Genomic DNA, 55,941 nt, shown 5'->3' with positions numbered 1-55,941 from the left:
CGGTCGGCAGATCCGCGAAGCATTCGTTCCCGAAGCGGGCAATGTCCTGCTCGCGGCCGACTATTCGCAGATCGAGTTGCGGCTAGCGGCGCACATGGCCGATGTCGAAACCCTGAAAGAGGCATTCGCTGCGGGCGAGGATATTCACTCCCGCACCGCGACCGAGATGTTCGGGGAAGTGACCCGGGATACGCGCGCGCGTGCCAAGACAATCAACTTCGCTATCCTCTACGGTATTTCGCGCTGGGGACTTGCGGGGCGTCTGGAAGTCGAGCCGGACGAAGCGCAAGCGATGATCGACACCTATTTCCAGCGCTTCCCGGGCATCCAGCGATACATCATGGAAACGCTCGAGACGGTGCGCGAACGCGGCTATTCGGAAACGCTGTTCGGGCGCAAGACGTGGTTCCCGCGGATCAATTCCAAGAACCAGGCCGAACGCCAGGGTTCGGAACGCGCTGCGATCAACGCTCCTATCCAGGGCACCAGTGCCGACATCATCAAGCGGGCGATGGCGCGCATGATGCCCGCGCTCGAGGATGCAGGCCTCGGCCGGGTCCGCATGTTGCTGCAGGTGCACGACGAACTGGTCTTCGAACTTCCCGAAGAGGACGTGGAGGCTGCCAGCCCGATCATCGAGAAAGTCATGGCCGAAGCAGCCCGTCCCGCCGTGGAACTGTCGGTGCCGCTGGGCGTGGAGATCGGAACCGGGGCATCGTGGGACGCCGCGCACTGATCCCGCTTGTCGCGCCGATATGCTTGCGCTAGCGATCCTAAGTGCCTGACCGCAAAATCCTTGGTGTGCCAAAAGCCCGGCAAAGTTCGCACTGGTTCAACCTTGCGCTGCTGTCGCTTATCGCGATTGCGCTGCTCACCGCATTCTGGGTGATCTTCCGCACGATCGAAGCCGAACGGGCCGAACGGCAGCAGGTTCGCACGACCAGCGAGATCCTGCTGGAATTGCGCAATATCCAGCGCGCTGCGCTGCGTGCCGAAACCGGGCAGCGGGGCTACCTGATCACGCTCGACCGGCGCTATCTCGACCCCTACCGCCAGGGCGTTTCCGACCTAGAACCGGCGATCGACCGGCTTCGCGACAGGGTCGATCCCATTGCGACCGAAAGGCAAACTCAGCTGCTCGCCGATATCGAGCGCCAGGCCGATTTGAAGCTGGACGAGCTTGCGACCACCGTGTCGCTGCTCGAGCAGGGCGAATTGCTCGAGGCACGGCGCGTGATCCTGTCGGACACCGGCCAGGAAGCCATGGTCGACCTCAAGGCCGCGCTCGACGAAATGGAACGGATCGAGCGGGATATTCTGACGCGTCAGTCGGATGACACAGCCGAAGCGGAAGCTCGCCTCTTGCCGCTGCTCGGCCTGCTGCTGTTCCTGGTCCTTATTTTCATCATCTTCGGCGTCCGGCTTGTCGCGCGGACGGCCACCGCCGAATCCGAAGCCGCACAGGCCGCTGTCATTGCGGAAGCGCACGATCGCGCCGACCTGTTGGCGAAGGAACTCAATCACCGGGTCAAGAACCTGTTCGCGGTGATCCTCGCCATCGTCCAGATGAGCGGTCGCGACAGCCCCGAGGCGAAACCGGTCATCGAGAGCATTTCGACCCGTATCCGCGCTCTGCTGACCGCGCACGAGGTAACCCAGGGCGCGCTCGACAAGCCGGTCGCGTCGCTTTCGGCACTGGTCGAGACAACCCTCTCGCCCTACCAGTCGGCAACCCACCCCGCCGTTATCGAAGGCGGTGAAGTCATGCTGCCGGCCAAGAGCGTGACACCGCTCGGCCTTGCCCTGCACGAGCTGACGACCAACGCCGTGAAGTACGGCGCATGGGCGAACGGCGGGACCGTCGCAGTCAGGTGGACGACGCGGGACGGCAAGTTGACGATCAAATGGGAGGAAACGGGCGGGGCTGCCTGCGGCGAGCCCGAGCGCGAGGGCTTCGGCTCACTCCTTATGAAGAGCGCCGCAAGGCAACTGGGCGGCTCCATCGATCGCAAGTTCGGCCCTGACGGATGCTCGGTCACCATCGTCATCCCGGTCGACACGCTCGATAGCGCGGGTTGAAACTCGCGCCTCCGAACCATAGGTCCTGCCCCATGTTCGAACGCTACAATCCCGCAAACTGGTCGATCGACTGGACCGAAGTCACCGTAACTGCAGGCGAAGTCCTGCTCGCCATAGCTGTCGCAATCATCTCGTCCTACATCGCGTACAGGGTGATTTTCGGCATCGTGCACCGCATCACCCATGCTTCCGAGACCGAAGTGGACGAACTGATCGTCGAGCGGCTGCGCCGCCCGGTCAAATGGTCGTTCATCGCGATCGGGTTGACGCTGGTGGCGCAGGTTAACAGCGACCTGCAGAGTGTCTGGGAACCGCTTGCGCAGTTCCTGCGCCCCGCCCTCCTCGGCTGGATCGCCTATACGCTGGTGAAAGCTTTCACAGTTGCGCTCGAACTGAGGCTCGAATCGTCAGAGGATCCGGTCGCGGTTCGCAGCCGCCGCACCCGCATCGCTGTCCTCTCGCGCACGGCGACCGTCGCAATCGTGATCCTGACCGTGGGACTGATGCTGTTCAGCATCCCGTCGGTGCAGGCGATCGGTACCACGATGCTCGCATCCGCCGGTCTGGCTGCTCTTGCAGTCGGTGCTGCGGCGCAACCGGCGCTCAAGTCGCTAATCGCCGGGCTCCAGGTCGCGCTCACCGAACCACTCCGCATCGGCGATCTTGTGAAGGTCGATGGCGAAGCCGGCCGGGTCGAAGAAGTGCGGATGAGCTTCATCACGGTCCGGACCTGGGACGAACGAGTGCTCATCGTCCCGACCAGTCGCTTCCTCGATGGCAGCTTCGAAAACTGGTCGCGCAAGAGCGAGAAACTGACCGGGCCAGTGTTTCTGCATCTCGATCCGGCGGCCGAGATCGAACCGATCCGCGCAGAGTTTATCCGTTTCGTCGAGGCGCAGGAGCTCTATGACGGGCGCAATCTCGCTCTCGTCATGACGGAGGCCTACCCCGAAAGCATCGAACTGCGCCTGTCGATGAGTGCGGAAACGATCGGGGACCTGTTCCAGCTGCGCTGCGCCGTGCGCGAACACATGCTGGCCTGGCTCAAGCAGAACCAGCCCGAGGCCCTGATCCGGCACCGGCTCGAAGTCGAAGCGGCCAACGCCCGCGCGTCTGGCGGCTGATCCGCCCCGGCAGGGCGGGACTATTCGATCCCGCTCTGCTCCGGCCCGCCGTGCTTGCGATCGCGGATCGGCTCGACCATCCCTTCGTGGATGAAGCCGATCGGATTGATTTCCGCCGCACGCTTCTTCAGCTCGCCGCGCATCTTCTTGTATTCGGCCTCCATGGTCGAAGTGACCGTGGCGCGCGAATCCTCCAGTGCTGCGGCAAAATCGGCTCCGGTAACCTCTTTCACTTCTCCGCCCGCGCGCTTCAATGCGTTGAGGCCGGCGCGGCGAACCACGTCTTCAAGATCGGCACCGGTGAACCGGTCGGTCTTGCCGGCGATGTCGCCCAAGTCGACGTCGCCAGCCAGCGGCATGTCCTTGGTATGGATTTCGAGGATGTGCTTGCGCCCTTCCTTGTCGGGCGTGCCGACATAGACCAGTTCGTCGAATCGTCCCGGACGCAATAGCGCCGGATCTACCAGTGTCGGGCGGTTGGTCGCCCCGATCACCACCACGGACTGCAGCTCCTCCAGCCCGTCCATTTCCGCAAGGATGGTGTTGACCACTCGGCCCGTGACCTGTGGCTCGCCCTGTCCGCTACCGCGAGCAGGGACGAGGCTGTCGATTTCGTCGATGAAGACGACGCATGGCGCGACCGAACGCGCACGCTGGAACATGCGGGCGATCTGCTGTTCGCTTTCGCCGTACCACTTGCTGAGCAGGTCCGAGCTCTTCATCGAGATGAAGTTGGCCTCTGCCTCCTTGGCAACAGCCTTGGCGAGCAGGGTCTTGCCCGTGCCTGGAGGGCCATAGAGCAGGAAGCCCTTGGCCGGGCGGATACCCAGGCGACCGAATGCATCGGGGTTCTTGAGCGGAAGCTCGATCCCTTCCTTCAGCTTGTCGATGGCGTCTCCGACGCCGCCGATATCGCTCCAGCCGACGTTCGGCACCTGCACCATGACTTCGCGCATGGCCGATGGCTGCACGCGGCGGAGGGCCGAGAGGAAGTCCTCGCGCCCAACATAAAGGTCGTCGAGCACGTCCTGCGGGATGGTCCGTTCGTCGAGGTCCAGCCGCGGCATGATCCGGCGCACGGTGTCGATCGCGGCTTCGCGGGCGAGCGCTGCAATATCCGCACCGACGAAGCCGTGCGTGACCCGCGCAAGTTCATTGAGGTCGACCTTGTCGCCAAGCGGCATGCCGCGCGTGTGGATCGCCAGGATTTCGCGGCGTCCCTTCTCGTCGGGAACGCCGATCACGATTTCGCGGTCGAAACGGCCCGGACGGCGCAGCGCCTCGTCGATGGCATCGGGGCGGTTCGTCGCCGCGATGACCACCACATTGGCCCGCGCTTCCAGCCCGTCCATCAGCGTCAGGAGCTGCGCGACGAGACGCTTTTCTGCTTCACCCGGAACGCGGTCGCGCTTGGGTGCGATCGAATCTATCTCGTCGATGAAGATGATTGCGGGCGCAGCCTTGGTCGCCTGGTCGAAAACCTCGCGCAGGGCCTTTTCGCTTTCACCATAGCCGGAGCCCATGATTTCAGGGCCGTTGATGATGAAGAATTCGGCGTCGCTTTCGTTCGCGACCGCCTGCGCGAGGCGGGTCTTGCCGGTTCCTGGCGGGCCATGCAGCAACACGCCGTGGGGCGGATCGACACCGAGGCGGGTGAAGAGTTCGGGATAGCGGAGCGGCAGTTCGACCATCTCGCGCATCTGCTGGATGGTTTCTTCCATCCCGCCGACATCGTCGTAATTGACGACGGCGCGGGCATCGCGGGGCTCCTCGAATTCGGCACGAAGCTCGACCTCGGTATTTTCGTCGATGTGGACGATGCCCTTGGGCGTGGTCGAAATGACCGACAGCCTGATCTGGGTCAGGGCATAGGCGGGCGTTGCCAGCATGCGCTGCACATCTGCGGGCATGTTTCGCACCGGCTGCTGTCCGGTCGTTGCGACGAGGTCGCCAGCCACCAGCGGCTTGCCCGCGAAGTTGCGCTTCAGCGCCTGGGCCGGTCCCTGCAAACGCATCTCGCGCTGTGCCGGGGCAAAGACAACGCGGGTCGCCGGGCGGGATTCTGCACGGCCGATACGGACGTGCTCGCCCGAACCGACCTCGGCATTGCCGCGCTGCAGGCCGTCGAGGCGAACGACATCCAGCGCCTCGTCCTCGCTATAGGAAGCCATGGCGATGGCCGCGGTAGAACGCTTGCCGGTGATTTCGACGACGTCGCCCTCGGTTATGCCCAGCGCCTGGAATGCGGAACGCGGCATGCGGGCGATACCCTGCCCCGATTCCTCCTGGCGGGCGGCTGCCACCTGAAGCCGGACCGTATTTTCGTCAGCCTTGTCCTTCGTCGCGGCATCGGCATCGGCCATGAAGCTATTCTCCCGTCGGTCTGCAATTCGCTCTGAACGCCCTAGTTGGGGTGCGTCCTACGTATTGCAAATGAACGAGCCGCCGATGTGTGCCGGGATCTGGGCAATTACTCGCCATCCGCTGCCAGCCCTTGGCCGCAAAATGCAGCAGGCAAGAAAAAAGCCCGGTCCGAAGACCGGGCTTGGAAGTTTTGGGAGAGGATGCCTGAAAGGCACGCCCTATGTGCAGTGCAGCAAGAAATTGTGCAAGTGCGAAAAGGTCATTCCAGATTGCAAAAAACGCAATTAAAGGCCGTAAGCCGTTGAAACGTGGCATGACCGCAGTTTTCGACCGTCGACATGGCGCGAATTTGGCAATTCCGTAACGTCATACAATCGGGTGACAGGGGCACACCATGCCGCTAATGCGAAGGCCATGAACAAGCTCTATCCGGACGCTGCCGCCGCCCTCGAAGGGGTTCTCGAAAACGACATGCTGATCGCAAGCGGGGGCTTCGGCCTTTGCGGGATCCCCGAGCGATTGCTCGACGCGATCCGAGACAGCGGCGTCACCGGACTGACCTTCGCCAGCAATAATGCCGGCATCGACAACGAAGGTATCGGCAAGCTGCTACGGACCAAGCAGGTCAGGAAGATGATCAGCAGCTATGTGGGCGAGAACAAGGAGTTCGAACGCCAGTTCCTTTCGGGCGAGCTTGAGGTAGAGTTCTGTCCGCAGGGCACTCTTGCCGAACGCATGCGGGCTGGCGGCGCTGGCATTCCGGGCTTCTATACCAAGACCGGCGTCGGTACCCAGGTTGCAGAGGGCAAGGAAGTCAAGAAATTCGGCGGCGAGGACTACATCCTCGAACACGGGATTTTCGCCGATCTCGCCATCGTGAAGGCTTGGAAGGCCGATGAAACCGGCAACCTGATGTTCCGCAAGACGGCGCGCAACTTCAACCAGCCTGCCGCAACCTGCGGCCGGGTCTGTGTGGCAGAGGTCGAGGAAATCGTACCTGTCGGCGAACTCGATCCCGATTGCATCCACCTGCCCGGCGTGTTCGTGAACCGCATCATCGTGGGCGCGCCCTACGACAAGAAGATCGAGTTCCGCACCGTACGCGAACGCGAGAGCGCGTGACGCAAGGCGCCGCCCTGCGACTTTCGGCCGCGCTCGGCGCCGCTCTGTTGCTGCAGGGCTGCGTCGCTGCCGCCATTCCGGTCGTCGCTGGCGGAGCGCTCGCCGGACGAAGCACGATTGCAAAACCAAAGGCACAGGAAGTCGCGCCAGCGCCGACTCCCGCACTCCCCGCTGTTGCAGAACAGCTCGAGCAGCCGGAAGTCCGGATCGCAGAAACCGCGGCACCGGCCATCGCGCAACCGGCAGGCGTCGAGCCGGGCCTGATGGCTCCGATACGGGCACGCGGCGGGTTCGAAGATTTTCTGGAATACGCCTTCACCCACTCCGCGACCCCTGCACCAGGGGAATTGCAGCAATCGGCGATATTGCGCGATCCGGCAGCACTCGATGGCGAACGCATCCCCTGCGGCATGGAAGATGCCGCGGTGATCATCGATCTCGACCCTGCCGATGGCGTTTTCACCCCCGCGAGGGCGACAAGCGGGCTGGCGGGCATGGCAGACATGCTAGCCAACCTGCGCGCGAACGGAGTGAAAATCGCTTGGGTTTCGGGCTTGTCGGCGCTGGAGGCCGGCGCAGTCAGGAGCGCGCTGGAACGCAGCATGCTCGACCCCAAGGGGGACGATACGTTGCTGCTGATGCGCTATGGCGACGATCGCAAGCAGACCCGGCGCAATGAATTCGCGGCCGAGCATTGCGTCCTTGCGATTGCAGGCGATGCACCGACCGATTTCGACGAACTCTACGAATTTATCATCGATCCGGCCAATGCCACGGCGCTCGAGGCGCTTTACGGCGATGGCTGGTTCATCACGCCCCCAGTGCTGAGCGAAGAATAGGATCCGAAATGTCTGAGGTAAAACACGGCTGGAACCGTGACGAAATGGCCGCCCGCGCCGCGAAGGAACTGGAGGATGGCTATTACGTCAACCTGGGCATCGGCATCCCCACGCTGGTCGCGAACCACATTCCGGAAGGGATGCACGTCACCTTGCAGAGCGAGAACGGCATGCTGGGCATCGGGCCCTTCCCCTATGACGACGAAGTCGACCCCGACCTGATCAACGCGGGCAAGCAGACCATCAGCGAACTGCCGCACAGTGCCTATTTCGACAGTGCGACCAGCTTTGCCATGATCCGCGGCGGTCATATCGACCTGACCGTGCTGGGTGCGATGGAAGTGGCGCAGAACGGCGACATCGCCAACTGGATGATCCCGGGCAAGATGATCAAGGGAATGGGCGGCGCGATGGACCTCGTCGCCGGCGTGAAGAAGATCATCGTGGTGATGGACCATGCCAGCAAGGCCGGCGATCCCAAGTTCATCCCCGAATGCACCTTGCCGCTGACCGGGACCAATGTGGTCGACATGATCATCACCAACCTCGGCGTTTTCCAGCGCAAGGATCATGACAGCCCGTTCCGCCTGATCGAGATGGCACCGGGTGTGACCGAGGAAGAGATCGCGTCGATGACGACAGCGCATTACGAGGTCGCGCTCGGCTGATTTCGCTTCCTCCCCTGCCCCATGTGTGCGACGCAGGGGGAATGGGTCTGCAATCTGCCTTTCGTGCGCGCTTCCTCGACGTTCTTGCGTCGATCTACATCTATAACGAGCATCGTGGTTACACCTCGCTCGACCGGGTGCTGGAGGCTGTGCGTGCGCGCTGCGCCGACAATCCGGCGTTCATCGCAGAGGTCGAAAAGCACCGTGCCGACGAGGAAAAGCATTATCGCATGTTCAAGCGGTGGTTCGAACTTCAGGGCCGCATGCCGCTGAAGGTCGATCGCACCTGCGGCCATATCGACCACTTCATCGAAAGCGTTTTCGGCTGCACCATCGACGAACTCGACACCGATGCCATCATTGCCGACGGGGACGAATTCGAGAAATTGTGCCGCGTCATCATGATCACCGAACAGCGCGGGATGGAACAGGTCGAAGTCCTGCTCAAGAACCCGCACATCCGTTCGGACAAGGCGATGAAACGCATCTTCGAGGTGGTCGAGCGGGACGAACCGGACCACTATCGCCCCTACGAACGCTGGCTGCAGGCCAACGGACGCAGACCCAAGCCGCGCTGGCGCGAATTGTGGACCGATTACTGGATACACAAGTCGCTGATGCTGGCAAAGCTGCCTGCGGTCTTCATCAATCGCCGCAATGCACGCCTCACCAGCTGGCCGGACGAGGATCCGCAGGCCTACGCCATTTGAAGGCTTGACCGTCAGCCCGCCGCCGCGCACTCCGGCCCGCATGTGGCTGACATCCCCCCGCAACGAAAATGCCCCGCTCGCCGGGCTCAAGGTCGTCGAACTCGCCCGCGTGCTGGCGGGACCGTGGGCGGGACAGATACTCTCCGACCTTGGCGCGGATGTGATCAAGGTCGAGAGCCCCAATGGCGATGGCACGCGGAAATGGGGCCCGCCCTGGGTCGAGCGCGAAGGTCCGGACGGAAAGCTGCGGCGCGAAGCTGCCTATTATCATTCCGCCAATCGCGGCAAACGCAGCACGATCGCCGACTTCAAGGATGCTGACGACCTTGCCCGGGTGAAGGCGTTGATTGCCGGTGCCGATGTCCTGATCGAAAACTTCAAGACAGGCACGCTGGCAAAGTTCGGCCTCGATTACGATAGCCTGCGCGGAGACAATCCGGCGCTCGTCTATTGCTCTGTCACAGGCTTCGGACAGACCGGTCCCCGCGCCCACGAGGCCGGATACGACTTCGTCATCCAGGCGATGAGCGGGTTCATGTCGATCACGGGCGAGCCCGACGGACAGCCCATGAAGATGGGCATATCGATCTCTGACCTGACCTGCGGCCTGTATTCGGTAATCGGCATCCAGGCCGCACTGGCGATGCGAGAGCGGACGGGCCGCGGCCAGCATGTCGACATGTCATTGCTCGATTGTTCGACCGCGCTGCTCGGCAGCCAGTCGATGCATTACTTCGTCACCGGGCAGAACCCGCCGCGTATGGGGAACGAGCACGCACAGGTGAGCGCATATGGAGTGTTTCCGACCAGCGATGGCCAAGTCGTGCTTGCCCCGGCGAACGATGGCCTGTTCCGACGACTGCTAACCCTGCTGAAGCGCGACGACCTGCTTGACGAAGTACGTTTTGCCACCAACGAGGCGCGGCTGGCGAACCGCGACGAACTCGATGCAATGATAGCCGCAGAGACCGCGATCTGGTCGACGGCCGACCTGCTAGCGGCCTGCAATGCAGGCGGCATTCCTGCCGGTCCGATCAACGGGATCGACGCAGCATTTGCCGATCCGCAGATGCTCGCGCGCGGCATGCAAATCGAACTGGGCGGGATTAGCGGCACCCGCAGCCCATTCACTTTTTCGGAAGCGGAACTGGCGCTCGACCGCCCGTCTCCACTGCTTGGCGAAGACGATCGCGGCTGAGACCTGCCTGCCTTAGGGCAGCGCAGCCTTCAGGTCTTCGACCAGGTCGGTGCGTTCCCACGGGAAGAAGTCCCCTTCAGCCTTGCGACCGAAGTGGCCATAGGCTGCACTCGTCCGGTAGATCGGCTTGTTGAGGCCCAGATGCGTGCGAATGCCGCGTGGGGTTAGTCCGCCGAGCTTCTCGATCGAACCAATCGCCTTTTCGAGATCGGCATCGTCGACCGTCCCGGTACCGTGTGTATCGACATAGAGCGAAAGGGGTTCGCTGACGCCGATGGCATAGGCGATCTGGATCGTGCAGCGCCGGGCAAGGCCTGCGGCAACGATGTTCTTGGCCAGGTATCGCGTGATGTAGGCCGCCGAACGATCGACCTTGGTCGGGTCCTTGCCGCTGAACGCGCCGCCACCATGCGGAGCCGCGCCGCCATAGGTATCGACGATGATCTTGCGGCCCGTCAGGCCAGCGTCACCGTCAGGCCCGCCGATTTCGAAAGCACCGGTCGGGTTGATGTGCCAGCGGGTATTCTCCGTGATCCAGCCATCGGGAAGGATGTCGGCAACCACGCCCTTCACGTAATTCTTAAGTTCGGCTTCCTTGTCGCCTTCGTGGTAACCCTTGGCATGCTGGGTCGAGACGACGAGGGCCGTGCATTCGACCGGGCGGCCATGTTCGTAGCGCAGCGTGACCTGGCTCTTCGCATCGGGCTCCAGGAACGGTGCCGCACCGCTCTTGCGGTCTGCCGCGAGGCGCTGGAGAATCTTGTGCGAGTAATCGAGCGTTGCCGGCATCAGGTCGGGCGTCTCGTCACAGGCAAAACCGAACATGATGCCCTGGTCGCCTGCGCCTTCATCCTTGTTGCCCGCCGCATCGACGCCTTGCGCGATCTCGACCGACTGGCCGTGCAAGTGGTTCTCGAAGGTCAGGGTCTGCCAGTGGAACCCCTCCTGCTCGTAGCCGATCTCGCGGACGGTGCGGCGGACGGCCTGCTCTATTTCTTCCTTGGCGCCCGGTGCCCAGCCGCCGTTTTCGGCCCATTCCTCGCGATTGCGATCATACATCGGCGCGCAGCGGATTTCGCCTGACAGGATCACGCGCTGCGTCGTCGTCATGGTTTCGCAGGCGACACGCGCTTCGGGATCCTTCGCCAGCATCAGGTCGACGATGGCATCGCTGATCTGGTCCGACACTTTGTCGGGATGCCCCTCGGAAACGCTTTCGGAGGTGAAGAGATAATTGTCGCGCATGGAGCCTCGTCGGACGGATATAAGGAGTTCTTTATGTCTTGTCGCAGGACTAGACGTCGCGGCGACGGGTGGCAACAGACGATCCGACGAAGCAGGCCACAAGAATGACGATTGCCCAGGCAAGCGGAAGTGCATTGCCGAGGCGAGAGAACAGGGTCGGCGATTTCGGCGGCGGTATTCGCCCCTCGATCCGGTCGGCAAGACCGCGCCCGATCGACGACCTGACGACACCGTCGGCGTCGATGACCGCGCTGATCCCGGTCGTCGTCGATCGCAGCACCGGCAGGCCTTCCTCTATCGCACGCATCCGCGACTGGCCGACGAACTGGGGTGATCCCCAGCTTCCGAACCAGCCATCGTTGGATGGGTTGAAGATGAAATCGGGCCGTTTTGCCGGATCGACCACCTGGCCGGAGAATACGATCTCGTAACAGACCTGGATGCCCGCGCTCCCGAATTCGCCCACGTCGAGCGTGCGAGGACCAGGGCCGGGAAGATATTCGATCGAACCTGCTACCAATCGGGTAAGGCCGAGCGGTTCGAGCAGCCACTTCATCGGCAGGTACTCACCGTAAGGCACGAGGTGCGCCTTCGAATAGGTCTCGAGGATCTGTCCTTCGCCATCGAGCAGGCTGACCGCGTTGCGGGCACTGACGGCGCGGCGGACGCCTGCCTTCTCGCCGATGTCGAGATGAACCAGGCCCGTCAAAAGCAGCGAATTCTCACCGACGAGTGAGCCGATGCGCGAGCGGGCGAATGCGGGATCGCCAGCAGCGGTCATGCGCGAATAGTATATCTGCGGATAGCCGTCCTCGAGATAGTCGGGCACCGCGCTTTCCGGCCAGAGCACCAGCCGATTCTCGTCGCGGCTTGGCAGCGTAAGGCGTGCGATACGGGCGAACTGCTCTTCGAATTTGGAGGGATCGTTGAGCTCGTCCTGGGGCAGCAACGGCTGGACAAGGGTGAAACGGACGTCGCCTTCTGCACCCTTCCCGACAGGCCACAGCATCACGGCAGACGTCGCAGCGACAGCGATCGCGAGTGCCGGCCATTTCTTCCGAACCGCAAGCGCGGCGATGCCGGCTGCCAGCGCGATGGTCATTCCCGATAGCGCGTAGGTTCCGACCCACGGCAGGATCCGCGCAATGCCGGGGGTGTCCCAATTGCCGAGCAGCATGAGGCCGAGCGGAGGCCAAGGATAGCCGGTGAAGACCCAGCTTCGCAGCCATTCGGTCACGATCCAGAATGCGCCGAAAACCGCCCCGAAGGCGAGGATCGACCCGAAGGCAGGTTTCTTTTCTAGTACCGCACGCGCGGCCCATGCGGCGATTGCGGGGTAGATTGCGAGATAAACGCACAGCAGCGGTACGGCGACTGCCCCCAAAGCCACCGGCATGTCGGCCTGGTATGTGAAGGCGGTCGCAATCCAGTTGTTGGCCAGCGACAGGTGCGACCAGCCGAACAACCAGCCGAGCACCGCTGCATCACGGGGACGCGCAGCATCCTTCAGCAGGATCGTGAGCAGCGCCAGCGACAGCAGCCCGACAGGCCACAGGCCGAGCGGCGGGAAGGCCGTTGCGCCGAGTAATCCCAGCACAAGGGCAGACAGGCGAGGCCAGCGCGCGATCACCTGCCAGATGGCTGCCAATCGCTCGATCATGATGCCGGCTCCGGTCAGCCTACGGCCTTGAGATCCTCGCCATCATCGGACTGGGTGTCCTTCTTCACCGTGCGGCGACGGCGCGGCTTTTCACCCTCGTCACCGTCGGATGCGAAGGATGGCGGCAGCACCGCTGCGTCGATTTCACCGGCTGCATCGTCGTCGTCATCGCGGCGCTTGGCACGGCGAGGGCGCTTTTCCCCGCCATCGTCCTTGCGCGAACGGCGCGGCTTGCGGCTTTCTTCGCCATCGTCGTCGGACTGGTCGGCGGATTCGCCTTCCATGCCCTCGTCGCCTTCGTACGGACCGTCGCTGCGATCATCGCGGCGATTGTCGCGCTGGTTGCGCGGACGACGCTTGTTGCGGCGATCGTCATTGTCGTCGCCATCGTCGTCATCATTGGCCTGGTCGCGATCATCCTGACGCTTGCCACGCGCCTCGTCCTGGCGCGCCTTGTTGTCGGCGATCACGCGGAAATAGTGGTCGGCAAACTGGAGGTAGTATTCGGCCTGGACGCGGTCGCCATTGTGCTGGGCGTCCTGCGCAAGCTTCTTGTACTTGTCGAGCAGCTGTGGGGCATTGCCCCGTGCACGGCTGTCGATCCGGTTTGCGTTGTTGCCGCCGCCCTGGTTCCGGTTGTTGTTGCCGCGACCGCGACGACGATTGTTTCGATTGTTATTCAAGGAGAAGCTTTCCTCATCCGTGACCGCTTGCGCAAAATTGCCGGCGGCCCATAGACCCCTTGTCACGAGCGATACCCCATTGGCATCGCACCCTGTTCCGCGAGATTCGGCAGGCGTTAGCGCGCTACCAATTTATCTGTGTTGCGGAGCTTGGCCTGGTGGATGCCGCCGAGGGCAGACCAGAGGCCTGAGACAGAGTTAGCGACGCGAATCGGTTTTGCCAACCCTTTATGTCAACAGCAGAGCGCGATCCCTGCCGCCGAGGTCCTGCCGAACGGCCACGGTAAATCCCGAGTCGCGGGCAATCGCACCGACCGCGGATGCCTGTTTGTGGCCGATTTCCAGCACCGCGACGCCCCCCGGAACAAGGAGCTTGCCAAGCTGCGGGATGATCGCCCGATAGTCGTCAAGCCCTTCCTCGCCTGCAAACAGCGCGGACGATGGTTCATGATCGCGGACATCGGGATCGAGCACGGCACCGGTTTCGACATAGGGTGGATTGCTGATCACCAGATCGAACCGGCCGAGGTCTTCCGCCAAGCCCGCTTCGCCCCAGTCACCTCTCAGGATATGCGCCCGGTCTTCAAGATCGAGACGCGCTGCATTGAGCGCAGCAACGGGTAACGCGGCGAGAGAGGTATCGATCCCCACACCGGTCATCGCCGGACGCTCCGCGAGGATAGTGAGCAAGAGCGCACCAGACCCGGTGCCCAGATCGAGAATGCGTCCCTCGTTCCCGAGCAGGTCCAGCGCAGCATCGACCACGGTTTCGCTGTCGCCGCGGGGGATCAGGACACCCGGCCTGACGACAAAACTGCGGCCATAGAATTCTGCTTCACCCAGGATGTAGGCCACCGGTTCGCGGTGCTCGCGTCGCTCGACCAATGCGCCAAATTCAGCCGGTGCCGGTCCCGTCATAGCCCGCAGCAGCATCGCCGAACGATCGGTGCCCAGCGCATGCGCCATCAGCAGTTCGGCATCGAGCCGGGCGGTGTCGCTGGTTGCAGAAAGGCGAGCCGCAGCCTCGCGGATCGCCTCGCCTACATTCATTCGGCCCTCGTCATTCGGCCATCGCCGCAAGACGCTTCGCCTCGTCCTCTGCGATCAGTGCATCGACCAGCTCGCCAAGGCCCGGCCCGGCGATGATCTGGGGCAGTTTCTGCAGGGTGAGGCCGATCCGGTGATCGGTCACGCGGCCTTGCGGATAATTATAGGTCCGGATGCGTTCGGAGCGGTCGCCGCTGCCGACCATCGCCTTGCGCGCTTCCGCCTCGGCGCCCTGCGTGGCCTCGCGCTGCGCATCGTAAAGGCGCGTGCGGAGGACCTGCATCGCCTTTTCCTTGTTCTTGTGCTGGCTGCGTCCGTCCTGGCAGGTGACGACCGTTCCAGTTGGAAGGTGCGTGATGCGGATCGCGCTGTCCGTGGTGTTGACGTGCTGGCCGCCCGCTCCGCTGGCGCGATAGGTGTCGATCTTGAGGTCTTTTTCCTCGATCTGCACATCCACCTCGTCGGGTTCGGGCAATACCGCCACGGTCGCTGCCGAAGTATGGATCCGGCCCCCACTCTCGGTTTCCGGCACGCGCTGGACGCGGTGGACGCCGCTTTCGAACTTCAATTTGGCGAACACGCCGGTACCGGTGACGTTGGCGACGATTTCCTTGAACCCGCCGACTTCGGACGCGCTCATGCTAACCGGCTCGACTTTCCAGCCCTGTTCGGCGGCATAGCGTTCGTACATGCGAAAGAGGTCGCCCGCGAACAACGCGGCTTCGTCACCGCCCGTCCCGGCGCGAATTTCGAGCATGGCCGGTTTGCTGTCGGCGCTGTCTCGCGGCAGCATGGCGACGGCAAGCTTGCGCTCCGCCTCGGGCAAGCGTTCGCGAATATCCGCAAGCTCTTCCTCTGCCATGGCCTTCATTTCCGGATCGGCGAGCATTTCCTCGAGGCCGGCGATTTCCTCGCGCATCGATCGCACTTCGGCGGCGACCTTGGCGACCGGTTCCAGTTCAGCATAGTCGCGGCTCGCCTGGACGAAGGCGTCGCCTTCGAGCGTTCCGCTCGCCATGCGCGCTTCGAGCTCGGCGAAACGATGGGCGATCTGGTCAAGACGTTCGGCAGGTACTTTCATGATCAGCCCAGAAGATTTTCGAGCTGTGCCTTCGCGTCGTCGCTGGCCTTGATCCTGACATGCTCTGTGCCGTCGCGCACATCGAAAGCGACGAGGGTGTCAGCGCCTGCCTTCACCGCCTTGTCCCAGCGTTTACGCGGGCTGCCGGTCGCGACGAGTTCCGCCGAATGACCGGCCGCCCTCAACTTGCCGAGCGCTGCAATGGCATTGCCGATCAGCTCGTCATTCTCGACCACGACGATGACGTCTGCTTTCGGCTCCCCCTTGTCGCCGACCAGCATGGCCAATCGCTCGATCCCGGCAGCCCAGCCGACTGCAGGCGTGGGTGCGCCGCCGAGGCTTTCCATCAGGCCGTCATAGCGACCACCGCCAAGGATGGTGCTCTGGCTGCCGAGCTTGCCCGCTGCCTCTGACCCAGCATCGGGAATGAATTCGAAAGCGGTGTGGCGATAGTAGTCGAGCCCGCGCACGAGGCTTTCCGCGCGGGTCCACTTCACGCCGGCCGCGTCGAGGCCGCTGGTGACCGCTTCGAAGAAAGCCTTTGCCTCGTCGGTAAGGAAATCGTCGATCTTGGGCGCATCGGCAACGAAGGCGCGATCGCGCGGGTCCTTGCTGTCGAGAATCCGCAGCGGGTTCTTTTCGAGCCGCTCCTGCGAATCTTCCGACAATTCGCCGCGCACCTTACCGAAATAGTCGATCAGCCCCGCCCGCCAGCCATCGCGGCTGTCGGCATCGCCAAGCGTGTTGAGGTGAAGCGTCACGCCTTCGATCCCCAGTTCGCGGATCACCTGGTCGGCCATCGCGAGCAGTTCGACGTCTGCTTGTGGTTCCGCAGCGCCGATGATCTCGGCGTCGATCTGGTGGAACTGGCGATATCGGCCCTTCTGCGGGCGCTCGTAACGGAACAGCGGACCGTGGGTTGCCACCTTTAGCGGCGCATGCTGCTGCCATCCGTTGGTGAGGAAGGCGCGCGCAATCCCGGCGGTGAATTCGGGGCGCAGCGTCAGCGACTCCCCGCCGCGATCCTCGAACGAATACATTTCCTTCGACACCACGTCCGTCGTTTCGCCAATCGCGCGGCTGAAAACCTCGGTCTTCTCGAACACGGGCATTTCCACCCGGCGAAAGCGGTAGAGCTTGCGCACGCGCTCGAATGTTTCGACGACGAAGGCGAAAGCCTCGGCGTCGGCGCCGAAGATGTCCTGGGTGCCGCGTATGGCTTGCGGTGTATTCTTGCTCATGCCGGCGCGCTTAGCGCCTTCCGGTCGAGTGTAAAAGTCGCTCGTCGATTGGAAACTTGAGATTGTCGGCATCAAAGGGCATTGGGCGCGGCAATGAAAAAGTCAGTCGCGGTCGCCGCTCTCGCCCTTTCCCTCACTTTCAGCACCTCGCTGTATGCGCAGCAGGCCGGTTCGGACGTCTTGCGTTCTAAGCCCGTTGCCCCGGCGCTGGACGATGCGACCCCGCTGCCGAAGGACACGCCATGGCCCGGCGGCACGATTTCGCTCGATATCGATGCGACCGATACCGGGCGCGGCGTTTACACCGTGACCGAAACCATCCCCGTACCCGCTGGCATGCGCACGCTGACGCTGTTGTTCCCCGAATGGCTGCCCGGCAATCACGCGCCGCGCGGCCCGATCAATCTGGTCAGCAATTTCCGCTTCTACGCCGGCGACACCGAGCTGAAGTGGCATCGCAATCCGCTCGACGTGTACCAGATCGACGTAGAAGTGCCTGAAGGCGCAACCGAGGTCGTCGCCCGCTTCGTTCACACATCGCCTGTCACCGGCCGTGAAGGCCGCATTACAATGACGCAGGAAATGCTGAACCTGCAGTGGGAGAAGATGAGCTTCTATCCGGCGGGCCACTATGTGCGCCAGATCGCGGTGAAACCGACCGTCACCTTCCCCGAAGGCTGGGAAGTCTTCACCGCTCTCGATGGCAAGGCGCAGGCCGGCAACCGCGTGACTTGGGACGTCGTCGATTACGAGACGCTGGTCGACAGCCCGATCTTCGCCGGCAAATATGCCAAGCAGTGGAGCCTCGATCCGGCCGTGACACTCGACGCCGTCGCCGACAAGCCGAAGTATCTCGAGCTGGCGCCGGAAAACCTCAAGACCTTCGAAAAGCTCGTCGACGAAGCCGACGCACTGTTCGGTGCTCGCCATTTCGACCACTATAATTTCCTGCTCGCGATGACCGATCGCATGGGCGGGATCGGGCTCGAACACCACCGCAGCTCCGAAAACCAGTACGAAACGAAGGCCCTCGTCGATTGGGACAAGATGGCCTGGGACCGCAATGTCGTGAGCCACGAGCTGGTCCATAGCTGGAACGGCAAATACCGCCGCCCGGCAGACCTGTGGGGCCCGGATTATCGCACGCCGAAGCAGGACTCGCTGCTGTGGATGTATGAAGGGCAGACCCAGTTTTGGGGCTGGATCCTTGCTGCGCGCTCGGGCCTGCAGGACAAGGATACGATCCTCGGGACGATCGCGCTTGCGGCTGCCAACTATGCAGAGGGCCAGCCGGGCCGCGCCTGGCGCGCAGTCGAGGACACGACCCACGATCCGATCATCAACTCGCGCCGCCCGCTGCCATATTCCTCGCTCTCGCGCAGTGAAGACTATTACGTCGAAGGCGCGCTGACCTGGCTCGAAGCCGACCAGATCATCCGCAACGGCACCGGCGGGAAGAAGGGTCTCGACGATTTCGCCAAGGCATTCTTCGGCCAGAACGACGGCGACTGGGGCATTGCGACCTATGATTTCGAGGAAATCGTCGCGACGCTGAACGGTGTCTATGCCCACGACTGGGCGACCTTCCTCGACACGCGCCTGCGCAAGCCCGGCCAGCCTGCCCCGATGCGCGGGCTGGAAATGGCCGGCTACAAGCTGGTGTGGAAGGAAGAGCCCAACACCTATGACGCAGGCCGCATGAGCGGGGGCGAATATCTCAACCTGTTCTATTCACTCGGTGTGAATCTGTCGTCTGACGGCAAGGTGACATCGACCCTGTGGGACGGCCCCGCCTTCTCGCTCGGCATCGTGAACGGCGCGCAGATCGTCGCGGTCGATGGCGAAGCGTATTCGTCCGAAACGATCAAGGAAGCGATCACCGCTGCCAAGGATCGCAAGGAGCCGATCGAACTGCTGGTGAAACGCGGCGACCGCTACGACACCATCGCGATCGATTACCATGGCGGGCTGCGCTATCCCTGGATCGAAGCGACCGGCACGAACACCGGCCTCGACAAGCTGTTGGCGCCGCGCACCAAATAACGCTTTCGTCTAATCAAGGCTCATTGATGTTGCGATGCACAAGATCGCAGCCTAAGGCCTCGCGCGTAATTCCGGCCCGCCCTTGCGGCACTGGCCGACCCACGTGACCAGAAGAGTGCATCATGGATATCAGCAAGATCCCCGTCGGCAGCAACCCGCCCGACGACCTCAACGTCATTATCGAAGTCCCGACTGGCGGCGAGCCGGTCAAATATGAATTCGACAAGGAATCGGGCGCTCTGTTCGTCGACCGCATCCTGCACACGCCGATGCGCTATCCGGCGAACTATGGCTTCGTTCCGCACACGCTCAGCCCCGATGGCGACCCGCTCGATGCACTGGTCATCGCGCGCACGCCGTTCATCGCCGGCTGCGTCGTACGCGCCCGACCGATCGGCGTTCTCAACCTCGAAGACGAGCATGGCGGCGACGAAAAGCTGATCTGCGTCCCCGTCGACACGACTTTCCCGTATTATTCGGATGTCGGCGAGACCAAGGACCTGCCCTCGATCATCTTCCAGCAGATCGAACACTTCTTCACCCACTACAAGGATCTCGAAGCCGAAAAGTGGGTGCGCGTGGGCAATTGGGGCGACCGTGAAGAAGCGCGGCAGATCGTCCTCGAAGCGATCGAGCGTTACAAAGGCTGATCCGAACCGGTCATCGGGCGCGGCCTGCCGCGCCCGTTTCCGCTCACTCTACCGGACGGCCTGAATCGAGCAGGTCGTTGGCACGGTCGCCATCACCGCGGCGTTCCTTCTCGACCATTTCGGCAATTTCGCTCTCCGGTTTGACGTCGTGCTCCACCGCTTCTGCCGGTTGGGCGCGAGCGGACGGATGTGAAGGATGTGCCTCTTCGGCAAGGCTGGCGCTGCGCCCGATGGGCAATGCGCCGGTGCGCGGATCGAAGCGCAGGCGATAGATCGGTTCGGGCAAGGCAAATCCGCCCGTCTCCAGCGCTTCCTTCACAGCCGCGATCGCCAGGCTTCGCGACTTGTACCAGTCGGCCTTTTCCTGATCGATCCAGCCGAGGAAGCGGACTGCGATATTGCTGTCGCCCACATCCTCGATCCGCGCAGCAGGTTCCGGATCGCCGAGGACGAATGGCAGGGCCGCAAGTGTCTCGATCCCCAACTGCATCGCTGCACGCGGATCGTCGTCCGCGTCGACCCCGAGGATGAAATCGAAACGCCGCTGCGGATTTCGGGTGTAGTTGAGGATGACCGCCTTGAAGACCTGGCCGTTGGGAATGCGCAGGTGGTTCCCGTCGAGTGTCATGAGGATGGTCGCCCGGCTCGTCAGGCGGATCACCCGACCTTCATAGCTGTCGATCACCACCCAATCGTTGGCGCGGAAAGGCTGGCGCATGCTCAGCATTAGCGAGGCGACATAGTTTTCGATCGTGTCGCGCATTGCAAAGCCGAGCGCGATGCCGATGACGCCTGCACCGCCGAGGACCGCACCCAGGAGCGCGCCCGCCCCGAGCATGTCGAGCGCGATGAGCACGCCGCCAACCACGAAGACGAAGCGGATCGCGCTCCTCAGCAATTCGCCGAGGAATACGTTAGGGGCGACGCGGTTCCAGAAGCCCGAGAACCCCGCAATGACATAACCTGCCACGCCGATCAGCAGTGCGGTGATGAACGCCACTGCGAGCAAAGGGAGTATCTGCATGAAGTTGTCGGCGATGCCGCTCATGCGACCGAGCACCGACAGGTTTTCCTCTACCGAAAGATCGCGCTGCAGCTTGTTTTCGACCGTCACGACACCCGAAACGCGCCCCGCGATCTTGGCCGCGCGGTCGATCGCATCCGGATCGACAACGCTGCCGCGCAGCGTCACGACGCCTTCGGCCACGCTGACTTCGACGTTACGATAGGATGGAAGTTCGGCGAAGATCCCCTGGATACGCTCGCTGATCCGGTCATCGCTACCGGCATCCTGAGTGGTGGCGATGGTCTGTTCGACCGGCGCCACGGTTTCTTCGGCCGCCGGTTCTTCGGTGATTGTTGGGATCAGCGCATGTGCAGGTGCTGCCACCAGCACCAGCAGGACCATCAGACAATCGAGCAGTCTTTTCACAGCGCCCCTACCACAAAACACAAGAGGCGAGACTCGTCGTCCCGCCCCATGAAAGCGTCCGATAACCGGACGAGGTTCCCGCAGCTTGCTCAGGAAGCTGCGGCGATGAACTTGAAAATCCCTGTCAGCAGGAATGGCAGCCCGATAGCGAGACCCCAGAGAAGGGTCATGTCGCGGCGGAAATCGCCAGCCAGGGCCGGATCGGTGCTTTCCTCGTCGGAGAGCGCAACCCAGCGTTTCTCGAACCAGCGGCACGCCGGAATGATGCCAGCCACCAGCACGATCAGCGCAAGATAAGGCAGGATCGATACCGAACCATCGGTCGCGCTTTTCATCGCGTGGACGGTGCCGAAAATCTGCAGGGCCGTATAGACCAGCAGCGAATAAGCGACATGGTCGCTTGCGGATTTGCGCCAATCGCGCACCTTTTGAGTGTGCGCATGCTTGTGCGGCAGGACGTCGTTCACTCGACTATCTCCCCCGTTAGAGTCCCTCTTCCGACTCGAAGTTATTTCAAACTGTCGGCAAACTTGCAAGCGGCGTAACCTTAATGCGCATTTTCGCAGCGCATCTCCTCCGCTACGCGCCATGCACAAATCCTGCCAAATGGCGAAGATGGGGGTTTATTGGCTGTTTCAGGCTGCTAAAGCTGCAGCCATGAGCGACGCCGATACCATGACTGCGAGCGCAGCCGACGCCACCGCCCCCATGCCCAATGGCGGGCTGGAAGTCATTTCCATAGCCAAGAGCTATGACAAGCGCGCAGTGCTGACCGACATTTCCCTGACCGTGGGCAAGGGAGAGGTACTCGGCCTGCTCGGTCCCAATGGTGCCGGCAAGACGACCTGCTTCTATTCCATCATGGGTCTCGTGCGTCCGGATGCCGGACGCATCCTGATGGACGGTGAAGACGTCACCAACCTGCCGATGTACCGCCGGGCGATCCTCGGCCTCGGCTACCTGCCCCAGGAAACGTCGATCTTCCGCGGGATGACGGTCGAGCAGAATATCAACTGCGTGCTCGAAATGGTCGAGCCCGACGCCGAAACCCGCGCGCAGGAGCTGGAGCGCCTGCTGGAAGAATTCCATATCGAACGTCTGCGCTCCTCGCCTGCGATGGCGCTTTCGGGCGGTGAACGGCGCCGCTGCGAAATCGCCCGCGCGCTGGCGGCCAAGCCTTCGATCATGCTGCTCGACGAACCATTTGCAGGGATCGACCCGCTGTCGATCAGCGATATTCGCGATCTCGTGAAAGACCTGAAGAAACGCGGCATCGGCGTGCTGATCACAGATCACAACGTCCGCGAAACGCTCGATATCGTCGACCGTGCATGCATCATCTATGGCGGACAGGTGCTGTTTGCCGGGACCCCGCAGGATCTCGTGGCCGATGAAAATGTCCGTCGCCTGTATCTGGGCGAAGGCTTTACGCTGTGAGTTCAGGCGGGAATTGAACCATGGCGCTGGGTCCGAGGTTAGACCTAAGGCAATCCCAGTCACTGGTGATGACGCCGCAGTTGCAGCAAGCGATCAAGCTGCTGGCGGCAAGCAATCTCGAAATAGAAGCCTTCATCGGCGAGGCACTGGAAGCGAACCCCTTGCTCGAAGCGGGCGAGATGCGCGTGGAAGACCGCGAGCCTTCTGCCGAAAATACCGACATCCATGATGCGACCCCGGGCGAAGGTGAACAGGCGCTCGACATCGATACGTCTGCGCTCGACCGGGACCGCGACACGGGCGATGGCGACTGGGGCGCGGCAGGAGCCACCGGCTCCCAGATCGACGGGTTACCCGCGCTGGAAGAACGCAGCACCGCTGATCTCACCTTGGCCGATCACCTCGAAGAACAGGTTGGCCCGGCAGCGACTTCCGACAGGCAGGCATTCATAGCGCGGGCAATCATCGGGCAATTGGACGACGCAGGCTACCTCGTCGGCGAGCTCAGGGCGCTGGCCGCAGACCTGTCCGTTTCGATGGCGGAAGCCGAAGGCGCACTGGCGGTTGTCCAGTCGCTCGATCCGACAGGGGTCGGTGCGCGCAATCTTTCCGAATGCCTTGCGCTGCAGGCGCGCGAAGCCGACCGCTACGATCCGTGCATGGCGCGGCTGATCGACAATCTCGAACTGGTCGCGCGCGGCGATTTTGCCCGGCTCAAACGCATGTGCGATGTCGATGACGAAGACTTCGCCGACATGCTGGCCGAACTGCGCAGCTATGATCCCAAGCCCGGCCTCGCCTTTGGCAGCTCTGCCGCCGCTGCGGTCGTGCCGGACATTCTCGTCACCCAGGCCAAGGGCGAAGGTTGGGATATTGCCCTGAACGAGGCGACGCTGCCCCGGCTGATCGTCAACCGCGATTACTACGTCGAACTGCGCAACGGGTCGCCCGGCAAGGAAGCGCAAAGCTGGCTGCGCGAAAAGCTCGCCGATGCAAACTGGCTGATCAAGGCACTCGACCAACGGCAGAAGACGATCCTCAAGACCGCCGCCGAGATCGTGAAGAAACAGCGCGGCTTCTTCCTTCGCGGGGTATCGGAACTGAAACCGCTTACCTTGCGTGAAGTGGCCGAGGCGATCGACATGCACGAAAGCACTGTCAGCCGCGTCACCAGCAACAAGTACCTCCATTGCGATCGCGGCTGCTTCGAATTGAAGTACTTCTTTACCAGCGGGGTCAGTTCCTCGGATGGCGAAGGCGCCAGCGCCGAAGCGGTCAAGGCACGGATCAAGGCACTGATCGATGCTGAAGGCGACAAGGTGCTGTCGGACCAGAAACTCGTCGATATGCTCAAGGGCGAAGGCTTCGACCTTGCCCGCCGCACGGTGGCCAAATATCGCGAGGCAATCGGAATCGGATCATCGGCCCAGCGCCGGCGCCAGAAGAAGCTGCGGGGGCTTTAGCTAAAGGCGAGTCCGGACGTGAGCCTGGCGTTCTAACCACCTTCGCCCGGTTTCTCTTTCTAGCGTTTCCAGTTCAGCGCTGCCCAGATTGCCTTGGCGCTTGCGCGGGCAGGATAGGCCATCCGGTCGACCTGGAAAGGGCGCCAGACATTGGCCGGCATACCGTTCTCCGACTTGAATTCGAAATAGACCGCGCCCCCGCTGCGAATGGCTTGGAGACCGCGCCCGATCCGCGCGCCATTCCCTTCCGCCTCGGCCCCGCCGAAGAATCCGCCAGCTGACGTCACGTTGAACTCGCTCCATTCTATCGTGTCATAGATCGCGCTGTCGCCTTGCTTTCCGGCGCTCGCTCCGATCACAGCTGTACTTTCCGTCACCCCGAGCCGGATGCCCGCGATAGTGTTCGTGAATTTCCCCCGGACCGAACCGTCGGAATAGATATACATTCCGCCCTGCGGCCACGCTGTTCCGGGAGAGCGCAGTGGAATACACGCGAGCGCGCCGTCCGGATGCGTCGCAGGATCGAAAGCGACAACCGGAGCGGCATCGTTCGCGCCAAAATCCGGATCGCCCATGAATTCGTAGGTAATACTGGTCTTGGCGGAGAGACCGCACAAAGACAGGTAAGACTGCTGCGTTTCCTGGCTCAACTGCTGGGACTGTGCCGGCGAATGGGACGCGGCCGCAACCAGCGCGGCAAAACCCAAAGTCGAACCGCGAAAATACATGTAAGTCTCCTTGAGCACTGCCAGTCAATCGAGCGTCCGGCCTCATGGATCGTCGGGCACAAGAGACGCGAGGCGCGCCCTATCGGCGAAAGCCCGCGCGGCGAATAGTAAATTTCCGACACCGCTGGATCTGCCGCCGCCAAACCCCTCGCAGCCTGTGGATAAGTGTGACTCAAAAGACTCACATTGGCGCGCGACTCCTTGGAATCCCTCGGTTTACGAGAAATTAACCTTTTCCGTTCAGACCTTGTGTGGTTAATTCCTGGCAACCGCTCTTAGCGAGAGGTTACCACAAGCTTTGGGGCAAAGGGGGAACCACCCATGCGCGTGCTTTTGATTGAGGACGAACCGACAACTGCCAAGGCCATCGAGCTTATGCTCACGACCGAAGGCTTTAATGTCTATTCGACCGACCTCGGCGAAGAGGGTCTGGATCTGGGTAAGCTGTATGATTACGACATCATCCTGCTCGACCTGAACCTGCCCGACATGCATGGCTACGACGTGCTTAAGAAACTGCGCGTGGCCAAGGTGCAGACGCCAGTGCTGATCCTTTCGGGTATCGCGGAAATGGACAGCAAGATCCGTTCGTTTGGCTTCGGTGCCGACGATTACGTGACCAAGCCGTTCCACCGTGAAGAGCTGGTCGCTCGCATCCACGCCGTGGTGCGCCGTTCGAAGGGCCATAGCCAGTCGATCATTCGCACCGGCAAGCTGGCAGTGAACCTCGATGCGAAAACCGTCGAAGTCGACAGCGCCCGCGTCCACCTGACCGGCAAGGAATACGCGATGCTCGAGCTGCTTTCGCTGCGCAAGGGCACCACGCTGACCAAGGAAATGTTCCTCAACCACCTGTATGGCGGGATGGACGAGCCGGAACTCAAGATCATCGACGTCTTCATCTGCAAGCTGCGCAAGAAGCTCAGCCACGCATGCGGCGGCGAAAACTACATCGAAACCGTCTGGGGCCGCGGCTACGTGCTTCGCGATCCGGACGAGCAGGCAGAAGCTGCCTGACAGCAGTTTGAATCTCTTGGACGGGATTGAACGCCCGGGGCTTCACGCCTCGGGCGTTTTTCTTTATCGGGCGCCCCCATGTCAGCATTCAAGGAAGGCGATCCGACCACGCTCAACCGGCTCTATGGCCGCAGCCAGGGCAAACCCCTGCGCGCGCGCCAGCAGGGGCTGGTCGACAATCTGTTGCCGCAGATCGCGGTTCCGGCAGAAGGTCCGGTCACAGCCGAGCGCCTGTTCGGCGATGACCGCCCGCTTCATTTCGAGATCGGTTTCGGCGGCGGCGAGCATCTCGCCTACCGCGCGGACCTGCTGCCCAATCACGGTTTCATCGGGGCAGAACCTTTCGTCAACGGCGTGGCGCAGGCGCTGACCCACATCGAGGATGGCACACTCGCCAACGTCCGCCTGCACATGGGCGATGCGCTGGAAGTCCTGTCACGCGTACCCGATGGCTCGCTGACCATGCTCTACCTGCTGCATCCGGATCCCTGGCCGAAGAACAAGCATGCCAAGCGGCGCATGATGAACGACGGCCCGGTGCAGATGTTTGCCGATAAGCTGAAGCCCGGCGGCGAATTCCGCTTCGGCACCGATCACCCGGTTTACCTCCGCCATGCATTGATGGTCATGCAGCGTCACACCGACGCATTCGAATGGCAGGTTAAAGACCGTGAAAGCTGGGAGGTCCGCCCGTCCGGCTGGCCCGAAACCCGCTATGCCTACAAGGCGCGCACCGTTTATGGACACGAAATCTGGCACTTCCGCTATCGCCGCAAATAGGCGGGAACAGATGGGCCGGTCGCCCGCTGGTCCTGTGAACACGAGAGAGGATCTTCGATGAGCGACAAGAGCATTTTCATTTTCGGTGCATCGCGCGGCCTGGGCCTCGGCCTTGCAAAGGAATTCCTGGCGCGCGGATGGAACGTCGTTGCGAGCGAACGTTCCACAAGCGACGATCTCCATGCGCTCGAATGCGAAGCGCTGCGCATTGTTACCGCAGATGTCACCGATCCGGCGAGCTACGCTGACCTCGGCTTCGGCAATGGCGAGCTAGACGCGCTGTTCGTCAACGCCGGCATTTCCGGCGCCCGCCACCAATCGAGCGAACAGGCGACCGCCGATGAAGTGGCAGAGGTCATGATGACCAACGCCTTCGGTCCGGTGCGCGCCGCGAAGACATTGCTGCCCGCCGTCAAGGATGGCGGCACGCTCGGCTTCATGACTTCGCTGATGGGTTCGATCGCCGACAGCTCAGGTGGTTACGAATTGTACCGCAGCAGCAAGGCTGCGCTCAACATGCTGGCAAAGGGCGTTGCGGAACAGGATGCCGGCCCGCGCAATATCGCGACGCTCGCGCTCCATCCCGGCTGGGTCAAAACCGACATGGGCGGACCGCAGGCCCCGCTCACGATCGAGGAAAGCGTCAGCGGCCTTGCCGATGTCATCGAAAACGCCAGCGGCGGCTTCCGCTACGCCGACTACAAGGGCGAGGACATTCCCTTCTAACCGAGGCAGTCTCGCAGCGTCGCGATCAGCGCGGCGCTGTCTGCTGCCTCGTTGTAGAGGTGCGGGGTAACCCGCAGGGAAGTGCCGCGCAGCGATACGTAAACCCGTTCTTCCGCCAGCCTTTCGGTCAGCCCGTCCGGGACGCCTTCGGGAAATCCAAGAGACAGGAAATGGGGTGCGCGTACGTCGCGTCCCACCGAGGTAAGCCCGATGGCGGCAGCTTCGTCCGCAATCGCGTCGGTTTTTGCTGCCAGCGTTTCGGCGATGGCTTCCACGCCGAATTCGAGCAGGAAATCGAACGCGGCCACAGCGCCCATCATCAATGGCGGATTGGACTTCTCGCCCATGTCGAACCTGCGGGCGCCCGGCTGGAAATCGTCGCGATAATCCACCAGGCGAGAGAAATCTTCCGATCCGGCCCGGTTGATCCAGTTGTGCTCGATCGACTGGCCTTGGTGGTGCATCGGATCGATATAGAGCATACCGACGCCATAGGGCCCCATTAGCCATTTGTAGCAGGCCGCGACGGCGAAATCCGGCTGCACCTCGGCAAAATCGACTGGCAGTGCGCCCAATGACTGGGTCAGGTCCAGCACCAGCGCAGCGCCCGTTTCGCGGCATTTCCTGCCGACCGCAACCAGGTCGACCAGCCGCCCGTCCGCCCAGTGACAATGCGGCACCGCGACGATTGCAGTATCCGGCCCGATCGCATCGAGTACTGCCTCGGTCCAGCAAGTGTTGGCATCGCGCATGACGGCGACAACTTCTGCGCCCCTTTCGGCAGCGAGCTCTCTCCAGACATAGACGTTCGAGGGGAACTGGTCCGCCAGCGTAACGATGTTCTGTCCGCGCTTCACCGACAGGTTCCGGGCAGCGACCGCAAGCGCATAACTGACAGACGGAACGATCGCGATACTGTCCGCCTCGACCCGGACAAGCTGCGCGGCGCGAGAACGAAAATTCTCGCTAACGCTGAAGAAATCGGCCGGGAAGGTCGTCCACGGGGTCTGCTTGCGGCGCGCACCGCCCGTAATCGCGTCGGTCACATCATGCGACAGCGGCGACATATAGGCGCAGTTGAGATAGTGGATTTCGTCCGGGATGGAGAAGCGATGTCGCTGGCTGGGGATCGGTTCCATAAGTCCTGTGTAACGATCGTACGCGGGGCCGCAATTGCCTCGATGCGGCCATTCCACGGAACGCACTGCCCCGGCATCCATTGAAGGGATGTACCCAGAAGCGGAGCGCAATCCTTGATCACCACTGTCAATCCGGCCACCGGCGAATCCATCGAAACCTATGAAGTACTCGACGCCAACGGCATCGACCGGAAGCTCGAACTGGCCATCCGCACTTACCGCGACTGGCGCGGCTCGCGCCTCGATCAACGCACACAGCTGCTCGGCGCGCTGGCCGATGTTTACGAAAACAGGCTGGAAGAACTTGCACGCCAGGCCACCATGGAAATGGGCAAGCCGATTTCGCAGGCGCGATCCGAGGTCGAAAAATGTGCCAGCCTCTTCCGCTATTTCGCGAAAGCCGGACCGGAGATGCTCGAACCACGCCGGTGGGAGCTGTCGGATGGCGGACATGCCGAAGGGCGCTGGCTGCCGCAGGGCCCGGTGCTGGCCGTCATGCCGTGGAACTTCCCGTTCTGGCAGGTCGCGCGCTTCCTCGCACCCACGATCATGGCCGGCAATGTCGGTGTGCTGAAGCACGCGAGTATCGTGCAGGGGACCGCAAAACTCATCGAGGAGATGATGCTGGAAGCGGGCGCACCAGAAGGCTTGTTCCAGAACCTGTGCGTTTCGTCCGACCCCATCAATGACGTCATCGCGGACACGCGTATCGTCGCCGCGACCCTGACCGGCAGCGAAGGTGCAGGCTCAGCGGTCGCCGCCCAGGCTGGCAAGCATCTCAAGAAAACAGTCATGGAACTGGGCGGCAGCGATCCTTTCATCGTCATGCCGTCCGCCGATATCGAGCAGGCGGTGGAAGACGCGGTTTTCGCGCGCATCCAGAATAACGGCCAGAGTTGCATCTGCGGCAAACGGACCATTGTACATGCCGACATCTACGACAATTTCGCCGGGCGCTTCATCGATGCGCTGAAAGCCGTCGAACCGGGCGACCCGATGGACGACGACACCAGGCTCGGGCCGCTTTCGAGCGTCGATCAACGCGATACGGTGATCGAGCAGGTCGCTGCTGCGAAGAAGGATGGCGCCACGCTGCTCTTTGGCGGCGAGAAGCTGGACCGTCCGGGTGCGTGGATGACGACCGGGCTGCTGACCGATGTCGAAATCGGCAGCGAAACGGGCACAGACGAAATCTTCGGCCCCGTCGGCCAGCTCTACAAGGCGAAGGACATCGACCACGCAATCGCGATCGCCAATGCGATCCCCTTCGGCCTCGGCTCGGCAGTATGGACAAATGACGCTGACGAGCGCGAGCGCTTCGCCAGCGAAATCGAGGCCGGGATGACGACCTTCAACGCCGTCAACGGGTCGAAGGTCGAGGCGCCTTTCGGCGGGATCAAGCGATCAGGCTATGGCCGCGAGCTGGCCGAGTTCGGCCTGCACGAATTCATGAACCTCAAGACGATCGTCTATCCGGTCGGCTGATCAGCCGACGACGCCTGCCGCCGCAAGAACCGACAGCGTAAGGACGTCGGGCGCGATGGCAGTCATCGGCGCGATCTGCACCGGCTTTTCCATCCCGATCAGCATCGGGCCGACCGTCGCATTGCCGGCGAGTTCGCGCAGCAGCTTTGCCGACAGATTGGCCGATTGCAGGCCCGGCATGATCAGGACGTTGGCGGGTGCCGAAAGGCGGCTGAAGGGATAGAGCTCCATCACCTTGGGGTTGAGCGCCGCGTCGGGGGCCATTTCGCCTTCGTATTCGAAGTTCACGGTCTCGTCGGAATCGAGGATGGCCACAGCATCGCGGATGTTGCCCAGCCATTGGCCCGACGGATTGCCGAAGGTCGAATAGCTGAGGAAGGCGACGCGCGGTTCGTGGCCCATGCGCCGCGCCACGGCGGCCGTTTCCTTGGCAATGTGCGCCAGCATGCTCGCGGTCGGACGTTCGTTGATCGTGGTATCGGCAAGGAAGGTGGTGTGGTTCTTGCCGATCATCATATGCACGCCGAAAGGCACTGCATCGGGCTTTGGATCGAGCACCAGGTTCACCTCGCGCGCGGTCTGCGCGAAGGTCCGCGTCAGGCCCGAGATCATTGCATCGCCATGGCCGAGCGCGACCAGCAGGGCGGCAAAAACGTTGCGTTCCTGGTTCACCATGCGCCGCACGTCACGCTCTGTGTAACCTTTGCGCTGCAGGCGCTTGTAGAGATAATCGACCATGGCCGGCACCTTGTCCGACACGGCGGAGTTTTCGATTTCGAAGCTGCCGGGGTCGGAAACGCCGAGCATGTGCAGGCGATCGACCACGTTCTTGGTCCGGCCGACCAGGATCGGCGTGCCATATCCGAAATCGCGATACTGGATCGCGGCGCGCAGCACGACGTCCTCTTCCGCTTCGGCAAAGACCATCCGCTTGGGGTTGGCCTTGCACTCCTCGTACACGCGGGTCAGCGCCGAGGTAGTCGGGTTGAGGCGCGCCTTCAGCGACTGGCGATACTTGTCGAGATCGTCGATCGGGGCGAGCGCCACGCCCGAATCCATCGCCGCCTTCGCAACTGCGCTCGACACGACTTCGATCAGGCGCGGATCGAACGGCGCGGGAATGATGTAGTCGGTGCCGAACTTGTGGTTGATGCCATAGGCAGCAGCGACTTCTTCGGGCACGCGTTCACGCGCAAGGTCCGCAATCGCGTGGGCTGCGGCGATCTTCATCTCTTCGTTGATCGCGGTCGCCTGCACGTCGAGAGCGCCGCGGAAGATGAAGGGAAAGCCCAGCACGTTGTTGACCTGGTTGGGGAAGTCGCTGCGTCCGGTCGCGATGATCGCATCGGGACGCACGGCCTTCGCTTCGTCAGGCATGATTTCGGGCGTCGGATTGGCCATGGCGAAAATGATCGGCTGCTTGGCCATCTTTTCCACCCATTCCGGCTTCAGCGCACCGGCTGCCGAAAGGCCGAGGAAGATGTCCGCTCCAACCAGCGCTTCTTCGAGGCTGCGCGCCTCGGTCTGCACCGCATGGGCGCTCTTCCACTGGTCGACATTGTCGCGCCCCGGATAGATCGGACCCGAACGGTCGCAAACGATCACGTTTTCGTGACGCACGCCGACGGACTTGATGAGCGCGGTACAGGCCAGCGCCGAAGCGCCTGCGCCGTTGACGACCATCTTCACGTCCTTGAGATCGCGCCCCGTCAGCTTGCAGGCATTGATCAGGCCAGCGGTGGCGATGATCGCGGTGCCGTGCTGGTCGTCGTGCATGACCGGGATGTTCATGCGTTCGCGCAGGGCCTGCTCGATGATGAAGCATTCGGGCGCGGCAATGTCTTCGAGATTGATGCCGCCAAAGCTCGGCCCCATCAGGGCGACCGCTTCGATGAACTTTTCCGGATCTTCGGTGTCGAGTTCGAGGTCGATGGAATCGACGTCGGCGAAGCGCTTGAACAGCACTGCCTTGCCTTCCATCACCGGCTTCGACGCCAGCGCGCCGAGGTTGCCGAGGCCAAGGATGGCGGTGCCGTTGGAGATCACGGCAACGAGGTTCGAACGCGCCGTGTACTTGGCTGCAAGCTTGGGATCGGCTGCGATTGCCTCGACCGGGGCGGCGACGCCCGGCGAATAGGCGAGGCTCAGGTCGCGCTGGCTCGCCATGGGCTTGGAAGCGATGATCTCGATCTTACCCGGGCGGATCGTCTCGTGATAAAACAACGCCTCGCGGGTGGTGAAAGTAAGGGGGGGCTTCTCTTTCGCCAAGTCTCGAACCTTCCTCTGGGTAACGTCGCGGGCCCTACAGCCTGTTTATTGCAAGCGATAGGGGAAAGCACGCTTCCCCGCATATCGAATCGCTTCGCGGCAGGTTAGGCGGTGTTTATGGCCACCGCGACCGCATCAAAGTCCAAACCGACCCCGATGATGGAACAGTATCTTGCCCTGAAGCAAGAGGCTGGCGGCTGCCTGCTGTTCTATCGCATGGGCGATTTCTTCGAACTGTTCTTCGAAGACGCGCGCGAAGCCGCCAATATCCTCGACATCGCGCTGACCTCGCGGGGTGAGCACGGCGGCGAGTCCATCCCCATGTGCGGCGTGCCGGTGCATTCGGCCGAAGGATACCTCGCCCGCCTTATCAAGGCTGGATGCCGCGTCGCGATTGCCGAGCAGGTCGAAACGCCCGAAGAAGCGAAGGAACGCGCCAGACGCGAGGGACGTCCCGTGTCGAAGGCGCTGGTGAAGCGCGACATCGTCCGCTTCGTGACCGCAGGCACGCTGACCGAAGAAACGCTGCTCGAACCGCGCCGCGCCAACCTGCTGGTGGCGCTGGCCGAAGTGCGCGGCACAATCGGCATCGCCAGCTGCGACATTTCAACCGGCGAGATGGTGCTCGAGGAATGCGCAGCCGACATGCTCGGCGCGGTCACCGCGCGCCTGGGCGCGAGCGAGGTCGTGGCCTGCGAAGGCTGGGAACATGGCCCGGATGATATCATCGAGCGCGACCGCCGCACCTTTTCCAGCGACGATGGCGAGGCGCGCCTGAAGTCGATCCATGGTGTCGCGACGCTAGACGGTTTCGGCAGTTTCTCCCGCGCCATGCTAGCCGCGGCCGGTGGCCTGATCGACTATCTCGACCACGTCGGGCGCGGCACGTTACCGCTGCTGCTTCCGCCGCAGAAACGCGAGAGCGGACAGTCCATGCTGATGGACGAGGCGACCCGCAGCAGCCTCGAAATCCTCGCCGCGCAGAATGGCGCCAGGCAGGGCAGCCTGATTGCAGCCATCGACCGCTGCGTGACGGGGGCGGGCGCTCGCCTGCTTGCCGACGACCTGGGCTCTCCCCTGCTCGACCGCGACGCGATCGAAGCCCGGCTGTCGCTGGTCGGATGGCTGCACAAGGACCCGCTAAACCGCGCCGCCCTGCGCGAGAAGCTGCGTGCGATACCCGACCTCGGCCGCGCGCTCGGCAGGCTTGTCGCTGGACGCGGCAGCCCACGCGATCTTGGCCAGATCCGCGACGGCCTGGCCGATGCACGCAGTGTTCGGGACATGCTCGGCGCGCTTCCCGACCAGCCGCGGCTATTGCAGGACATGATCCCCGCGCTCGGCGGGCATTCGGCGCTGATCGACCTGCTCGGTAGGGCGCTGGTCCCCTCGCCCCCGACGGAGCGTTCGAGCGGCGGCTTCATTGCCGAAAGCTATGACATCGCGCTCGACGAATTGCGCGCCATTTCGGGCAATGCCCGCAAGGCGATCGCAGCGATGGAGGCACGCTACCGCGACGAGACGGGCATTTCCGCGCTCAAGATCAAGCACAACGGCGTGCTCGGCTATTTCATCGAAGTGCCTGCAAAACACGCTGATGCGCTGATGGCACCGGACAGCGGGTTCACCCATCGACAGACGATGGCGGGCGCAGTGCGGTTCAATTCGATCGCGCTCCACGAAGAAGCGACCCGTATCGCCGAGGCCGGTGGCCGGGCGCTCGCTGCCGAAGAATCGCATTTCGAGGATCTGGTCGGTGCTGTCTGCGGTGTAGCGCGAGAGATCGCCGCGACCGCAGCCGCCCTCGCCCGTATCGACGTTTCTGCCGGACAGGCGGAGCGCGCCGCAGAAGGGGGCTGGTGCAGGCCCGAGATAGAAGAGGATGCGCGGCTCGACATACGTGGCGGTCGCCATCCAGTAGTAGAGGCCGCGCTGGCACGCACCGACGAACGCTTCGTCGCCAATGACTGCACTCTCGCCCCCGACAACCGGCTGTGGTTGATCGGCGGCCCGAACATGGGCGGTAAATCGACCTTCCTGAGGCAGAATGCCCTGATCGTCCTGCTGGCGCAGGCGGGTGGTTTCGTCCCTGCCGAAAGCGCCTCCATCGGACTGGTCGACAGGCTGTTCAGCCGGGTCGGAGCGTCCGACAACCTTGCCCGGGGCCGATCGACCTTCATGGTCGAAATGGTCGAGACCGCTGCGATCCTGAGCCAGGCGAGCGAACGCAGCTTCGTGATCCTCGACGAGGTCGGGCGCGGTACGTCGACCTATGACGGGCTGGCGCTTGCATGGGCAGTGGTCGAGGCAGTGCACAGCCACATCGGCTGCCGATGCCTCTTCGCGACGCATTATCACGAACTGGCGCGCCTTGCCGAAACCTGCGACAGCCTGAGCCTGCACCATGTCCGTGCGCGCGAGTGGAAGGGCGACCTCGTCCTGCTGCACGAGCTGGCAGAAGGTCCGGCGGACCGGTCATATGGCCTTGCTGTCGCACGCCTAGCCGGCGTGCCGACGGGCGTCGTGAAACGCGCGAAGCAGGTGCTCGACAAGCTGGAGAAGGGCCGCGCCGAAACCGGCGGTCTTGCCGCCGGACTGGGCGAGCTTCCCCTGTTTGCAGCGATGGCAGAGGTGGAGGAAGAAGCAGCCGATCCGGTGGCGGAAAAGCTGGCCGAACTCGACGCAGATTCGCTCTCTCCGCGAGAGGCGCTCGATTTCGTTTATGAACTCAAGCGGTTGGCTCAATCTACGAAAAGTTAACTCGCTTACGGCTAATTGAGCGCATCTATGCGCACCGATCTCTTCACCAATCCCAAGAAGGCCCTGTTCTTTGCCGGGGCGATCATCTTCGGCGTCATCATGACGGTCGATTCCCACAGCGGAGATACCGCTTTCGAATCGACGCCCGAAGACAGCGAATACATGTCCGGCGAAGGGCAGAACTCCTTCTTCGGCCAGCGCGAACTGGTGCAGGACGAGGCGGAGCAAGGCGATTCAGGCGTCGATTGGGGTTCGCCCGTCGAAGACTCTGGCGACGATAGCGAGGGATACGAGCCCGAAGGAGAGGACGTTTCCGTTCCCGATGCCTCGACCGAGATCGAGACCGGTTCCGGCAAGCCCAGCCCCTATGCGCCCCCGGGCGGAATGGGTCCGGACGGCCCGACAGGCTTCTGACCGCCACGCTTGCCACGCCGGATCAATGCGTTAGCTTGGCCTGATGGACCAGGCCGATAAAGACAGCAGTTCAGCCGAAAAAACCGATACCAGTACCAGGCTGGCCGAGAACCGGACCGATTGGGCCGAAGATCGCACGATCATGGCGCTGGAGCGCACCTTTGCAGGATGGATGCGCACCGCCTTCGCGGCCATCGCGATCGGGATAGGCTTTCGCGCGCTGTTCGGCGAATTCGACCCGCCATGGCTGGCAAAGGCAATCGCGACAGGTTTCCTGATGCTGGCAATCCTGTTTGCGCTGGGTGCAGAAAGGCGAGCCTGCCGCGCTTTCGACAGGCTCACCTCTCATGCAGTCGATGCGCCCAAGCTGCCCAATATCAAGCTGATTGCCTATTCGATATCGGTCGGCGCTGTCTTGCTGATCGTGGCATTCTGGGTGCTCAGTAACGGCACCCTCGCCCCGGAATAGGTCCCGGATTAGGTTCCGTCGCCGCGCAGGCCGTCGAGCTTGGACGGGCTGCCATACTTGTCGACATTGTCGTCGTGGTTGGGTTCGCCGGCATAGGCCGACATGTCGACCGTATTGCCATTCGTCATCTGCTTCATGTGGTCATAGACGTCCTGCGCATCGGGCGCATTGAACGCACTATCGACATGGCTGGTATCGCTGCCGAACACGAGCGAGGAGCGATCCTGCGCCTGCTCGGATACTTCCTGTGCCTGGCTGCGGTGGTCGTCCTGTTCGTCATTATGCGTTTCCGGAGCGAGTCCGGACTGGCGCATTTCCTGGCTTTCGACGGGGGTATTGGTGTCGGTCATGCAAAATCTCCTTTGCCTGACCAACGGACGGGGCCGCGCCCCGGTTCCGCCCTAGCGCGTGGGAACCGGTGCTTCGCCCGAATAGTCGTAGAACCCGCGACCGGTCTTGCGACCCAGCCAGCCGGCCTCGACATATTTCACCAGCAGCGGCGCCGGACGGTACTTGCTGTCGCCGGTCGTTTCGTAGAGCACCTTGATGATCTCGAAACAGGTGTCGAGACCGACGAAGTCGGCGAGTTCGAGCGGGCCCATCGGGTGGTTGAGGCCGAGGCGGCAACCCTTGTCGATATCGACGATGTTCGCGGTGCTCTGCCCCAGCACGAAGATCGCTTCGTTGATCATCGGCAGCAGGATGCGGTTCACGACGAAGCCGGGTTCGTCCTGGCTAAGCACCACCTGCTTGCCCAGGCTTTCGGCGAAGGCGGTTATGCGGTCGGTCGTTTCCTGCGCGGTGGCAAGGCCGGGAATGACTTCGATCAGGCCCATGACCGGCACGGGATTGAAGAAGTGCAGCCCGATGAAGCGCTGCGGATCGGGCGCGTAATTCGCCATGCGGGTGATCGGGATAGAGCTGGTGTTCGACGCCATGATCGCATCGTCGCGCAGCATCTTGCCTGCCGCTTCGAAAATCGCCTTCTTGATCTCTTCGCGCTCGGTCGCTGCCTCGATGATGAGGTCGGCGTCGGCCATCGTCGAGTAATCGCCCACCGGAGTAATGCGGTCGAGCGTAGCCTGTGCATCGGCAGCTTCGATCTTACCGCGGCCGACCAGCTTGGTCAGCGCCTTGTCGATGCCGGCCTTGCCAGCTTCCGCCCGTGCAAGGTCGACGTCGGAGATGATCACCTTTGTCCCGTGCTGGGCGATCGTCTGGGCAATGCCCGTCCCCATCTGGCCTGCACCGATAACCGCGACTGTCCGCATCTCAATTCCTTCGCACTTGCAGCAAAAAACGCCGCTTAGCGAAGGCAGGCCATGCTGGCTAGCGCCGTTTTCAGCGATTCTGGCCCGGGACCCACTTCACGTCAGCACGCCCGCCGTCATTGCAGTCGCGGGCCAGCACGAAGAGGTAATCGGACAGGCGGTTGATATAGGCGAGCGCCGCCGGATTAACCGGTTCCACCTCTGCCAGCGCGCCAGCCGCCCTTTCGGCCCGGCGAACAGCGGCGCGGGCAATATGCAGCCGAGCCGATACTTCGGAACCGCCCGGCAAAATGAAACTATCGAGCGGCTGGAGGTTCTCGTTGATCGCGTCGATTGCGCGCTCGAGATATTCGACCTGGCGCGGCACGATCCGCAGCACCATTTCTGACGGTTCGAAATCCTCGCCCGGCGTCGCGAGGTCGGCACCCAGATCGAACAGGTCGTTCTGGATTCGCGTGACGTCGGCGCGATGTTCGCCGAGATCGCAAGTCGCAGCGAGGCCGAGGGCACTGTTCGCCTCGTCCACCGCGCCGATCGCTTCCATGCGCGGGGCATGCTTGGGCAGGCGCGAACCATCGACGAGCCCCGTCGAACCGTCGTCACCGGTCCGGGTGTAGATCTTGTTGAGCTTTACCATTTCGCCTGTCCCCCCAAGGCGCGCCGCGCCTTACTGGGCAATGGCGAGGATGATCGCGATCACCACCACGGCCAGCGCCTGGTACTTGATACGCGCGAACATCGCCCGGTTCTGCATCAACTGCATTTCGGTCACGGTCTCGCCCTCTCCCGATTCAAGGTCGATCCTGGTCGTCCTGAGAAAGGCGACGATGCCGCGAACCAGCGACACCACCACCATGATTACGAGAATGGCGAGCACGATGAAGAGGAAGGTGTTCATGCCCCCTATCTAGGGATTTGCCAGCGTATTTCCAGATGGAAGCGATCCTGCGCGCAAACGGTCGGCGAGCGCCCTTCCATCCACGCCGTTTTCGCGCATGTCGCGCAGCGACGGGCTCTCGCGCCGCTTGGCCAGCTTGCGCCCCTCTTCGTCCAGCAGCAGGCCGTGATGGTGCCATGTCGGTACCGGCAGGCCGAGCAATTCCTGAAGCAGTCGGTGGATGTGTGTCGCGGCAAACAGGTCCGCCCCGCGCGTCACCAGCGTTACCCCGTCGGCCGCATCGTCGAGCGTCGCGGCGAGATGATAGCTCGCCGGTTCGTCCTTGCGCACCAGCACTACATCGCCGAACGGGCGCGGATCGGCGACCTGCTCGCCTGCGATCTCGTCCATCCAAGTCAGGTTGCCGAGCGAAGCGAGCGCCTTGTCCATGTCCAGCCGCAAGGCTGCAGGCCGTGATGGATCGAGCAGCCTGCCCTTGCAGGTCCCGGGATAGACGAAACCGTCGGGGCCGAGCTTGGGCCTGGCCGCCTCGATCTCCTTTCGCGTGCAGGTGCAGGGATAGAGCATGCCGTCATGCACCAGCCGCGCCGCCGCCTCCTGATAGCTGTCGAGGCGTGTCGATTGCGCTGCCACATCCTCCCATTCGAGACCCAGCCATTCGAGATCGCGGCGAAATTCGTCCGCCAGTTCGGGCCGCGAACGCGCACCGTCTATATCCTCGATCCGCAGCAGGAACCGGCCACCCCGCTCGCACGCAATGTCATGCGCGACGATCGCCGACCAGGCATGGCCGAGATGCAGCATGCCGTTCGGGCTGGGGGCGAAGCGGGTGGTGACCATTCTTGACTCGAAATCCTCGGTTTCGCGGCGTGCCGTCAAATCCTGATTGTGGAAACCATGTTTGTAACGGGGTTGACGCTTTTGGCAGCAAATGATTCTTTCGACGAAATCAGGGAGGGACGCTGCCAGTGTTCAAAGCCGAACTGATCGAGAATGCCGCGCGCTTCCGCAGCGCAGACAATGATCCGACGCGCAACCTGTCGGCTTGCCCCGCGCTTGTGCTGAATGCGGATTACACCCCGCTATCCTATTACCCGCTCAGCCTGTGGCCATGGCAGACCGCGATCAAGGCGATCTTCCTCGACCGGGTTGACGTGGTCGCGACCTATGATCGCGAGGTGCATGCCCCCTCGCTCGATATGAAGATCCCCAGCGTGATCGCGCTCAGGCAATATGTGAAGCAGAGCGAGTTTCCCGCCTTCACCCGTTTCAACCTGTTCCTGCGCGACAGTTTCCAGTGCCAGTATTGCGGCGGGCACGATCACCTGACCTTCGACCACGTGATCCCGCGCAAACTGGGCGGGAAGACGACGTGGGAGAATATCGTTGCCGCCTGCGCACCGTGCAATGCGCGAAAAGGTGGCCGCACGCCGCAACAGGCGCACATGCACCTCTATGAAAAGCCGATCCGCCCGACGAGCTGGCAATTGCAGCAGCGCGGACGGCTGTTCCCGCCGAACCATTTGCACGAAACCTGGCGCGACTACCTCTATTGGGACATCGAACTGGAGGAATAGACCTCTCGGGGAATGGTCACGTCACCGCCGCGCGCTGATTGAATTCGGGATTCTGCCATTCGCCATTGGCGTGCACTTCCACGAGGTGCCGCGCCGCCTCGGCCATATCCTCGAAACGCAGATAGGCAGGGGCGAAGCCGAGCCGCAATATGTCGGGATCGCGGAAGTCTCCGATCACCCCGCGTCCGATCAGCGCCTGGCAGATGGCGTAGGCCTCGGGATGGCGGAAGGAGAGCTGGCTGCCGCGCGCCGCGCTGTCGAGCGGGCTGACCAGTTCGAGGTCGAGGCCCCATTCGCCCAGCACCTCGAGGAAAAATTCCGACAACGCGCGTGACTTTCGCGCCAGCCGATCGACGCCAATTTCTGCCACCAGGTCGACGCCCACCTCCAGCGCGGCAAGCCCGAGGATCGGCGGCGTGCCGCATTGCAGGCGGTCGATGCCCGGTGCCGGTGAATAATCGTCGGAGAAGGCAAAGGGCACCTCGTGCCCGAACCAGCCGGTCAGTGGCTGGTGAACCGCCTCGTGATGCCTCTCCGCCACGAAGGCATAGGCAGGCGCGCCGGGGCCGCCATTGAGATATTTGTAGCCGCAGCCGACCGCAAAATCCGCTTCGCAGGCATTAAGATCAACCGGCAGTGCACCGCCCGAATGCGACAGGTCCCACAGCACCAGCGCCCCTGCATCATGCGCCGCCTTGGTAAGCGCTGCCATGTCATGCATCTCGCCGGTCTTGTAGTGGACATGGGTCAACAGCAGCAGCGCGACGTCCGCGTCCAGCGCCTCGGCCAGCTTGCCGCGGTCGGCCAATCGCCGCTGCGCCAGCCCCTGCCGCTCCAGACCTGCGATCATGTAGAGATCGGTCGGGAAATTGCCCGGCTCAGACAGGATGACCTTCCTGCCGGGACGCATTTCGAGCGCGGCGGCGATCAGCTTGAACAGGTTCACGCTGGTGGAATCGCAGGCGATGACTTCGTTCGGATTCGCACCCACAAGCGGCGCGATCTTGGCACCGATGCTACGCGTCATGCCGATCCAGTCGGCGCTGTTCCAGCTGCGGATCAGCCCTTCGCCCCATTCGCCGCGGATCACGCACTCCAGCCGCGAAGGCGTCTCCTTGGGCAATGCGCCGAGCGAATTGCCGTCGAGGTAGATCACCCCATCGGGCAGCATAAAGCGGTCGCGGAAACCCGCCAGGGGATCGGCGGCGTCAAGTTCGCGGGCGCGTTGCAGCAGGGCATCACGCATCGGGCAGCTCCCTCAATATGGCGCGTACCGGAGAGGCATCCCCGCCCACGATCGGCAGAGGCAGCGCAATCAGTTCGTAGCGGCCCGGAGCGACACCATCGAGCACCAGCCCTTCAAGCACGCGCATGTCCGCTGCGAGCACGGCAAGGTGCGCGTCCATCGTCTTTGAATCCTGCGGGTCGAGCGACGGCCCGTCCATCCCGATCAGCACCACGCCCTGCGCCGCGAGCGCTTCGATCGTGGAAGGGGCGATTGCGCTGTGCTGCGCATCCCATGCTTCGTGCGGGAATTGATCATAGGTGCGGAACAGCACCCTCGCCGCGCCCTGCAGGTCGGGCAAATGTTCGGGCCTGACGAGTTCGCCGCAGCCGCGCGCGTCCACAACGAGGCATTCCCCGAGATAGGCGGACAGGTCGACACTCGCGATGTCGGGTGCACCTTCGGCATAGTGCAAAGGGGCATCGGCATGGGCGCCGGTGTGGGTCGAAAGCGTCAGTGCGGAAACATTGACCGGAGAGCCTTCGCCCATCTGCCAAGTGCCGGCCTGCGCAAATTCGGTGTCGCCCGGCCACACCGGCACGCCGGGTCGCAGTTTCTGCGAAATGTCGATGATCTGCAGCTGGCGATCGGCGGCCATCAGATCGCGGTCCTCACGCTCAGCAGCTCGGGAAAGAACGCTGCCTTCAGGACATTCGCGAGATAGGGCACACCCGGCGTGCCACCGGTGCCCGTCTTGAAGCCGATAATCCGCTCTACGGTCTTGAGGTGGCCGAAGCGCCAGCGTTGGAAATGGTATTCGAGATCGACGAGCTTTTCGGCAAGCTCGTACAGGTCCCAATATTTGTTCGGATGGCGGTAAACTTCCGCCCAAGCAGCCTCGACGCTCGCCGAATGGACATAGGGTGCCTTTGTGTCACGCTCTGTCACGCTTGCCTCGATGTCGAAACCGCGCCTTGCGAGCAGCCTCACGGCCTCGTCATAGATGCTCGGCCGCGCGGCCTCTTCACGCAGCTTTTCCGCCACTTTCGGCGTTGCTTCATGGATCGTGATCATGTCCGGATTACGCCCGCCGAGCATGAATTCCATCAGCCGGTACTGGGCCGACTGGAACCCGCTCGATTTCCCCAGGTGCGGGCGAATGGTCGAATAATCGTGCGGCGTCATCGTGCTCAGCACATCCCAGCTCTGGATCAGCTGGCCCTGTGCCCGCGCGACCCTGGCGAGCATCTTGAAGGCCGGGCGCAAGTCGTCCGCAGCAATGTGGGTCCGTGCTGCAGTCAACTCGTGCAGGCAGAGCTTGAGCCACAGCTCGCTCGCCTGGTGCACGATGATGAAAAGCATTTCGTCATGCGCGTCGGAGGTCGGATGCTGCGCGGCAAGGATCCGGTCGAGGTCGAGATAGCTCGAATAGGTAACGTCTGCGGCCATGCGCGCTGCCTAGCGTGCGATGGTGACAAAAGAAACTATCCCTCGATCACTCGCGTCTCGGGATGATGCCTGTCGAGATGTTTCTTCACGATGCGCAAGTTTCGCGTGTTCGACCTGAACAGCAAGTCGGCCGCGTCACCCACCACCGGAACGATGCCGATCGCGGTATCGAAAGCGACATTGGCGCCCATGCGCCAGAGCTTCCATTTGGGCAGGCCGAGATTGCGCGCTTCCCATACGAGATAGGCGCCCATGGCAGTGGTCACGATATCGCCAAGGACTGGGACGAGGCCGACGATCGCATCGAGGCCGATGGGATAGTTTACGCCGGGGATCCTGAAGCTGCGTTCCAGCAGCATTTCCATCGCCTCCAGCCGCTGGCGTACAGACTGCGGATCGGTGCCGGTCGGCATCGATACCCCCATCACCTGCGGCCGTTCTGGATTGGACATGCGCTGCTCCTTTACCCCTTAGGTGGTGGGTTCGACGAGCGGGAACAAGGGGTGGAGCCCCCAGGGGTTTTCCTGGAACCCTGCGACATTCCCTCGCACCAGCGACCACCTGATCGGTGCGCCGATGGGGACGTAGAAATGGGCCGCCCTCATCTCCAGCTGGGCGCTGGCGAACAGTTCATCCTTCTTCGACAGGTCGTTTTCGGCCAGTGCCTGTTCCACCATCTGGTCAGCGGTTTCGGAACAAGGGCCCGAACGGATTTCGCAATTGAACTGGTTGAGGAACCAGCGCGGCGAGGAGTAGCGGGCAACGCGGTCGATCAGTTCGAGGTCTCCCCTCTCGCCCGCGGCAGTCCTTTGCGCCGTAACGCCGATGGTCTTGAAATCACGGGCGAGGCCCGAGAAGACCCGGTCGCTGCCGGGCCCCCTAGGCAACTTAATCGAGACGGTTGGCGTCTGGCCGGAGGAAGATGCCCATGCGGAAATCCTGCGGCGCGCCTCAGCCCGCCTTTCCTCGATTGTCTGGCTTTCCCAAGCCACGCGCTTGGGCACGACATTTTTCCATGTCTCGCGCGGCACGATTTCCAACGAGGATTTCCAGCCGCCGATGTTGAAGGATTGCATAAGCCCCTCACGATCGATCGCCATCGACAGCGCTTCGCGTCGTGCCGGATCGCTGAGCAATCCGTCATCCGTCATGACGATCAGCCCGAACAGTCCCATAGACGAATCCAGCCGGATCGTCCCGCGGGTCAGCGGTCCGGTATCGACCATCGGCAGGCTGTAGAGTTGGCCGTTGAGGACTATGTCGAGGTCGCCTGCACTGAACAGGTCGATCGCTTCCTTCGCAGGTAGTGCGCGAAGTGCCAGCGGGCGCGTCATGTCCTCCCAATCCTCGCGCGCCGGCAGGCCGCGAGATTCAGGAGGCATGGCGGTGAGCTCCGCCACGTCCGAATCCTCGGCCCGTGTCATGACAAAGGGGCCGGTGCCCTTACCCTGTCGCACGAAACCCATTTCTGGCTGGGCCAGCAGGCGGAGAAAATCGGGCATGGGGCTTGTCAGGCGTATTTCGATCACGCGCCCGGCCATGGCGCGAACATCGTCGACCTTGCCCAGGTCCAGCCCGAGCGAGGTCCCTTTCACCCGTCGCAGATTGTCCTGTAACAGACGCTGGGCATCGCGAGAGGCGATCCGCTCGCCATCCGGCCAGTTGGAATCGCGAAGCTTGAAAATATAGCTCAGCCCGTCGTCGGTGACGATCCAGCGCTCGGCGATTGCAGGAACGATGTTGCCGCTCGCATCCAAGGCGACGAGCCCTTCGAATGTGGCGGCTCGCAATTCCTGCGCTCCATAGGACAGGCGCACCCCCTGATCGAACAGGCTTTCGGGTTCGCCGATAACGGCAACCTCGATCGGTCCGCTGTCGCCAGAGGAGCCACAGCCGGCAAGCAGAGCGACCGGAAGAAGAGCTGTCCAGATTCGCATGGTGCGAAATTCGTTAGCAGCTTGGGAGGCGCTGGTCAGCGCCGATTCGCAGAAGCAGCGAACTTATACGCGGCGCGAAGGTCCGGCAGCTTTGTTGCGGTGGGGATATTCGACGATTGCGCTGTCGAGCGAGCGGTGTCCGCCCGTTTCGAAATAGGCGCGCTTTGCCTCTGCACAATCGACTTCGCTGTCGAAGGCGACGCCAAATCGGTCGCCCTGTACCCATGCGACGCAACCCGTGATCGGCTCGCTGCCCCGGAGAGTGACGGTAACACGTGACCCGCGGGTGATGCGCGTATTGCCAGCACCCATCATGCCGGCAGAGGAGAGATTGCGGACCTTGATGCGGTAATTGGCCACCACGTTCTCGACCCGCATCTCAGCCGTCATGATGAGGCTTTCCCGGGATAGGTTTCGTGTGTCCAGTCCAGACATGGCCGCTCGAATTCCTCCGAAGGCTTCGCGTTTACCATTGAGCGCACACAAACTGGCGCATCCGCACGGGATGTAAGACGCAGAGCCTAAGGAACGATTAACTCAGCTATCGCCCGCGTAGGGGATAGCCGAGATCAGCAGTCGCCAATCGCGGCGATCAGTCGTCGCGCGAGACCTTTTCGCGGCGCTCGTGCGCTTCCTGCGCTTCGACGGTCATTGTCGCTACCGGGCGCGCGATCAGGCGGCGCAGGCCGATCGGATCGCCGGTCACTTCGCAATAGCCGTATTCGCCCTGGTCGATCCGGCGCAAGGCCGAGTCGATCTTCGAAATCAGCTTGCGCTGGCGGTCGCGGGTGCGAAGTTCGATGCCCCAGTCGGTTTCGCTCGATGCGCGGTCGTTGAGGTCGGGCTCGCGGATCGGGCCGTCCTGCAGTGACTGCAGCGTCTGGTCGGCTGCGCTGTGAATGGAACGCTTCCATTCGATCAGCAGCATCCTGAAATAGTTTTGCTGGCGCTCGTTCATGTAAGGCTCGTCGTCGCTCGGAACATAGTCCGGTTCGAGCGAACGCTTTACCTTTTCAAGAATATCGATGTCGTTTGAAGCCGCAGTGGCCATGTGGTCCTCTTAGCCCGGTGCTACCTCGACAGACCGCCCATTCCTGCAGCCCCGGATTTTTCCCGGTGACCCTGGCCGACCCCAAAAGGTGTAATCGCTGGCGCGCCTATAGGCGTGGGGCCAAAGCCATACAAGACGGTTTGTCGGAAGTGTCCTCTACTGAATTTGGATTAATCGATGCCGAACGTGTGTTGCGACCATTTCACGCCCGAAATTGATCGCCTTTCTGCTCTCCCGTTTCTTGCTTCACGAAAAAATTAAGAACGTCGTTAACCAATTGTTGACCATGTTCCGCTGATTTCGGGGTCAAGCGATCCGGAAGGGGGATTTCGGCTCGCCGTCCAACAGGGGGACCAGTAATGGAACTGAAGGGTATCGAAGGTGGCGCGGCCACCGAACTGAAAGAAAACACCGCCGACCTGCTCGTGGCACGTTGCCTTGCAGCAGCATCGCAGGGCGACATTGCAGCCTACTTCGACCTCGGCGTCGCTTTTTCGACCGGCAGCCACGGCGCCGAATGCGACCTCATCGAAGCGCACAAGTGGTTCAACCTCGCTGCATCCAAGGGTCACGAAGAAGCGGCATGGTGCCGCGCCGATATTTCCGATGAAATGACCGCGCGTGACATCGCCGAAGCCCAGCGCCGCGCGCGCCAGTGGCTGTGCGACGAGCGCAAGAAGGCAGCCTGAGGCTTACACGAGGCTGTGCCCGATGGCTCAGCCTTTCCTGAAGGGTGTACGCCGGTCGAGATAAACCTGGTCGTTGGCGACACCCTCGCACTCTCGCTCGAGAAAATCCTCGATCGCCGCGCGAAAACCTGGGTCGGCGATCCAGTGCGCAGACCACGTCTGGACCGGCTCGTATCCGCGGGCGAGCTTGTGACCGCCCTGCGCGCCTGCTTCGACCCTTTCCAAGCCGCGTTCGATCGCGATGTCGATCGCCTGATAATAACAGAGCTCGAAATGCAGGAACGGGATGTGCCGCGTGCAACCCCAATACCGGCCGTAGAGCGCATCTTCGCCGATGAAGTTCAGCGCTCCTGCAACCGGCTCTCCATCCACTTTCGCGAGAATCAGGACCATCCGGTCCGCCATCCGCTCGCCTAACAGGTCGAAGGCTTCGCGCGTCAGATAGGGCGATCCCCATTTGCGTGCGCCCGTATCCTGGTAGAAGATCCAGAACGCATCCCAATGGTGCGGCTTGATTTCGTCGCCCGTTAGCCTGGCAATCTCGACATCCTTCTGCGCCGCCGCACGCTCTTTCCGCAACGACCTGCGCTTGCGAGATGCCAGGGTGTCGAGAAAATCGTCGAAGCTGCCGTACTCACGATTGCGCCAGTGGAACTGGATGTCGCTGCGCATCAGCCAGCCGGCATCCTCGAACAAGGAGCGCTGGCCTTCCTCGATGAATGTGGCGTGCGCAGAGGACAGGCCATTCTGGAGGCACACCGCCTCGGCGCCCTTGAGCAGATGCGGTGCTAGCGACGCGTCCTTCAGCAACAGGCGCGGGCCGTTGGCCGGAGTGAAAGGCGCAGCGATCTGGAGCTTGGGGTAATAGCGCCCCCCTGCCCGTTCAAGCGCATCTGCCCAGCTGTGATCGAAGACATATTCGCCCTGGCTGTGCCCCTTGGCATAGCTTGGCAATGCGGCCAGCAGGCGATCGTCGGCATCGGTGATGACGATGGGAACGGGGTCCCAACCGGTCCCCGGCCCCACGCTTCCCGAATCCTCTAGCGCCGTCAGGAATTCATGGCTGACGAACGGATTGCGATCTCCTCCTAGCGCGTTCCATTCATCTGCGTCGAAAGCGCCAACCGATGGCGCAAGTTTTACCACCAGCTCCGATGCGCTCATGCGAGCCCCTGCCCTTCTGCAATCAGCGCATCCGCGTGAAGCAGGGCGCGCTGCCGCGTTTCGAGCGAATTCACCGTCCATGTCAGGATGGGCAGTCCTTTGGCGCGCAGGCCCGTGACCCAGCGATTGGGGAGCGCAGCAATGTGGTAGGCAAGGAAATCGGGCTTGGCGAGCCACAGGGCGACACGCCGCTGCCACGCCTTTTGCGTATAGCCATGCGCGTCTTCGCGCATCACGAGGCCTGCGCAGGTCTGCGGCGAGTTGTGCCTGAACCAGCGCGCAACCCGCGGATCGAAACTCATTACCGCGTGATCGCCGGAATATCCGCTCAGCGCCTTGGCGACGATCTCGCAGCTTTTCTCGACCTCGTAGCCGCGCCGTGACTTGATCTCGATCAGTAGCGGAACCTGCCCGGAGACCGTCTCGAGGAATTGTGACAGGGTGGCGATACATTCGTCACTGTCGAGATAGGCGAAGGTGCCGAGTTCCTCGGCCAGGATCTGTTCGGTATCGCCGACATAGCCGGTCAGCCGCGTGACGTCCCAATCGTGGAAGACCATGGGATGATCGTCGCGGCTGCGCTGGATATCGCATTCGATACCCATGCCTGCCTCGATCGCGAGACGCGCACCCTGCAGCGAATTTTCCGGGACCCCATTCCCATGCAACCCGCGGTGGGCATACTCCCACTGCGTCAGCCACTCGGGAATCGGGCGCTTCGCCACCGGCAACTACTCTCCCGAAACCGCCACGATGGCATCGACTTCGACTGCGACGCCGAGCGGCAAGGAGGGAACGCCCACGGCGGCACGCGAATGCTTTCCAGCCTCGCCGAACACTTCGAGCATCAGGTCCGATGCGCCGTTGACCACCTTGGGCTGATCGGTGAAATCCGGTGTCGAGCTGACGAAACCGCCGAGCTTGATCACGCGTTCTACGCGGTCGAGCGAACCGAGCGCAGCCTTCAACTGGGCCAGGATCATCAGTCCGCAGCCGCGCGCAGCCGCCATACCGTCATCCAGCGATACATCCTCACCCAGGCGACCCTTCACCAGTTCGCCATCGACGAAGGATATCTGGCCCGAAACGAAAGCCATGCCGCCATGCACGACCACAGGAACGTAACTGGCCACAGGCGCAGCCGCCTCCGGCAATACAATTCCGAGTTCTTCCAGTCGCGCTTCGATACTCATCGCGGGTTCCTTTCAAGTTCTTCGAGCAGCCATGGCAATGCCTCGGCCCAATCATCGATCCGCGCCTCTGCATGGCCGGATGTGTGCGCGCAATCGACCAGCGACGCGATCGATGGTTCGCCGCAGAAATGCAACGTGGTGATAGTTTCGACATGTTCCTTGGCGGAGCGGTGATGCTGCGCCAGATCGTCGATGAAGATCGTGCGGCTGGGCGCGTATTCCTCGACGATGGACTTCAGTGCCGGGCCCTTTGGCCCCTGGTTGGTGAAGACCCGCGCATCGATACCGTGGCCCGCCAGCTGCTCGAATCGCATCTCGCGATGTTGATCGGCAAGGTTCGTCAACACGACGACGTCGGCATGTTCGGCCAGGACCCCCATCGCATCGACAGCGCCGGAAATCGGCGTCTGGCGATGCATTTCGGTATCGAAGAAACCGCGCAGCATGCGCCAGATATCCTTCTCCCCGACCTGTTCTCCCGTCTCTTTCCAGCGCATTGCCTCGCCGAAATTGTGGCCGACGAGCTTGAATTCGACACCCTGGCTTTCGTCGAGCCATTCGCGGAACGGGGCGACCATGTGCAACAGCACCTCGTCGCAATCGCTGATGATCAGCGGACGGCTCATTTTGAAAGCTCCCTTTGGGCAGCAACCAGGTCTTCGGCTGCGACGGCCAAAGCCTCGGCGCAGCGAACAAGGTCGGGTTCATGGTTTGCGAGGAATTCGAGCACCGATGCCTGCACCCTGCGCTCGCCCAGCCCCTGCCTCAGCGTGTCGGGATCGAGGCCCGTCAGGGACAGGAAGCGTTCGGCCCGATCGTCGTTTTCGAGCACCCAGCCGAGCGCGGCAAGCGCCAGCGTGGCGGCATTGGGCGCGCCTGTGTCTGAATCGGAATTGCGAATTGTAGCGGGCATCGCGTTCATCTAGTTAGGTAATGAAAGAGGGAGCGCTAGGGGCAGTGGCAAAGAGAATCCTTGTTGTCGAGGACAACGACCTTAACCGGAAGTTGTTCTGCGACGTTTTGCGCGCGAACGGCTTCGAGGTCGAGCCGGAGGCCGATGGCGAGCAGGCGCTCGACACAGCGCGCCGCGTCGGACCGGACCTGATAATCATGGACATCCAGTTGCCCAATGTTTCGGGCGTCGAACTGATCGAACAAGCCAAGCGCGATGTCGCCTTGCGTGAAATCCCCATACTCGCCGTGACCGCATACGCCGGCAAGGGTGATGAAGAACGCATCCGCGACGCCGGGGCGGCCAGCTACCTTGCAAAACCTGTCTCCATCATCCCCTTCATGAATGCGGTGAAGGCGCTGCTTCCGGCGGTCTGATCCCTCGTGGATTACGTCCTGATGATCCCCGCTCCGGTCGAACAAGGCTTGACAAGGGAGCCAATGAGCCGTTTTCCCGCCGCATTCGCGTGGCACGCGCCGCGCGCCACCTGTTTTTAGAAAGAGACCCGTCATGGATCGCGCCGAAGTCGACACCCGTATCCGCTCGCTGATCGAGCCCTTCAACAAGAAGGGCGTCGAGATCGCGGATGGTACGACCTTTGCCAACGATCTCGAATTCGACAGCCTTACCGTCATGGATTTCGTGGCCGAGATCGAGGACGAATTCGACGTCATCATCAGCATGAACCAGCAGGCCGAGATCGAGAATTACGGCCAGCTGGTCGACGCGGTCACCAAGCTTCAGGACAACTGAGGACTATCCGAGCATGAGCGAAGGCATCAGCCAGCCCGACCAGCCGGTCGCAATCGACGGCGAAGGGAAGGATCTCTTCTCCAAATTCGACGACCTGATCCAGATGCGCGAAGGCCTGCTGGCCAGCGGCGTCGAGGATCCGTTCAACCTCGTCATGGAGAAAGTCCTCTCGCCCACCCGTGCGATCTGCAACGGGCGGGATACGATCTTGCTCGGCACCTACAATTACATGGGCATGACCTTCGACCCGGACGTGGTCGAGGCGGGCAAGCAGGCGCTGGCCGATTTCGGATCGGGCACCACGGGCAGCCGCGTTCTCAACGGGACCTACCAAGGTCACAAGGAATGCGAAGACGCTCTCAAGGAATTTTACGCCATGGATCATGCCATGGTGTTTTCGACCGGCTACCAGGCCAACCTTGGCATCATCAGTACGATCGCCGGCAAGGGCGACTACATCGTCCTAGACATCGATAGCCATGCCTCGATCTGGGATGGCTGTGCGCTGGGTAATGCCGAAGTCGTGCCGTTCAAGCACAACGACATCGAGGCGATGGAAAAGCGCCTGCGGCGCATTCCGGAAGGGGCGGGCAAGCTGGTCGTGCTGGAAGGCGTCTATTCGATGCTTGGCGATATCGCCCCGCTGAAGGAAATGGTAGCAGTCGCAAAGAAATACGGCGCCATGGTGCTGGTCGACGAAGCGCACTCGATGGGCTTCATCGGCGAGAATGGTCGCGGCGTTTGCGAACAGGCCGGATGCATCGACGATGTCGATTTCATCATCGGCACTTTCTCGAAGAGCGTCGGCACGGTCGGCGGCTTCTGCGTATCGAACCATCCGAAGTTCGAGATCATGCGCCTCGTCTGCCGCCCCTACGTATTCACTGCGTCGCTCCCGCCCAGCGTTGTCGCCACCGCCGAGACCAGCATCCGCAAGCTGATGCAGGGATCGAACAAGCGCGCCCACCTCTGGGAAAATTCGCGCAACCTGCATGCCGGCCTGAAGGCTCTCGGCTTCCAGCTCGGCACCGAAGAGCCGCAGAGCGCGATCATCGCCGTAATCATGCCCGATCTCGAACGCGGCGCCGCCATGTGGGAAGCGCTGCTGCACGAAGGGCTCTACGTGAATCTTGCGCGTCCGCCGGCAACGCCTGCCAACATGACGCTGCTGCGCTGTTCTCTCTGCGCCGAGCACTCAGAAGAAGAAGTGCAGACGATCCTTGGAATGTTCGAGCGCGCTGGCAAGGCGGTAGGCATCATCTGATGCAAGGCAAGGCACCGCTCCGCCTTGCCCGAGGCAGAGCGGGACCAGCCTATCTTCAGCGGCTGTATCGAGGAAGTGACCAGCATCGCCTTCTGATCGGGCGCCTGTCGGAACCGCACGCCCACTTCGCCCGTCTCTCCTTGCAAAAGGAGAATACTGGCAATGAAAATCACCAATCACGGCAGCGCGACGTACGAAGGCCTGGGCAAGGGCGGCAAGGGACATGTCTCGACCGGATCGGGTGCGCTCGCTGCGCAACCCTACGGCTTCCAGACGCGCTTCGAAGACGAGCCTGGCACCAATCCCGAAGAGTTGATCGCGGCCGCGCATGCCAGCTGCTTCACCATGGCGCTTTCGTTCAAGCTTGCCGAAGCCGGCCATACCGACGGGTCGGTCGTGACCAGCGCGGAGGTCACTCTTGAGAAGACCGACGCCGGCTTCACCGTCACAAAGTCCGCTCTATCGACAAAGGGTAAGGTTCCCGGTCTCGACCAGGCCAAATTCGAGGAGCTCGCCGCCGATGCCAAGGCGAACTGCCCGATCTCGCGGCTGTTGAACGCTGAAATCACCCTCGACACAAAATTCGCGGGCTGAATGAATTGCGGTCGGAGTGCCGATTGACACTCCGACCGCCAAGGCTTTGCTCCCTTTGCCTCAGGCGGCGTTGGGGGCAGCAGCCTCCTCTCCAACTGGATTCAGGTCTGCGTCTTTTTGCTCGGGAAAAATCGGCCAGAGCAGCTGCTGACCGAGCGATGCCGGAGCGAGATTCTCGACGCCGTAGCTCTCCGGATAGGTGCGCGTAATTTTCGCGGTGCCGAACAGGACATCCCAGAAGAACAGCAGGTTCCCGTAGTTGCCCTTGTAATGGGTACCCGGGTCGTCCGCGTGACGACCATGGTGTGCGTGATGGGTGGCCGGCGTCGAGATGGTGCGCTCCACCACCCACATCACAGGCGAAAGCCAGCCGATCCGATAAAGCGGCTTGTCCCATGCGACATCGGAATGCGCGCCGATGATCACCGCCATCTTCACCACCAGATAACCGGCATAGACCCAGCCGAGGCCCATGTAGAGCAGCACGCCTGCGAACCACAGGCCGGGCATCATCGCGTAGTAGATGATGTTGTTCCGATAGACGAGGCGGACGCTCATGTACTTGGCGTTGTGATGTGCGCGGTGGAGATTGTAGAGCCACGGGAAGGTGTGGCTTGCCCGGTGCCACCAATATTGCGTCATGTCGTCCACCACCAGGAAGAGCCCAATGGCAGCGAACACATTGATGTCGGCCAGGGCGCCTTCGAGCCCCGGCGCGATCAGGCCCATTACAGCTGCAGAGGCGAAGACGATGGCGGGTTGGGTAATGCCGATCAGCATGACCATGCTCACCGCCTCCACGATGCCGTCGTCGCGGGTCTGCTCACCTTTGCCGAACAGGTTCGTCCGCCAGAGCTCCAGCAGCGCGAAGAACAGGTAAACCGAAAGCACGGCGATCGTCGAATTGGGCATGGTTCTCTCCCTTGTTACGACCATCAATAACCGGTAGAGCCAAGCAAGAATGTCCAAATCTTTACATTCCAGCGAATTCAATCGCTCCCTCGAGACGCCATTGCTGTTCTCGGCGCTCGAACCTGCCTTGCAAACCCGCCTTCGGGATCAGAGTCCGCTGCGAAGCTTCGGCGACGGCCAGTTCATCCAGTATCGAGGAGACATGGCCGATGGCTTCTGGCTGATCGAAGAAGGTACGGTGCGCGTTGGGCAGCATTTGCACGGTGGGGAGTTTCGCGCCGTGGCCCTGCTCGGCCCCGGTGATTCATACGGAGAGCTTGCGCTCTTTGCCGACACGCCGCGTATCGTTGACGGGTTGTCGCGCGGGCCAAGCCAGCTTCGATTTATCGCAGGCGAACCGTTCTTGCGGCTCTTACCCGAATATCCGGAGTCGATGCGCGCATTGCTCGGTGCCCTCTCTCACCAGCTGCAGGACACGCTATCGCTGCTCGCGGGGTTTCGACGCGGTTCCAATCCGGCGCGGATGGCGGGACTGCTGGCAAACATGGCTGGCACGGGATCACGTGTCGTCGTGACGCAGCAGGAACTGGCCGAACTTCTCGGCGTGACGCGGGCAACGGCCAATGCCGCATTGCGGGTTCTGGAACAGGCCGGCCTGGTCAGGCGCAGCTATGGCGCGCTGGATATCCCGAGTGTCGAGAAGCTGCGCGCCTATTCGCTTGCCTGAACGCTCGTTGCTGCTTCGCACTTGTCCTTCACTTGCTCGTCGCTTCCCGAAAGCTGTGTGAGGACAAGGAAACCGCCGACGACCAGCACGACGAACGCGGTCGTGACCCAGCCGAGATATTCGTCGATCACACGCTTGATCGGCGCGCCGAAGACCCGGAACAGGATCCCCACCGTCATGAAGATCAGTGCGCGCGCAGCCAGGCTGGCCAGCACGAAGGGGACGAATGCCATCTCGATGAAGCCGGCGGTAATGGTCAGCAGCTTGAACGGAACCGGCGTAGCCCCGGCGATCAGGATCGCTTCGACGTCGTATTCACGCAGGTAACAGGCGGCGACCGGGAAACTCTCGCTCAGGCCAAGCAGGCCAAGCAGCGGTTCGCCGACCGTATCGTATAGACCGTATCCGATCGCATAGCCGAACATGGCCCCCGCCACCGACGCGAGGGTTGCGATTGCCGCGAAACGGACAGCCTTTTTCGGTTCGGCAAGGCACATCAAACCGAGCAAGGGGTGCGGCGGGATCGGGAAGAAGCTCGCTTCGACAAAGCAGAAGAATGCAAGCCAGCCCTGCGCATGGGGATGCGCCGCCTTGTCCATCGTCCATTCGTACAGGCCGCGCAGCAGCTTCATCATGTTGCGGATCAATCCTTTTCCCGTCGACGAGCGGACTTAAGCGAGAGCGAGTCCCGGCACAAGCTGGCAGTAAAATAACCCATTTGGCACTTTTTGATTGACATCGTCACGCTCTTTGGGTACATAACAGGAACATCGCGATAGTGTGATTCGCCAGCAGGGCGGCCGTTTCCAGTCTTCGGAACGGCCGCCCTTCTTGTTTTTGCCTACGAGCGCGGGAGTCAACCAATGCCCAGCAAACGTACGAAGCGCACCAAGATCAGGCCGTCGCTCAAATCGGGCGAGAAGGCATCGCTGAACCGCCACTGGCGCGCCGACTTTCTCGACTGCCTCGCCGAGACGTCCAATGTCAGCGAGGCCGCGCGGCGCGCCGGGATCAACCCGGCCCGCGCCTACAAGGTTCGCCGGGAAGAAGCCGATTTTGCGCGTTCCTGGATGCGCGCCCTGTGGGAAGGTTACGTCCATCTCGAATTCGAGGTGTTGCGCCGTCTTCGCGAAGGTGACCTGCAGACGGCTAATGGCGAAAAATACGATTTCGCCAATGCCATCCGCCTGCTGACCGCACACCGCGACAATGCCGCAAGGGTTCAGGCCGAACAACGCAACGTCAGCGCGGCAGAAATTCGCGCCTCGATCGACCGGAAGGTCGAGGAAATCAGGATGAAAGTGCTGAAGGAAAAAGCCGCGAAGGAAGCTCGTGGATCCTGACCAGCGCGACTGGCTTGCCGAAGCCAGCGAGAAGCACCTCCAGAGGCTGACCGACTGGCTCAGCGAAAGCGAGAAGGCGGCGTTCGGCTATCACTGGCCCTTCTTCGCCCGGCCCGAACAACTGCCGCCAGCCGGCAACTGGCGCTACTGGCTGGTCATGGCCGGTCGCGGCTTCGGCAAGACACGCACCGGGGCCGAATGGGTCCGCACGATTGCGGAACACGATCCCGCCGCCCGTATCGCCCTGGTTTCGGGTTCGCTCGCAGAGGCGCGCGCCGTCATGGTCGAAGGCGAAAGCGGGATCCTCGCCTGCTGCGCGCCGGAATCGATGCCGGTGTTCGAACCTTCCCTGCGGCGCCTGCGCTTTCCCAGCGGCGCGCAGGCGTTCCTGTATTCGGCAGCCGAGCCCGACAGCCTGCGAGGCCCGCAACATTCGCATGCCTGGTGCGACGAGATCGGGAAATGGCCGATCGGTCACGAGCGGGCGACGCAGAGTTGGGATAATCTTCTGCTCGGTTTGCGGCTTGGCGAGCGTCAGCAGGTCGTCGCCACGACAACCCCGCGCCATGTCGCGCTGGTGCGGCGCCTGCTCGATGCGCGGCTTGCAGAGAGCACGGTGGTCACCACGGGGGCGACCTACGAAAACACGGCAAACCTGCCACGCACCTTTATCGAGGCGGTTGAGGCCGAATTCGGGAACTCGCAGCTCGCAAGGCAGGAACTTCACGGCGAGCTGGTCGCAGATATCGAGGGTGCATTGTGGAACAGGGCGCTGCTCGAACGTTGTCGGATCACTGACCCGGCCGCCGATCCGGTGCGGATCGTGGTTGCGGTCGATCCGCCCGCTTCGTCGAAAGGCGATGCCTGCGGGATCGTAGTGGCGGCGCTCGGCGCCGACGGCAATGCATCGCTTTTGGCCGATTGTTCGATCGAGAATGCCTCGCCGGAACGGTGGGCCCGCGCCGTCGCCAATGCGTCTGACCGGTGGAATGCGGATCGCATTGTCGCAGAGGCGAACCAGGGCGGCGACATGGTCGCCAGCGTTCTGCGGGCAGCCGACATCGCCCTGC

At 62.4% G+C, this 55,941-nt stretch carries 59 protein-coding genes (2 of these 59 cut by a window edge); 28 read left to right on the top strand and 31 right to left on the bottom strand.

Translation table 11 applies throughout. The annotated features are described in order from the left end of the window. The 3 genes in view from polA to AMC99_RS13600 are tightly spaced (at most 41 nt apart) and all read left to right on the top strand, a layout consistent with a single transcriptional unit that may run on beyond the window. Window positions 1–736 carry the 3' portion of a DNA polymerase I gene (polA, locus tag AMC99_RS13610; RefSeq protein WP_061927397.1) on the top strand. It extends 2,111 nt beyond the left edge of the window, so only the last 736 of its 2,847 coding nucleotides appear in the window; its start codon lies beyond the left edge, outside the window; the stop codon is at window positions 734–736. A gap of 41 nt (window positions 737–777) precedes the next feature. Then, window positions 778–2,079, top strand: coding sequence for a sensor histidine kinase (locus AMC99_RS13605; protein WP_232301437.1), 1,302 nt, complete (start codon window positions 778–780; stop codon window positions 2,077–2,079). A 32-nt stretch (window positions 2,080–2,111) separates the two neighbouring features. Further along, window positions 2,112–3,203, top strand: coding sequence for a mechanosensitive ion channel family protein (locus tag AMC99_RS13600; RefSeq protein WP_061927393.1), 1,092 nt, complete (start codon window positions 2,112–2,114; stop codon window positions 3,201–3,203). A gap of 20 nt (window positions 3,204–3,223) precedes the next feature. Here the strand turns inward: AMC99_RS13600 and AMC99_RS13595 are convergent, their stop codons facing one another. Beyond that, window positions 3,224–5,566: a CDC48 family AAA ATPase gene (locus AMC99_RS13595; RefSeq protein WP_061927391.1), complete on the bottom strand. Its 2,343-nt coding sequence runs from the start codon at window positions 5,564–5,566 to the stop codon at window positions 3,224–3,226. A 415-nt stretch (window positions 5,567–5,981) separates the two neighbouring features. Here AMC99_RS13595 and AMC99_RS13590 point away from each other — a divergent pair, with 415 nt between their 5' ends. The 5 genes from AMC99_RS13590 to AMC99_RS13570 are packed head-to-tail and all read left to right on the top strand — an operon-like array spanning window position 5,982 to window position 10,104. Continuing rightward, on the top strand, window positions 5,982–6,689 hold the full coding sequence (locus AMC99_RS13590; protein ID WP_061927389.1) for a CoA transferase subunit A: 708 nt from the start codon (window positions 5,982–5,984) through the stop codon (window positions 6,687–6,689). Beyond that, window positions 6,686–7,528: a hypothetical protein gene (locus AMC99_RS13585; protein ID WP_061927387.1), complete on the top strand. Its 843-nt coding sequence runs from the start codon at window positions 6,686–6,688 to the stop codon at window positions 7,526–7,528. Before AMC99_RS13590 ends, AMC99_RS13585 begins: the two co-directional genes overlap by 4 nt. A gap of 8 nt (window positions 7,529–7,536) precedes the next feature. Next, window positions 7,537–8,196 (top strand): CoA transferase subunit B, encoded by a 660-nt coding sequence (locus AMC99_RS13580; RefSeq protein ID WP_061927385.1) that lies wholly within the window; start codon window positions 7,537–7,539, stop codon window positions 8,194–8,196. A gap of 41 nt (window positions 8,197–8,237) precedes the next feature. Then, a complete protein-coding gene (locus AMC99_RS13575; protein ID WP_157058334.1) occupies window positions 8,238–8,906 on the top strand; it encodes a ferritin-like domain-containing protein in 669 nt (222 codons plus the stop codon). A 40-nt stretch (window positions 8,907–8,946) separates the two neighbouring features. Beyond that, complete coding sequence (locus AMC99_RS13570) at window positions 8,947–10,104, top strand: CaiB/BaiF CoA transferase family protein (protein ID WP_061927383.1); 1,158 nt, start codon at window positions 8,947–8,949, stop codon at window positions 10,102–10,104. Between the two features lie 12 nt (window positions 10,105–10,116). On the opposite strand, the gene metK is transcribed toward AMC99_RS13570, so the two are convergent. From metK to hisS, 6 genes are all read right to left on the bottom strand, one after another. Then, a complete protein-coding gene (metK, locus tag AMC99_RS13565) occupies window positions 10,117–11,349 on the bottom strand; it encodes a methionine adenosyltransferase (protein WP_061927381.1) in 1,233 nt (410 codons plus the stop codon). Between the two features lie 49 nt (window positions 11,350–11,398). Next, window positions 11,399–13,009: an apolipoprotein N-acyltransferase gene (lnt, locus tag AMC99_RS13560; protein ID WP_061927379.1), complete on the bottom strand. Its 1,611-nt coding sequence runs from the start codon at window positions 13,007–13,009 to the stop codon at window positions 11,399–11,401. 14 nt (window positions 13,010–13,023) lie between these two features. Further along, window positions 13,024–13,692, bottom strand: coding sequence for a DUF4167 domain-containing protein (locus tag AMC99_RS13555; RefSeq protein ID WP_061927377.1), 669 nt, complete (start codon window positions 13,690–13,692; stop codon window positions 13,024–13,026). 228 nt (window positions 13,693–13,920) lie between these two features. Further along, window positions 13,921–14,742: a peptide chain release factor N(5)-glutamine methyltransferase gene (gene prmC, locus AMC99_RS13550; RefSeq protein WP_061927375.1), complete on the bottom strand. Its 822-nt coding sequence runs from the start codon at window positions 14,740–14,742 to the stop codon at window positions 13,921–13,923. A gap of 10 nt (window positions 14,743–14,752) precedes the next feature. Then, window positions 14,753–15,820 (bottom strand): peptide chain release factor 1, encoded by a 1,068-nt coding sequence (prfA, locus tag AMC99_RS13545; RefSeq protein WP_061927373.1) that lies wholly within the window; start codon window positions 15,818–15,820, stop codon window positions 14,753–14,755. 2 nt (window positions 15,821–15,822) lie between these two features. After that, window positions 15,823–17,061, bottom strand: a complete 1,239-nt coding sequence (gene hisS / locus AMC99_RS13540; protein WP_061927371.1) for a histidine--tRNA ligase — start codon at window positions 17,059–17,061, stop codon at window positions 15,823–15,825. Window positions 17,062–17,154: 93 nt separating this feature from the next. Between hisS and AMC99_RS13535 the strand changes: the two genes are divergently transcribed. Further along, a complete protein-coding gene (locus tag AMC99_RS13535; RefSeq protein ID WP_061927369.1) occupies window positions 17,155–19,104 on the top strand; it encodes a M61 family metallopeptidase in 1,950 nt (649 codons plus the stop codon). A gap of 122 nt (window positions 19,105–19,226) precedes the next feature. Further along, complete coding sequence (gene ppa, locus AMC99_RS13530; protein ID WP_061927367.1) at window positions 19,227–19,754, top strand: inorganic diphosphatase; 528 nt, start codon at window positions 19,227–19,229, stop codon at window positions 19,752–19,754. A gap of 43 nt (window positions 19,755–19,797) precedes the next feature. Here ppa and AMC99_RS13525 read toward each other — a convergent pair whose 3' ends face one another. Beyond that, the gene (locus AMC99_RS13525; protein WP_232301436.1) at window positions 19,798–21,186 is read right to left on the bottom strand and encodes a mechanosensitive ion channel family protein; all 1,389 of its coding nucleotides are present in this window, start codon (window positions 21,184–21,186) and stop codon (window positions 19,798–19,800) included. Between the two features lie 89 nt (window positions 21,187–21,275). Further along, window positions 21,276–21,653 carry a hypothetical protein gene (locus AMC99_RS13520; RefSeq protein WP_061927363.1) on the bottom strand — a complete coding sequence of 126 codons (378 nt, stop codon included), beginning with the start codon at window positions 21,651–21,653 and terminating at the stop codon, window positions 21,276–21,278. Window positions 21,654–21,843: 190 nt separating this feature from the next. Between AMC99_RS13520 and lptB the strand changes: the two genes are divergently transcribed. Both lptB and rpoN read left to right on the top strand, forming a co-directional pair. Then, window positions 21,844–22,623 carry an LPS export ABC transporter ATP-binding protein gene (gene lptB, locus AMC99_RS13515; RefSeq protein WP_061928074.1) on the top strand — a complete coding sequence of 260 codons (780 nt, stop codon included), beginning with the start codon at window positions 21,844–21,846 and terminating at the stop codon, window positions 22,621–22,623. Between the two features lie 20 nt (window positions 22,624–22,643). Further along, a complete protein-coding gene (gene rpoN, locus AMC99_RS13510; RefSeq protein WP_061927354.1) occupies window positions 22,644–24,086 on the top strand; it encodes an RNA polymerase factor sigma-54 in 1,443 nt (480 codons plus the stop codon). Window positions 24,087–24,145: 59 nt separating this feature from the next. Here rpoN and AMC99_RS13505 read toward each other — a convergent pair whose 3' ends face one another. Then, on the bottom strand, window positions 24,146–24,814 hold the full coding sequence (locus AMC99_RS13505; RefSeq protein ID WP_061927351.1) for a hypothetical protein: 669 nt from the start codon (window positions 24,812–24,814) through the stop codon (window positions 24,146–24,148). Window positions 24,815–25,135: 321 nt separating this feature from the next. Between AMC99_RS13505 and ctrA the strand changes: the two genes are divergently transcribed. From ctrA to AMC99_RS13490, 3 genes are all read left to right on the top strand, one after another. Beyond that, on the top strand, window positions 25,136–25,831 hold the full coding sequence (gene ctrA, locus AMC99_RS13500; protein ID WP_061927349.1) for a response regulator transcription factor CtrA: 696 nt from the start codon (window positions 25,136–25,138) through the stop codon (window positions 25,829–25,831). Between the two features lie 78 nt (window positions 25,832–25,909). Then, complete coding sequence (trmB, locus tag AMC99_RS13495; protein WP_061927347.1) at window positions 25,910–26,611, top strand: tRNA (guanine(46)-N(7))-methyltransferase TrmB; 702 nt, start codon at window positions 25,910–25,912, stop codon at window positions 26,609–26,611. A 57-nt stretch (window positions 26,612–26,668) separates the two neighbouring features. Further along, window positions 26,669–27,337: an SDR family NAD(P)-dependent oxidoreductase gene (locus AMC99_RS13490; protein WP_061927346.1), complete on the top strand. Its 669-nt coding sequence runs from the start codon at window positions 26,669–26,671 to the stop codon at window positions 27,335–27,337. Here the strand turns inward: AMC99_RS13490 and AMC99_RS13485 are convergent. After that, a complete protein-coding gene (locus AMC99_RS13485) occupies window positions 27,334–28,476 on the bottom strand; it encodes an aminotransferase class V-fold PLP-dependent enzyme (protein WP_061927344.1) in 1,143 nt (380 codons plus the stop codon). The two genes, AMC99_RS13490 and AMC99_RS13485, sit on opposite strands and share 4 nt — an antisense overlap. A gap of 114 nt (window positions 28,477–28,590) precedes the next feature. On the opposite strand from AMC99_RS13485, the gene AMC99_RS13480 reads away from it, so the two are divergent. Beyond that, entirely contained in the window at window positions 28,591–29,961 is a 1,371-nt protein-coding gene (locus AMC99_RS13480; RefSeq protein ID WP_061927342.1) for an NAD-dependent succinate-semialdehyde dehydrogenase, read from the top strand. Here the strand turns inward: AMC99_RS13480 and AMC99_RS13475 are convergent, their stop codons facing one another. Next, window positions 29,962–32,229, bottom strand: a complete 2,268-nt coding sequence (locus tag AMC99_RS13475) for an NADP-dependent malic enzyme (protein WP_061927340.1) — start codon at window positions 32,227–32,229, stop codon at window positions 29,962–29,964. 117 nt (window positions 32,230–32,346) lie between these two features. Here AMC99_RS13475 and mutS point away from each other — a divergent pair, with 117 nt between their 5' ends. From mutS to AMC99_RS13460, 3 genes are read left to right on the top strand one after another with little or no spacing between them, the layout of a single operon-like run. Beyond that, complete coding sequence (mutS, locus tag AMC99_RS13470) at window positions 32,347–34,989, top strand: DNA mismatch repair protein MutS (RefSeq protein ID WP_476692315.1); 2,643 nt, start codon at window positions 32,347–32,349, stop codon at window positions 34,987–34,989. Window positions 34,990–35,016: 27 nt separating this feature from the next. Beyond that, window positions 35,017–35,403 carry a hypothetical protein gene (locus AMC99_RS13465; protein WP_061927338.1) on the top strand — a complete coding sequence of 129 codons (387 nt, stop codon included), beginning with the start codon at window positions 35,017–35,019 and terminating at the stop codon, window positions 35,401–35,403. Between the two features lie 43 nt (window positions 35,404–35,446). Then, a complete protein-coding gene (locus AMC99_RS13460) occupies window positions 35,447–35,872 on the top strand; it encodes a YidH family protein (protein ID WP_061927336.1) in 426 nt (141 codons plus the stop codon). An 8-nt stretch (window positions 35,873–35,880) separates the two neighbouring features. On the opposite strand, the gene AMC99_RS13455 is transcribed toward AMC99_RS13460, so the two are convergent. The 5 genes from AMC99_RS13455 to gluQRS all read right to left on the bottom strand — a co-directional run bounded on the left by AMC99_RS13455 (window position 35,881) and on the right by gluQRS (window position 38,881). Next, entirely contained in the window at window positions 35,881–36,222 is a 342-nt protein-coding gene (locus AMC99_RS13455) for a hypothetical protein (protein ID WP_061927334.1), read from the bottom strand. A gap of 51 nt (window positions 36,223–36,273) precedes the next feature. Further along, on the bottom strand, window positions 36,274–37,143 hold the full coding sequence (locus tag AMC99_RS13450; protein WP_061927332.1) for a 3-hydroxyacyl-CoA dehydrogenase NAD-binding domain-containing protein: 870 nt from the start codon (window positions 37,141–37,143) through the stop codon (window positions 36,274–36,276). Between the two features lie 70 nt (window positions 37,144–37,213). After that, window positions 37,214–37,780, bottom strand: a complete 567-nt coding sequence (locus AMC99_RS13445; protein WP_061927330.1) for a cob(I)yrinic acid a,c-diamide adenosyltransferase — start codon at window positions 37,778–37,780, stop codon at window positions 37,214–37,216. A 30-nt stretch (window positions 37,781–37,810) separates the two neighbouring features. Next, complete coding sequence (locus AMC99_RS13440; protein ID WP_061927327.1) at window positions 37,811–38,041, bottom strand: HIG1 domain-containing protein; 231 nt, start codon at window positions 38,039–38,041, stop codon at window positions 37,811–37,813. Between the two features lie 9 nt (window positions 38,042–38,050). Then, complete coding sequence (gene gluQRS / locus AMC99_RS13435; protein ID WP_061927324.1) at window positions 38,051–38,881, bottom strand: tRNA glutamyl-Q(34) synthetase GluQRS; 831 nt, start codon at window positions 38,879–38,881, stop codon at window positions 38,051–38,053. Between the two features lie 128 nt (window positions 38,882–39,009). Between gluQRS and AMC99_RS13430 the strand changes: the two genes are divergently transcribed. Next, window positions 39,010–39,618, top strand: coding sequence for an HNH endonuclease (locus AMC99_RS13430; protein WP_061927322.1), 609 nt, complete (start codon window positions 39,010–39,012; stop codon window positions 39,616–39,618). A 16-nt stretch (window positions 39,619–39,634) separates the two neighbouring features. On the opposite strand, the gene kynU is transcribed toward AMC99_RS13430, so the two are convergent. From kynU to dksA, 7 genes are all read right to left on the bottom strand, one after another. Then, window positions 39,635–40,864, bottom strand: a complete 1,230-nt coding sequence (gene kynU, locus AMC99_RS13425; RefSeq protein WP_420805553.1) for a kynureninase — start codon at window positions 40,862–40,864, stop codon at window positions 39,635–39,637. Next, on the bottom strand, window positions 40,857–41,501 hold the full coding sequence (gene kynB, locus AMC99_RS13420; protein ID WP_061927320.1) for an arylformamidase: 645 nt from the start codon (window positions 41,499–41,501) through the stop codon (window positions 40,857–40,859). Before kynB ends, kynU begins: the two co-directional genes overlap by 8 nt. Then, window positions 41,501–42,292, bottom strand: a complete 792-nt coding sequence (locus AMC99_RS13415) for a tryptophan 2,3-dioxygenase (protein ID WP_061927318.1) — start codon at window positions 42,290–42,292, stop codon at window positions 41,501–41,503. Before AMC99_RS13415 ends, kynB begins: the two co-directional genes overlap by 1 nt. A 35-nt stretch (window positions 42,293–42,327) precedes the next feature. Continuing rightward, entirely contained in the window at window positions 42,328–42,744 is a 417-nt protein-coding gene (locus AMC99_RS13410; protein WP_061927315.1) for a DUF4112 domain-containing protein, read from the bottom strand. Between the two features lie 18 nt (window positions 42,745–42,762). Next, the gene (locus AMC99_RS13405; RefSeq protein ID WP_083440181.1) at window positions 42,763–44,229 is read right to left on the bottom strand and encodes an ABC transporter substrate-binding protein; all 1,467 of its coding nucleotides are present in this window, start codon (window positions 44,227–44,229) and stop codon (window positions 42,763–42,765) included. Between the two features lie 63 nt (window positions 44,230–44,292). After that, window positions 44,293–44,619 (bottom strand): hypothetical protein, encoded by a 327-nt coding sequence (locus AMC99_RS13400; protein WP_061927313.1) that lies wholly within the window; start codon window positions 44,617–44,619, stop codon window positions 44,293–44,295. Between the two features lie 202 nt (window positions 44,620–44,821). Next, window positions 44,822–45,280, bottom strand: coding sequence for an RNA polymerase-binding protein DksA (dksA, locus tag AMC99_RS13395; RefSeq protein WP_061927310.1), 459 nt, complete (start codon window positions 45,278–45,280; stop codon window positions 44,822–44,824). A 359-nt stretch (window positions 45,281–45,639) separates the two neighbouring features. Between dksA and AMC99_RS13390 the strand changes: the two genes are divergently transcribed. Further along, complete coding sequence (locus AMC99_RS13390) at window positions 45,640–45,969, top strand: SEL1-like repeat protein (protein ID WP_061927308.1); 330 nt, start codon at window positions 45,640–45,642, stop codon at window positions 45,967–45,969. 27 nt (window positions 45,970–45,996) lie between these two features. Here the strand turns inward: AMC99_RS13390 and AMC99_RS13385 are convergent, their stop codons facing one another. From AMC99_RS13385 to AMC99_RS13365, 5 genes are read right to left on the bottom strand one after another with little or no spacing between them, the layout of a single operon-like run. Further along, window positions 45,997–47,133, bottom strand: coding sequence for a GNAT family N-acetyltransferase (locus AMC99_RS13385; protein ID WP_061927306.1), 1,137 nt, complete (start codon window positions 47,131–47,133; stop codon window positions 45,997–45,999). After that, window positions 47,130–47,858, bottom strand: a complete 729-nt coding sequence (locus AMC99_RS13380; protein ID WP_061928067.1) for a glycerophosphodiester phosphodiesterase family protein — start codon at window positions 47,856–47,858, stop codon at window positions 47,130–47,132. The genes AMC99_RS13385 and AMC99_RS13380 overlap by 4 nt, the downstream gene beginning before the upstream one ends. A 6-nt stretch (window positions 47,859–47,864) precedes the next feature. Then, entirely contained in the window at window positions 47,865–48,326 is a 462-nt protein-coding gene (locus tag AMC99_RS13375; RefSeq protein ID WP_061927304.1) for a RidA family protein, read from the bottom strand. Then, a complete protein-coding gene (locus AMC99_RS13370) occupies window positions 48,323–48,952 on the bottom strand; it encodes a hypothetical protein (protein ID WP_061927302.1) in 630 nt (209 codons plus the stop codon). Before AMC99_RS13370 ends, AMC99_RS13375 begins: the two co-directional genes overlap by 4 nt. Next, window positions 48,949–49,248 (bottom strand): DUF3572 family protein, encoded by a 300-nt coding sequence (locus tag AMC99_RS13365; RefSeq protein ID WP_420805552.1) that lies wholly within the window; start codon window positions 49,246–49,248, stop codon window positions 48,949–48,951. The genes AMC99_RS13370 and AMC99_RS13365 overlap by 4 nt, the downstream gene beginning before the upstream one ends. Window positions 49,249–49,283: 35 nt before the next feature. Here AMC99_RS13365 and AMC99_RS13360 point away from each other — a divergent pair, with 35 nt between their 5' ends. From AMC99_RS13360 to AMC99_RS13345, 4 genes are all read left to right on the top strand, one after another. Continuing rightward, window positions 49,284–49,655: a response regulator gene (locus AMC99_RS13360; protein ID WP_061927298.1), complete on the top strand. Its 372-nt coding sequence runs from the start codon at window positions 49,284–49,286 to the stop codon at window positions 49,653–49,655. A gap of 133 nt (window positions 49,656–49,788) precedes the next feature. Further along, window positions 49,789–50,031 carry an acyl carrier protein gene (locus AMC99_RS13355; RefSeq protein WP_061927296.1) on the top strand — a complete coding sequence of 81 codons (243 nt, stop codon included), beginning with the start codon at window positions 49,789–49,791 and terminating at the stop codon, window positions 50,029–50,031. 13 nt (window positions 50,032–50,044) lie between these two features. Beyond that, window positions 50,045–51,295: a serine palmitoyltransferase gene (gene spt / locus AMC99_RS13350; protein ID WP_061927294.1), complete on the top strand. Its 1,251-nt coding sequence runs from the start codon at window positions 50,045–50,047 to the stop codon at window positions 51,293–51,295. A 162-nt stretch (window positions 51,296–51,457) separates the two neighbouring features. After that, on the top strand, window positions 51,458–51,889 hold the full coding sequence (locus AMC99_RS13345) for an OsmC family protein (protein ID WP_061927292.1): 432 nt from the start codon (window positions 51,458–51,460) through the stop codon (window positions 51,887–51,889). Window positions 51,890–51,949: 60 nt separating this feature from the next. On the opposite strand, the gene AMC99_RS13340 is transcribed toward AMC99_RS13345, so the two are convergent. After that, complete coding sequence (locus tag AMC99_RS13340; RefSeq protein ID WP_061927290.1) at window positions 51,950–52,801, bottom strand: sterol desaturase family protein; 852 nt, start codon at window positions 52,799–52,801, stop codon at window positions 51,950–51,952. Window positions 52,802–52,850: 49 nt separating this feature from the next. Here AMC99_RS13340 and AMC99_RS13335 point away from each other — a divergent pair, with 49 nt between their 5' ends. After that, window positions 52,851–53,528, top strand: a complete 678-nt coding sequence (locus AMC99_RS13335; RefSeq protein ID WP_083440180.1) for a Crp/Fnr family transcriptional regulator — start codon at window positions 52,851–52,853, stop codon at window positions 53,526–53,528. Here AMC99_RS13335 and AMC99_RS13330 read toward each other — a convergent pair. After that, window positions 53,513–54,163, bottom strand: a complete 651-nt coding sequence (locus AMC99_RS13330; RefSeq protein ID WP_232301434.1) for a YqaA family protein — start codon at window positions 54,161–54,163, stop codon at window positions 53,513–53,515. The two genes, AMC99_RS13335 and AMC99_RS13330, sit on opposite strands and share 16 nt — an antisense overlap. A 228-nt stretch (window positions 54,164–54,391) precedes the next feature. On the opposite strand from AMC99_RS13330, the gene AMC99_RS13325 reads away from it, so the two are divergent. Further along, complete coding sequence (locus AMC99_RS13325; protein WP_061927286.1) at window positions 54,392–54,871, top strand: hypothetical protein; 480 nt, start codon at window positions 54,392–54,394, stop codon at window positions 54,869–54,871. Next, on the top strand, window positions 54,861–55,941 hold the 5' portion of the coding sequence (locus AMC99_RS13320; protein ID WP_061927284.1) for a DNA-packaging protein. It continues 248 nt past the right edge of the window; 1,081 of the gene's 1,329 nt are visible here — the first part of the coding sequence; its start codon is at window positions 54,861–54,863; its stop codon lies off the right edge, out of view. Before AMC99_RS13325 ends, AMC99_RS13320 begins: the two co-directional genes overlap by 11 nt.

This window comes from Altererythrobacter epoxidivorans (assembly GCF_001281485.1).
Classification (GTDB): domain Bacteria; phylum Pseudomonadota; class Alphaproteobacteria; order Sphingomonadales; family Sphingomonadaceae; genus Erythrobacter; species Erythrobacter epoxidivorans.
The sequence above is the reverse complement of the archived record's forward strand: the minus strand, read 5'-3'. Positions and strand labels throughout refer to the sequence as shown.

Coding starts and splice junctions, on each gene's coding strand:
- AMC99_RS13600 (WP_061927393.1), top strand. CDS start 2,112: ATGTTCGAACGCTACAATCCCGCAAACTGGTCGATCGACTGGACCGAA.
- AMC99_RS13465 (WP_061927338.1), top strand. CDS start 35,017: ATGCGCACCGATCTCTTCACCAATCCCAAGAAGGCCCTGTTCTTTGCC.
- AMC99_RS13335 (WP_083440180.1), top strand. CDS start 52,851: ATGTCCAAATCTTTACATTCCAGCGAATTCAATCGCTCCCTCGAGACG.
- dksA (WP_061927310.1), bottom strand. CDS start 45,280: ATGGCCACTGCGGCTTCAAACGACATCGATATTCTTGAAAAGGTAAAG.
- AMC99_RS13345 (WP_061927292.1), top strand. CDS start 51,458: ATGAAAATCACCAATCACGGCAGCGCGACGTACGAAGGCCTGGGCAAG.
- AMC99_RS13590 (WP_061927389.1), top strand. CDS start 5,982: ATGAACAAGCTCTATCCGGACGCTGCCGCCGCCCTCGAAGGGGTTCTC.
- rpoN (WP_061927354.1), top strand. CDS start 22,644: ATGGCGCTGGGTCCGAGGTTAGACCTAAGGCAATCCCAGTCACTGGTG.
- ctrA (WP_061927349.1), top strand. CDS start 25,136: ATGCGCGTGCTTTTGATTGAGGACGAACCGACAACTGCCAAGGCCATC.
- mutS (WP_476692315.1), top strand. CDS start 32,347: ATGGCCACCGCGACCGCATCAAAGTCCAAACCGACCCCGATGATGGAA.
- AMC99_RS13410 (WP_061927315.1), bottom strand. CDS start 42,744: ATGTCCAATCCAGAACGGCCGCAGGTGATGGGGGTATCGATGCCGACC.
- AMC99_RS13340 (WP_061927290.1), bottom strand. CDS start 52,801: ATGCCCAATTCGACGATCGCCGTGCTTTCGGTTTACCTGTTCTTCGCG.
- AMC99_RS13355 (WP_061927296.1), top strand. CDS start 49,789: ATGGATCGCGCCGAAGTCGACACCCGTATCCGCTCGCTGATCGAGCCC.
- AMC99_RS13400 (WP_061927313.1), bottom strand. CDS start 44,619: ATGACGGCTGAGATGCGGGTCGAGAACGTGGTGGCCAATTACCGCATC.
- AMC99_RS13460 (WP_061927336.1), top strand. CDS start 35,447: ATGGACCAGGCCGATAAAGACAGCAGTTCAGCCGAAAAAACCGATACC.
- AMC99_RS13330 (WP_232301434.1), bottom strand. CDS start 54,163: ATGATGAAGCTGCTGCGCGGCCTGTACGAATGGACGATGGACAAGGCG.
- AMC99_RS13375 (WP_061927304.1), bottom strand. CDS start 48,326: ATGAGTATCGAAGCGCGACTGGAAGAACTCGGAATTGTATTGCCGGAG.
- AMC99_RS13455 (WP_061927334.1), bottom strand. CDS start 36,222: ATGACCGACACCAATACCCCCGTCGAAAGCCAGGAAATGCGCCAGTCC.
- AMC99_RS13535 (WP_061927369.1), top strand. CDS start 17,155: ATGAAAAAGTCAGTCGCGGTCGCCGCTCTCGCCCTTTCCCTCACTTTC.
- prfA (WP_061927373.1), bottom strand. CDS start 15,820: ATGAAAGTACCTGCCGAACGTCTTGACCAGATCGCCCATCGTTTCGCC.
- lptB (WP_061928074.1), top strand. CDS start 21,844: ATGAGCGACGCCGATACCATGACTGCGAGCGCAGCCGACGCCACCGCC.
- AMC99_RS13415 (WP_061927318.1), bottom strand. CDS start 42,292: ATGGCCGCAGACGTTACCTATTCGAGCTATCTCGACCTCGACCGGATC.
- AMC99_RS13405 (WP_083440181.1), bottom strand. CDS start 44,229: ATGCGAATCTGGACAGCTCTTCTTCCGGTCGCTCTGCTTGCCGGCTGT.
- AMC99_RS13580 (WP_061927385.1), top strand. CDS start 7,537: ATGTCTGAGGTAAAACACGGCTGGAACCGTGACGAAATGGCCGCCCGC.
- AMC99_RS13570 (WP_061927383.1), top strand. CDS start 8,947: ATGTGGCTGACATCCCCCCGCAACGAAAATGCCCCGCTCGCCGGGCTC.
- ppa (WP_061927367.1), top strand. CDS start 19,227: ATGGATATCAGCAAGATCCCCGTCGGCAGCAACCCGCCCGACGACCTC.
- AMC99_RS13440 (WP_061927327.1), bottom strand. CDS start 38,041: ATGAACACCTTCCTCTTCATCGTGCTCGCCATTCTCGTAATCATGGTG.
- AMC99_RS13595 (WP_061927391.1), bottom strand. CDS start 5,566: ATGGCCGATGCCGATGCCGCGACGAAGGACAAGGCTGACGAAAATACG.
- AMC99_RS13490 (WP_061927346.1), top strand. CDS start 26,669: ATGAGCGACAAGAGCATTTTCATTTTCGGTGCATCGCGCGGCCTGGGC.
- AMC99_RS13450 (WP_061927332.1), bottom strand. CDS start 37,143: ATGCGGACAGTCGCGGTTATCGGTGCAGGCCAGATGGGGACGGGCATT.
- lnt (WP_061927379.1), bottom strand. CDS start 13,009: ATGATCGAGCGATTGGCAGCCATCTGGCAGGTGATCGCGCGCTGGCCT.
- AMC99_RS13485 (WP_061927344.1), bottom strand. CDS start 28,476: ATGGAACCGATCCCCAGCCAGCGACATCGCTTCTCCATCCCGGACGAA.
- trmB (WP_061927347.1), top strand. CDS start 25,910: ATGTCAGCATTCAAGGAAGGCGATCCGACCACGCTCAACCGGCTCTAT.
- metK (WP_061927381.1), bottom strand. CDS start 11,349: ATGCGCGACAATTATCTCTTCACCTCCGAAAGCGTTTCCGAGGGGCAT.
- AMC99_RS13575 (WP_157058334.1), top strand. CDS start 8,238: ATGGGTCTGCAATCTGCCTTTCGTGCGCGCTTCCTCGACGTTCTTGCG.
- AMC99_RS13445 (WP_061927330.1), bottom strand. CDS start 37,780: ATGGTAAAGCTCAACAAGATCTACACCCGGACCGGTGACGACGGTTCG.
- spt (WP_061927294.1), top strand. CDS start 50,045: ATGAGCGAAGGCATCAGCCAGCCCGACCAGCCGGTCGCAATCGACGGC.
- hisS (WP_061927371.1), bottom strand. CDS start 17,061: ATGAGCAAGAATACACCGCAAGCCATACGCGGCACCCAGGACATCTTC.
- AMC99_RS13390 (WP_061927308.1), top strand. CDS start 45,640: ATGGAACTGAAGGGTATCGAAGGTGGCGCGGCCACCGAACTGAAAGAA.
- kynB (WP_061927320.1), bottom strand. CDS start 41,501: ATGGCCGCCGATCGCCAGCTGCAGATCATCGACATTTCGCAGAAACTG.
- AMC99_RS13385 (WP_061927306.1), bottom strand. CDS start 47,133: ATGAGCGCATCGGAGCTGGTGGTAAAACTTGCGCCATCGGTTGGCGCT.
- prmC (WP_061927375.1), bottom strand. CDS start 14,742: ATGAATGTAGGCGAGGCGATCCGCGAGGCTGCGGCTCGCCTTTCTGCA.
- AMC99_RS13325 (WP_061927286.1), top strand. CDS start 54,392: ATGCCCAGCAAACGTACGAAGCGCACCAAGATCAGGCCGTCGCTCAAA.
- gluQRS (WP_061927324.1), bottom strand. CDS start 38,881: ATGGTCACCACCCGCTTCGCCCCCAGCCCGAACGGCATGCTGCATCTC.
- AMC99_RS13370 (WP_061927302.1), bottom strand. CDS start 48,952: ATGAGCCGTCCGCTGATCATCAGCGATTGCGACGAGGTGCTGTTGCAC.
- AMC99_RS13365 (WP_420805552.1), bottom strand. CDS start 49,248: ATGAACGCGATGCCCGCTACAATTCGCAATTCCGATTCAGACACAGGC.
- AMC99_RS13505 (WP_061927351.1), bottom strand. CDS start 24,814: ATGTATTTTCGCGGTTCGACTTTGGGTTTTGCCGCGCTGGTTGCGGCC.
- kynU (WP_420805553.1), bottom strand. CDS start 40,864: ATGCGTGATGCCCTGCTGCAACGCGCCCGCGAACTTGACGCCGCCGAT.